The sequence below is a fragment of the Streptomyces sp. CA-294286 genome, assembly GCF_050947155.1.
Taxonomy (GTDB): Bacteria; Actinomycetota; Actinomycetes; order Streptomycetales; family Streptomycetaceae; genus Streptomyces.
This window is the reverse complement of record NZ_CP192004.1, coordinates 1,131,841-1,189,305: the sequence shown is the minus strand read 5'-3', so window position 1 is coordinate 1,189,305 and position 57,465 is coordinate 1,131,841. Positions and strand designations below refer to the sequence as shown.

The 57,465-nt window shown below is 68.4% G+C and carries 46 protein-coding genes and 10 pseudogenes; 36 read left to right on the top strand and 20 right to left on the bottom strand.

Translation table 11 applies throughout. The annotated features are described in order from the left end of the window. The first annotated feature begins 11 nt into the window (after positions 1–11). Genes ACQPZG_RS05260 through ACQPZG_RS05240 form a run of 5 tightly spaced genes read left to right on the top strand, consistent with a single transcriptional unit; the run spans position 12 to position 3,545 of the window. On the top strand, positions 12–1,859 hold the full coding sequence (locus ACQPZG_RS05260; RefSeq protein ID WP_433544563.1) for a thiamine pyrophosphate-requiring protein: 1,848 nt from the start codon (positions 12–14) through the stop codon (positions 1,857–1,859). Between the two features lie 53 nt (positions 1,860–1,912). Continuing rightward, on the top strand, positions 1,913–2,146 hold the full coding sequence (locus ACQPZG_RS05255) for a DUF2945 domain-containing protein (RefSeq protein ID WP_032760949.1): 234 nt from the start codon (positions 1,913–1,915) through the stop codon (positions 2,144–2,146). Further along, positions 2,143–2,484, top strand: coding sequence for a DUF3140 domain-containing protein (locus ACQPZG_RS05250; RefSeq protein WP_032760945.1), 342 nt, complete (start codon positions 2,143–2,145; stop codon positions 2,482–2,484). The genes ACQPZG_RS05255 and ACQPZG_RS05250 overlap by 4 nt, the downstream gene beginning before the upstream one ends. 15 nt (positions 2,485–2,499) lie before the next feature. Then, complete coding sequence (locus ACQPZG_RS05245) at positions 2,500–2,676, top strand: hypothetical protein (RefSeq protein ID WP_433544562.1); 177 nt, start codon at positions 2,500–2,502, stop codon at positions 2,674–2,676. Then, entirely contained in the window at positions 2,673–3,545 is an 873-nt protein-coding gene (locus tag ACQPZG_RS05240) for a DNA topoisomerase IB (RefSeq protein ID WP_433544651.1), read from the top strand. Before ACQPZG_RS05245 ends, ACQPZG_RS05240 begins: the two co-directional genes overlap by 4 nt. A gap of 493 nt (positions 3,546–4,038) precedes the next feature. On the opposite strand, the gene ACQPZG_RS05235 is transcribed toward ACQPZG_RS05240, so the two are convergent. The 4 genes and pseudogenes from ACQPZG_RS05235 to ACQPZG_RS05220 all read right to left on the bottom strand — a co-directional run bounded on the left by ACQPZG_RS05235 (position 4,039) and on the right by ACQPZG_RS05220 (position 9,124). Continuing rightward, on the bottom strand, positions 4,039–4,365 hold the full coding sequence (locus ACQPZG_RS05235) for a helix-turn-helix domain-containing protein (protein WP_433544561.1): 327 nt from the start codon (positions 4,363–4,365) through the stop codon (positions 4,039–4,041). Between the two features lie 29 nt (positions 4,366–4,394). Further along, a pseudogene (locus ACQPZG_RS05230) lies at positions 4,395–5,472 on the bottom strand (tyrosine-type recombinase/integrase). Positions 5,473–5,804: 332 nt separating this feature from the next. Beyond that, entirely contained in the window at positions 5,805–6,005 is a 201-nt protein-coding gene (locus ACQPZG_RS05225) for a hypothetical protein (RefSeq protein ID WP_433544560.1), read from the bottom strand. A gap of 263 nt (positions 6,006–6,268) precedes the next feature. Continuing rightward, positions 6,269–9,124: a hypothetical protein gene (locus ACQPZG_RS05220; RefSeq protein WP_433544559.1), complete on the bottom strand. Its 2,856-nt coding sequence runs from the start codon at positions 9,122–9,124 to the stop codon at positions 6,269–6,271. Positions 9,125–9,220: 96 nt separating this feature from the next. Here ACQPZG_RS05220 and ACQPZG_RS05215 point away from each other — a divergent pair, with 96 nt between their 5' ends. Then, complete coding sequence (locus tag ACQPZG_RS05215) at positions 9,221–9,403, top strand: hypothetical protein (protein WP_433544558.1); 183 nt, start codon at positions 9,221–9,223, stop codon at positions 9,401–9,403. A gap of 27 nt (positions 9,404–9,430) precedes the next feature. Here ACQPZG_RS05215 and ACQPZG_RS05210 read toward each other — a convergent pair whose 3' ends face one another. Continuing rightward, positions 9,431–9,679: a hypothetical protein gene (locus tag ACQPZG_RS05210; protein ID WP_433544557.1), complete on the bottom strand. Its 249-nt coding sequence runs from the start codon at positions 9,677–9,679 to the stop codon at positions 9,431–9,433. Positions 9,680–9,973: 294 nt separating this feature from the next. Between ACQPZG_RS05210 and ACQPZG_RS05205 the strand changes: the two are divergent. Continuing rightward, positions 9,974–10,883: pseudogene (locus ACQPZG_RS05205) on the top strand (aminoglycoside phosphotransferase family protein). A gap of 80 nt (positions 10,884–10,963) precedes the next feature. Here ACQPZG_RS05205 and ACQPZG_RS05200 read toward each other — a convergent pair. Beyond that, complete coding sequence (locus ACQPZG_RS05200; protein ID WP_433544556.1) at positions 10,964–11,593, bottom strand: class I SAM-dependent methyltransferase; 630 nt, start codon at positions 11,591–11,593, stop codon at positions 10,964–10,966. A 487-nt stretch (positions 11,594–12,080) separates the two neighbouring features. On the opposite strand from ACQPZG_RS05200, the gene ACQPZG_RS05195 reads away from it, so the two are divergent. Next, positions 12,081–12,722 carry a tetratricopeptide repeat protein gene (locus ACQPZG_RS05195; RefSeq protein ID WP_433544555.1) on the top strand — a complete coding sequence of 214 codons (642 nt, stop codon included), beginning with the start codon at positions 12,081–12,083 and terminating at the stop codon, positions 12,720–12,722. A gap of 212 nt (positions 12,723–12,934) precedes the next feature. On the opposite strand, the gene ACQPZG_RS05190 is transcribed toward ACQPZG_RS05195, so the two are convergent. From ACQPZG_RS05190 to ACQPZG_RS05180, 3 genes and pseudogenes are all read right to left on the bottom strand, one after another. Next, the gene (locus ACQPZG_RS05190) at positions 12,935–13,891 is read right to left on the bottom strand and encodes an erythromycin esterase family protein (protein ID WP_433544554.1); all 957 of its coding nucleotides are present in this window, start codon (positions 13,889–13,891) and stop codon (positions 12,935–12,937) included. Between the two features lie 218 nt (positions 13,892–14,109). Next, positions 14,110–14,589 carry a nuclear transport factor 2 family protein gene (locus ACQPZG_RS05185; protein WP_433544553.1) on the bottom strand — a complete coding sequence of 160 codons (480 nt, stop codon included), beginning with the start codon at positions 14,587–14,589 and terminating at the stop codon, positions 14,110–14,112. A gap of 216 nt (positions 14,590–14,805) precedes the next feature. Next, positions 14,806–15,615 (bottom strand): annotated as a pseudogene (locus ACQPZG_RS05180) (IS5 family transposase). A 469-nt stretch (positions 15,616–16,084) separates the two neighbouring features. Between ACQPZG_RS05180 and ACQPZG_RS05175 the strand changes: the two are divergent. From ACQPZG_RS05175 to ACQPZG_RS05165, 3 genes and pseudogenes are all read left to right on the top strand, one after another. After that, positions 16,085–16,714, top strand: a complete 630-nt coding sequence (locus tag ACQPZG_RS05175) for a hypothetical protein (RefSeq protein WP_433544552.1) — start codon at positions 16,085–16,087, stop codon at positions 16,712–16,714. Positions 16,715–16,732: 18 nt separating this feature from the next. After that, positions 16,733–16,828: pseudogene (locus tag ACQPZG_RS05170) on the top strand (IS5/IS1182 family transposase); the annotation flags it as partial. Continuing rightward, complete coding sequence (locus ACQPZG_RS05165; protein ID WP_433544551.1) at positions 16,798–17,667, top strand: MFS transporter; 870 nt, start codon at positions 16,798–16,800, stop codon at positions 17,665–17,667. The pseudogene ACQPZG_RS05170 and the gene ACQPZG_RS05165, both read left to right, overlap by 31 nt. A gap of 81 nt (positions 17,668–17,748) precedes the next feature. Here the strand turns inward: ACQPZG_RS05165 and ACQPZG_RS05160 are convergent. Next, a pseudogene (locus tag ACQPZG_RS05160) lies at positions 17,749–17,904 on the bottom strand (transposase); the annotation flags it as partial. A 348-nt stretch (positions 17,905–18,252) separates the two neighbouring features. Here ACQPZG_RS05160 and ACQPZG_RS05155 point away from each other — a divergent pair. The 13 genes and pseudogenes from ACQPZG_RS05155 (at position 18,253) to ACQPZG_RS05095 (ending at position 29,201) form a co-directional block, all read left to right on the top strand. Next, a complete protein-coding gene (locus ACQPZG_RS05155) occupies positions 18,253–20,529 on the top strand; it encodes an MMPL family transporter (RefSeq protein WP_433544550.1) in 2,277 nt (758 codons plus the stop codon). Next, positions 20,526–21,443, top strand: coding sequence for an alpha/beta fold hydrolase (locus tag ACQPZG_RS05150; RefSeq protein ID WP_433544549.1), 918 nt, complete (start codon positions 20,526–20,528; stop codon positions 21,441–21,443). The genes ACQPZG_RS05155 and ACQPZG_RS05150 overlap by 4 nt, the downstream gene beginning before the upstream one ends. Before the next feature lie 292 nt (positions 21,444–21,735). Further along, positions 21,736–22,917, top strand: a complete 1,182-nt coding sequence (locus tag ACQPZG_RS05145) for a macrolide family glycosyltransferase (RefSeq protein WP_433544548.1) — start codon at positions 21,736–21,738, stop codon at positions 22,915–22,917. A 542-nt stretch (positions 22,918–23,459) separates the two neighbouring features. Beyond that, a complete protein-coding gene (locus tag ACQPZG_RS05140; RefSeq protein WP_433544547.1) occupies positions 23,460–23,933 on the top strand; it encodes an acyl-CoA thioesterase in 474 nt (157 codons plus the stop codon). 185 nt (positions 23,934–24,118) lie between these two features. After that, positions 24,119–24,259 (top strand): annotated as a pseudogene (locus ACQPZG_RS05135) (DUF7144 family membrane protein); the annotation flags it as partial. A 386-nt stretch (positions 24,260–24,645) separates the two neighbouring features. Further along, a complete protein-coding gene (locus tag ACQPZG_RS05130; RefSeq protein ID WP_433544546.1) occupies positions 24,646–24,846 on the top strand; it encodes a type II toxin-antitoxin system VapB family antitoxin in 201 nt (66 codons plus the stop codon). A 5-nt stretch (positions 24,847–24,851) separates the two neighbouring features. Next, positions 24,852–25,409, top strand: a pseudogene (locus ACQPZG_RS05125) (Tn3 family transposase); the annotation flags it as partial. A 74-nt stretch (positions 25,410–25,483) separates the two neighbouring features. After that, positions 25,484–25,636, top strand: a complete 153-nt coding sequence (locus ACQPZG_RS05120) for a Tn3 family transposase (protein WP_433544545.1) — start codon at positions 25,484–25,486, stop codon at positions 25,634–25,636. 453 nt (positions 25,637–26,089) lie between these two features. Then, positions 26,090–26,906: pseudogene (locus tag ACQPZG_RS05115) on the top strand (IS5 family transposase). Positions 26,907–26,912: 6 nt separating this feature from the next. After that, positions 26,913–27,029, top strand: a pseudogene (locus tag ACQPZG_RS05110) (IS5/IS1182 family transposase); the annotation flags it as partial. Between the two features lie 908 nt (positions 27,030–27,937). Next, positions 27,938–28,453 (top strand): hypothetical protein, encoded by a 516-nt coding sequence (locus tag ACQPZG_RS05105; protein ID WP_433544544.1) that lies wholly within the window; start codon positions 27,938–27,940, stop codon positions 28,451–28,453. A 194-nt stretch (positions 28,454–28,647) separates the two neighbouring features. After that, a complete protein-coding gene (locus ACQPZG_RS05100; protein WP_433544543.1) occupies positions 28,648–28,842 on the top strand; it encodes a hypothetical protein in 195 nt (64 codons plus the stop codon). A gap of 80 nt (positions 28,843–28,922) precedes the next feature. Continuing rightward, positions 28,923–29,201 carry a hypothetical protein gene (locus ACQPZG_RS05095; RefSeq protein ID WP_433544542.1) on the top strand — a complete coding sequence of 93 codons (279 nt, stop codon included), beginning with the start codon at positions 28,923–28,925 and terminating at the stop codon, positions 29,199–29,201. Positions 29,202–29,219: 18 nt separating this feature from the next. Here the strand turns inward: ACQPZG_RS05095 and ACQPZG_RS05090 are convergent, their stop codons facing one another. Next, on the bottom strand, positions 29,220–30,134 hold the full coding sequence (locus ACQPZG_RS05090; RefSeq protein ID WP_433544541.1) for a class I SAM-dependent methyltransferase: 915 nt from the start codon (positions 30,132–30,134) through the stop codon (positions 29,220–29,222). Positions 30,135–30,354: 220 nt separating this feature from the next. After that, positions 30,355–37,914 carry an SDR family NAD(P)-dependent oxidoreductase gene (locus ACQPZG_RS05085; RefSeq protein WP_433544540.1) on the bottom strand — a complete coding sequence of 2,520 codons (7,560 nt, stop codon included), beginning with the start codon at positions 37,912–37,914 and terminating at the stop codon, positions 30,355–30,357. A gap of 260 nt (positions 37,915–38,174) precedes the next feature. On the opposite strand from ACQPZG_RS05085, the gene ACQPZG_RS05080 reads away from it, so the two are divergent. From ACQPZG_RS05080 to ACQPZG_RS05070, 3 genes are all read left to right on the top strand, one after another. Then, positions 38,175–39,302, top strand: coding sequence for an SDR family oxidoreductase (locus ACQPZG_RS05080; RefSeq protein ID WP_433544650.1), 1,128 nt, complete (start codon positions 38,175–38,177; stop codon positions 39,300–39,302). A gap of 127 nt (positions 39,303–39,429) precedes the next feature. Then, entirely contained in the window at positions 39,430–40,074 is a 645-nt protein-coding gene (locus ACQPZG_RS05075; protein WP_433544539.1) for a DUF6230 family protein, read from the top strand. After that, a complete protein-coding gene (locus ACQPZG_RS05070; RefSeq protein WP_433544538.1) occupies positions 40,065–40,415 on the top strand; it encodes a DUF6114 domain-containing protein in 351 nt (116 codons plus the stop codon). Before ACQPZG_RS05075 ends, ACQPZG_RS05070 begins: the two co-directional genes overlap by 10 nt. 991 nt (positions 40,416–41,406) lie before the next feature. Here the strand turns inward: ACQPZG_RS05070 and ACQPZG_RS05065 are convergent. After that, positions 41,407–42,738 carry an alpha/beta hydrolase gene (locus ACQPZG_RS05065; protein WP_433544537.1) on the bottom strand — a complete coding sequence of 444 codons (1,332 nt, stop codon included), beginning with the start codon at positions 42,736–42,738 and terminating at the stop codon, positions 41,407–41,409. A gap of 102 nt (positions 42,739–42,840) precedes the next feature. Here ACQPZG_RS05065 and ACQPZG_RS05060 point away from each other — a divergent pair, with 102 nt between their 5' ends. Continuing rightward, entirely contained in the window at positions 42,841–42,978 is a 138-nt protein-coding gene (locus tag ACQPZG_RS05060; protein ID WP_433544536.1) for a hypothetical protein, read from the top strand. 547 nt (positions 42,979–43,525) lie between these two features. Next, on the top strand, positions 43,526–44,347 hold the full coding sequence (locus ACQPZG_RS05055; RefSeq protein WP_433544535.1) for a lipase family protein: 822 nt from the start codon (positions 43,526–43,528) through the stop codon (positions 44,345–44,347). A gap of 63 nt (positions 44,348–44,410) precedes the next feature. Here ACQPZG_RS05055 and ACQPZG_RS05050 read toward each other — a convergent pair whose 3' ends face one another. After that, on the bottom strand, positions 44,411–44,650 hold the full coding sequence (locus ACQPZG_RS05050) for a hypothetical protein (protein WP_433544534.1): 240 nt from the start codon (positions 44,648–44,650) through the stop codon (positions 44,411–44,413). A 460-nt stretch (positions 44,651–45,110) separates the two neighbouring features. On the opposite strand from ACQPZG_RS05050, the gene ACQPZG_RS05045 reads away from it, so the two are divergent. The 4 genes and pseudogenes from ACQPZG_RS05045 (at position 45,111) to ACQPZG_RS05030 (ending at position 49,995) form a co-directional block, all read left to right on the top strand. Beyond that, positions 45,111–45,839: a hypothetical protein gene (locus ACQPZG_RS05045; protein WP_433544533.1), complete on the top strand. Its 729-nt coding sequence runs from the start codon at positions 45,111–45,113 to the stop codon at positions 45,837–45,839. A 1,337-nt stretch (positions 45,840–47,176) separates the two neighbouring features. Then, positions 47,177–47,665 (top strand): hypothetical protein, encoded by a 489-nt coding sequence (locus ACQPZG_RS05040; RefSeq protein WP_433544532.1) that lies wholly within the window; start codon positions 47,177–47,179, stop codon positions 47,663–47,665. After that, positions 47,646–48,314 (top strand): annotated as a pseudogene (locus ACQPZG_RS05035) (hypothetical protein); the annotation flags it as partial. The gene ACQPZG_RS05040 and the pseudogene ACQPZG_RS05035, both read left to right, overlap by 20 nt. A 784-nt stretch (positions 48,315–49,098) precedes the next feature. Continuing rightward, the gene (locus tag ACQPZG_RS05030; RefSeq protein ID WP_433544531.1) at positions 49,099–49,995 is read left to right on the top strand and encodes a LysR family transcriptional regulator; all 897 of its coding nucleotides are present in this window, start codon (positions 49,099–49,101) and stop codon (positions 49,993–49,995) included. A gap of 271 nt (positions 49,996–50,266) precedes the next feature. Here the strand turns inward: ACQPZG_RS05030 and ACQPZG_RS05025 are convergent, their stop codons facing one another. Next, a complete protein-coding gene (locus tag ACQPZG_RS05025; protein WP_433544530.1) occupies positions 50,267–50,701 on the bottom strand; it encodes a hypothetical protein in 435 nt (144 codons plus the stop codon). Positions 50,702–51,085: 384 nt separating this feature from the next. Here ACQPZG_RS05025 and ACQPZG_RS05020 point away from each other — a divergent pair, with 384 nt between their 5' ends. Next, positions 51,086–51,514: a hypothetical protein gene (locus ACQPZG_RS05020; protein WP_433544529.1), complete on the top strand. Its 429-nt coding sequence runs from the start codon at positions 51,086–51,088 to the stop codon at positions 51,512–51,514. Between the two features lie 448 nt (positions 51,515–51,962). After that, positions 51,963–52,439: a hypothetical protein gene (locus tag ACQPZG_RS05015; protein WP_433544528.1), complete on the top strand. Its 477-nt coding sequence runs from the start codon at positions 51,963–51,965 to the stop codon at positions 52,437–52,439. A 309-nt stretch (positions 52,440–52,748) separates the two neighbouring features. Here the strand turns inward: ACQPZG_RS05015 and ACQPZG_RS05010 are convergent, their stop codons facing one another. The 5 genes from ACQPZG_RS05010 to ACQPZG_RS04990 all read right to left on the bottom strand — a co-directional run bounded on the left by ACQPZG_RS05010 (position 52,749) and on the right by ACQPZG_RS04990 (position 56,825). After that, on the bottom strand, positions 52,749–54,158 hold the full coding sequence (locus ACQPZG_RS05010; RefSeq protein ID WP_433544527.1) for a transposase: 1,410 nt from the start codon (positions 54,156–54,158) through the stop codon (positions 52,749–52,751). Continuing rightward, positions 54,143–54,487: a transposase family protein gene (locus ACQPZG_RS05005; protein WP_433544649.1), complete on the bottom strand. Its 345-nt coding sequence runs from the start codon at positions 54,485–54,487 to the stop codon at positions 54,143–54,145. The genes ACQPZG_RS05010 and ACQPZG_RS05005 overlap by 16 nt, the downstream gene beginning before the upstream one ends. A 273-nt stretch (positions 54,488–54,760) precedes the next feature. Next, on the bottom strand, positions 54,761–55,009 hold the full coding sequence (locus ACQPZG_RS05000; RefSeq protein ID WP_433544526.1) for a DUF6928 family protein: 249 nt from the start codon (positions 55,007–55,009) through the stop codon (positions 54,761–54,763). A 77-nt stretch (positions 55,010–55,086) separates the two neighbouring features. Continuing rightward, positions 55,087–55,431, bottom strand: coding sequence for a DUF6928 family protein (locus ACQPZG_RS04995; RefSeq protein WP_433544525.1), 345 nt, complete (start codon positions 55,429–55,431; stop codon positions 55,087–55,089). A 152-nt stretch (positions 55,432–55,583) separates the two neighbouring features. Continuing rightward, on the bottom strand, positions 55,584–56,825 hold the full coding sequence (locus tag ACQPZG_RS04990) for an erythromycin esterase family protein (protein WP_433544524.1): 1,242 nt from the start codon (positions 56,823–56,825) through the stop codon (positions 55,584–55,586). Positions 56,826–56,977: 152 nt separating this feature from the next. Between ACQPZG_RS04990 and ACQPZG_RS04985 the strand changes: the two genes are divergently transcribed. Next, complete coding sequence (locus tag ACQPZG_RS04985) at positions 56,978–57,385, top strand: hypothetical protein (protein ID WP_433544523.1); 408 nt, start codon at positions 56,978–56,980, stop codon at positions 57,383–57,385. Positions 57,386–57,465 lie beyond the last annotated feature (80 nt).

Genomic DNA, 57,465 nt, shown 5'->3' with positions numbered 1-57,465 from the left:
TCGGAGATTTCATGGCCAGCACGAAGGTGTCCGACTACATCCTCCAGCGGCTGCGTGAGTGGGACGTGGACCACGTCTTCGCCTACGCCGGCGACGGCATCAACGGCCTCCTGGCGGCCTGGGGACGGGCCGGGAACAAGCCGAAGTTCATCCAGGCGCGCCACGAGGAGATGGCCGCCGCCTTCCAGGCCGTGGGGTACGCCAAGTTCTCCGGCCGGGTGGGGGTATGCGCGGCCACGTCGGGGCCGGGCGCGATCCACCTGGTCAACGGCCTGTACGACGCCAAGCTGGACCACGTGCCCGTGGTGGCGCTGGTGGGACAGACCAACCGCAGCGCCATGGGCGGCTCGTACCAGCAGGAAGTGGACCTGCAGAACCTCTTCAAGGACGTCGCCTCGGACTTCTGCGAGACGGCGACGGTGCCGGAGCAGCTGCCGAACCTGATCGACCGGGCGATGCGCACCGCGTACGCCAAGCGCACCGTCACCGCGGTCATCCTGACCGCCGACGTCCAGGAGCTGGACTACACCCCGCCGACGCACGCGTTCAAGATGGTCCCCTCCAGCCTGGGCCTGAGCCGCTACGCCCCGGTGCCCGGCGACGAGGACCTCCAGCGCGCCGCCGACATGCTGAACGCCGGGGAGAAGGTCGCCGTCCTGATCGGGCAGGGGTCCCGCGGCGCCCGGGACGAGGTGGAGCGCCTGGCGGACGTGCTCGGCGCCGGGGTGGCGAAGGCCCTGCTGGGCAAGGACTCCCTCCCCGACGACCTGCCGTATGTGACCGGCTCCATCGGGCTGCTGGGCACCCGCCCCTCGTACGACCTGATGCAGCGGTGCGACACCCTGCTGGTGATCGGTTCCAGCTTCCCGTACTCGCAGTTCCTGCCGGAGTTGCACCAGGCGCGGGCGGTCCAGATCGACATCGACCCGCACATGATCGGTCTGCGCTACCCCTTCGAGGTGAACCTCGTGGGCGACGCGCGCGAGACCTTGCAGCGGCTGCTGCCGCGCCTGCACCGCAAGGAGAGCCGCGGCTGGCGGAACGAGGTCGAGGAGAACGTGACGCGCTGGTGGGAGGTCATGCAGCGCCGCGCCGCCGTGGACGCCGACCCGATCAACCCGGAGTACGTGGTCCACGCCCTGGACGGCAAGCTGCCCGACGACGTCATCCTCACCGCGGACTCCGGTTCGGCGGCCAACTGGTACGCGCGTCACCTGCGTCTGCGCGGCCGGATGCGCGGCTCGCTGTCCGGCACCCTGGCGACGATGGGACCCGGTGTCCCGTACGCCATCGGCGCCAAGTTCGCCCACCCCGACCGGCCCGCCATCGCCCTGGTCGGCGACGGCGCCATGCAGATGAACGGGATGATGGAGATGGTGACCGCGGCCAAGTACCACCACGAGTGGTCCGATCCCCGGCTGATCGTCGCCGTGCTGAACAACGGCGACCTCAACCAGGTCACCTGGGAGATGCGGGCCATGTCCGGAGCCCCGCAGTTCGAGGAGTCCCAGCACCTCCCGGACCTGCCCTACGCGGAGATCGCCAAGCACATGGGGCTGGACGGCGTACGGGTGGAGAAGCCCAAGCACGTCGAAGCCGCGTGGGACAGGGCGCTCGCCGCCGACCGTCCCTTCGTGATCGACTTCCGGACCGACCCGGCCGTTCCGCCGATCCCGCCGCACGCCTCACTGGACCAGATCGCGGCGGCGGCCTCCGCCGTTCTGCAAGGTGACAGCGATCGCGGTTCAATGATCAAGCAGGGTCTCAAGGCGAAGGTGCAGGAGATGCTGCCCGGCAGCCGGCACCGCGCCGACCGGCCCGGGGCCGGGAAGCACGACAGCGCCGACGACAACAAGTGACGCACCCGGCGGCCCGGCAACGGCGCCGGCCGGCGAGCGGAAGGAATCTCACCATGGCCAAGAAGGGGAAGAAGCTCTCCAAGGGCGACGACGTCACCTGGCGGAGCCACGGGCAGGACGTCGAGGGGTCCGTCACCCGGAAGATCGAGAAGCGGACCGAGGCGGCCGGCCGGACGGTGGACGCCTCCAAGGACGAGCCGCAGTACGAGGTGGAGAGCGAGCGGACGGGCAAGCGGGCCGTCCACCGGCCGGAATCTCTGGACCGGAAGAAGAGCGGCGGGTCATGAGCGGCGGGAGCGACGAGGACCGCCGGGGCACGCTCGACGCTTTCGGCGAGGCCGTCAACATGACCGCGGGCGAGCTGGAGAAGTGGCTCGGCACCGGGCAGTCCCGCGAGGTGGGGCAGAAGGACGGCGGCGGGGAGTCCACCGGCCACGCCTCCGGGCGGCGGATCGTGAAGCTGCTGCGGACCCGCGAGGAAGAACTCGGCGACGCCGACCTCGCGCACATGCGCAAGGTCACCGGCTATGTGCGGCGCCACCTGGGGCAGCGCCCCGAGGGCGACGTCAGCGACACCCGCTGGCGCTACTCACTGATGAACTGGGGCCACGACCCGGAGAAGTAGCCGCCCCGGTGGACCGTGCCTCCCCGGCGGGCAGGCGCTGACGATGCGACTGCGCATGGTGGGCCTCCAGGCGCCGGGGCTGCGGCGGGAGCGCCGCAGCCGGGCTTCCGGTACCTGGACACGGCCGGTGCTCCCCTCACCGACCCGGCGCAGCTGGAGCGGGTGCGCGCGCCGGCCATCCCGCCCGCCTGACCGGCGTATGGATCTGCCCCTGGCCCAACGGCCATGGCCAGGCGCTCGGCACGGACACGGCCCGCCGCCGCCAGTACCTCTACCACGAGGAGTTCCGGGCGCGGCAGGAGCTGGCGAAGCAGGAACACGTACGGGAGTTCGCCGCCGCCCTGCCGCTGCTGCGGGAGCGCACGGCGGCGGATCTCGCCATGCGCGGCCTTTCGCGGGAGCGGGTGTCGGCGTGCGCGGTACGGCTGCTCGACCTCAGCTTCTTCCGTATCGGCACACGCGCCTACGCCCGCGACAACCAGACGTACGGGCTCACCACGATGCGCCGGGAGCACGTGGTCTGCCGCGGTGGCGAGATCTCCTTCTCCTACCCGGGCAAAGCAGCCGTGCGGCAGGTGCGGGCGCTGGTGGACCCGCCCGCCCACGAGGCCGTTCGGGCGCTGCTCCGCAGGCGGCGGAGCGAGGGGCAGCTCTTCGAGTTCTGGCACGAGCGCCGGTGGCACGGGCTCACCAGCACGGACCTGAACGTGCGGCTGAAGGAGTTCGCCGGGATGGACGTCACCGCGAAGGACTTCCGCACCTGGCACGCCACCGTCCTGGCCGCGGTCGGACTCGCCGTCTCCACTCCGGCGGGCCACGGGTCGCCGACCGCCCGCAAACTGGCCGTCGCCCGGGTGGTGAAGGAGGTCAGCCACTACCTGAGCAACACCCCGGCGGTGTGCCGCGCCTCCTACATCAACGCGCGCCTCATCGAGCTGTACCAGGAGGGCAGGACGATCGCCGACGAGCTGGGCCGCCTGGGAGAGAGCGCAGCGTTCGGCCACCCCGCGACGCAGGGGCCGGTGGAGGAGGCCGTACGCCGGCTGCTCGACGGGGACTGAAGAGCGCGGAACGCGGCCGTTCTCCTCCGGGCCCGACCCGCGCGCAGGGCCGCCCCCGCTGGTCCGGGCGGGTCGCGGTTCTCAGCCCGAACGCCCGCCGTCCGCTGCCTCGGTCCGGCCTGCCAGGAGGGCCCGGGTCTCCCGGTCGACCTGCTGGGCCTCTCCGGTGGGTACGACGACGACGGGTGTCGGCGAGGGTGCAGCGTTCGCAGAGGCACCTGCCGAGCAAGAGCCCTTCGAAGCCGCAGCGGTCGCAGAAGAAGTCGCGGGTGATGCCCGCGCAGTCGCCGCAGGCCGGTGCACCAGCGTCGTTTCTGCCCGGCAACAGTCGGTCAGTTCGGCAGCCGGGGCAGCGGCCGCGGACGCGCATCGCGCGTTCGTAGCAGGTCCGGCAGATCGGACCGTCTGACCACTCGGCGGACTTCGCTGCCCGCCGGCCGCAGCGTGCGCAGGTCCGGACGTGCCACCGCTCGTACTCCTCCGGTGTCACTGCTCATCCCTCAGGTGTCAGGCGGACCCGTGTGGGCCGCCGGGCGGCCAGATTGATCGGCGCCTCCTCGCCGGCGGCGCGTCGGGCTGGGAGGTTCTGGGCCGAGGTAGCGATCAGGTCGGCGGGCGTGCAGTCGAGGATGTCGCAGAGGGGGGCCAGCACCGGCAGGGACAGTCGTTCCGGGGTGCCGGAGACCAGGCGGTGGACCTGGGAGGAGGACAGTGTGATGCCGCGTTCGGTCAGGTGCGGCATGAGTACGGCGACGGTTAACATGCCGCGGGCGGCCATCAGTTCGCGCAGGCGCCACCGGTAGCTGATCTGGCGTGGCATCAGGAGGTCCTTCCCGGCCGCAGAGCGGCCTAGATGGTGGCGTCCAGGACGCGGCGCAGGGAGCGGGTGCGGAAGTCGGAGGAGACGCAGGTGTAAATCGCGGTGGTCGAAGCGTGGTCATGGCCGACCTGCTGCTGGACGAACAGCGGGTCGTGGCCGTCCTCGATCAGGTGGGTGATGTAGGACCTGCGCAACGAGTGGAACTCCAGCGCGGAGTCCAGACCGACGGCGTCTCGGTAGGCGGCGAACCGGGAGTCCCGCCGCTGGACACTGAGCCGAGGGCCTCGCTCGGACGGCCAGAGAGCCCGACTGGTCGAATGCCGCATCCCGGGCCGCACCTCGCTGATCCATGCATCGATCGTGCCGGGTGTCCAGTGCCAGACGGTCAGCACGCTGCGACGCTTCGGCGGCGAGCCCTTCTTGGCCTTGCCGTAGCGGACCAGCAGAGTGCCGTACTCGCCGAACTCCCGGCCCTCCGGATTGCGGCCGAAGTCGGTGAGATCCAGCATCCGGGTCTCGGTGCGGCGCAGGCCGTAGGCGTACGCGGTCTTGAACAAGCGGCGTCCCGGAAGGCCGGCAGCCAGCCCTTGCGGCCCTTGCCGCGAACACGCAGGACCTCCTCGTCAGCGTGGTCGAAGAACGCTTCCAGCTCGGGTCTGGTGAAGGCCCGGCGTTCCGGCTCGCCCTCAGCCTCGTCGGCGTGCGTCGCGGCGTTCCAGTCGTGGACCACCTGGACGGGGTGGGTCCCGAAGTGCCCTAGGCACTCCCCACCCCAGCCGTAGGGCGGGTTGGTCAAAAAGTCGCAGAACTGCCGTACCGCGCCCTGGTAGTGGAGCGGACGCAGCCGTGCACGGCCCGCAGATCGGCCGACCATTCGTCGACGTGCTGTCGCGTCCACTGCCACGGCATCGCATCGGCGTGCCGGGTGAAGGCCCGGACCGTGCGTTCCTGGTCGTTGACGTATCCCGGCGAGAGGTTCCGGGCGAGTTGTTGGTTGCGCCAGCCCTTGATCATCGCCTCGAAGACCTGCTCGTCCGGCCGCAGCAGCGGCAAGCCGACGATCAGGTGCAGCCGAGCAGACCCTGGAACGAGGCCGTCCCCACCCATCCGCCATCACTCTCCGTCTGTCGCATCTGACGCGAGAATTTCGCATCAGATGCGACCCGGGGGCGCGCTTCTGCGTGGGCCTGGACTCGCCTTCAGGACGGGTGTCGCGTATTCGCATCCGATGCAATTGGCGTCAGTAGGAACATCGGTACAGCCGTTGGCGCTGAGAACGATCATGGTCGGCTTTCTGCGACGCCGCCTCGTCCGCCCAGAGGAGCGCGCTCCGGACGAACCCGGCGCTGACCCGACGCGGGCCGGGTCGGCGCCGGATCAACACGCGAGGTCGCCCGGAGCGCGCTCATGCCGCCCAGCCTCGACCTGGCTGCCAGAGGCTACCTCTGGCCGCTGGAGTCAATGACCTTCTGGGCGCCTTCCAGCATGGGGAGCGTGATCGCTCCACCCTCACCGCCAGTCAAGACATCCTGTGCCAGCTTCACCGACGAGGCCGTGAATCCGCTGACACCTTCGCTGTTGCTCACAGCACTCACAGGTCCGGACACTCGCTCGCCAGCGTTGGTGGGGTCGAAGGCCATGACATTCCTTTCGTTCCTGTCTGCCTGGGGCGGCCGACTCTCCAGCAAAACTGCCCGGTCCGGACGCCTCGACCAATACGCCTGGGGAACGGCACCCCAACGGCGGCATCCCGGCGGGTCCCGGCCCAGCGCAAGGCCCACCGCGAGTACGAGCACACTCGTGCCGCCCGAACCATGATCGCTGTCAGCGCCAACGGCTGTACCGATGTTCCCCCTGAAGAGCCCTGGGGTGCTGGCTGTGAAGCCACGCGACGCCGGCAGCGTCAGCGGCGCGGGAGGAGATCACGGATCACGTCCGACCAACTCCAGGCGGGGGACCGTGTCCCGTCCGGCAGCAGACCGTAGTCCTGGTGCTCGCCCCGCATGATGACGGTGTACGCGCCTGCTGCGAAGGCACGCTGCTCCAGGTGGGAGGCGGCTTCCGCATCGTTGGCGTCCCGCAGCGCGTCGATCAGCTCTTCGGCAGCGTAGCGGTCATTGTCGGGCCCGACCGGCGGGACGTGGTGAGCGGGGTTCCGCTCCAGGAGACGAGCCACAGCAGCTTCAGCCACCCCCGGTGAGCAGTTGAACGTGTTCTCGGACAGGATCGAGAGCAGGGAAGCCACGCCGCGAACGTTGGTGAGGGCGACCTCGGCCGCACGAGTGGCGAGCCTGCCGAGCATCGCCTTCTCCCACAGCCAAGCCAGGTGCTCCGCGTCACGATGCGGTTGATCGCGCAGGTGCAGATAGAGCGGTTCCTGGCACTGTTCGAGCTTGTGGAGGAACCAGTCCGGATAGTTCGTCCAGTGCGACGAGTTGTGGTCCAGCCAGCGCAACAGCAGGGCCACGCCAGCGGAGTCGGTGAGGCTCACGCGCTCCCAAGGCCGCCGTTCGACGAGCAGGGTGGCGCCCTCGCTACGGGCCAGCCGGCGGACCTCGTCAACGGTGTGGAAGACCGTGAGCCACCTCAGCTGATGCAGGAGCCGGGCGACCCCGTCTGCATCCGTGATGGGGACCTGGCGGGCCGGTTGCTCCGCGAGCAGGCCGACGAGTGCTTGGTCGTCCTGTGCTTCCACAAGCTCCCTGAGCCGTGAGGCCAGCGCCGCGGCGGCTGTCGGAGCATCCTCTCCGTCGGCGTCGCCTGGATCCGTGCCGGCCTGGTACTCAAGGAGCCGCTGGGCAGCGGGCGCGTCGGTACCGGATCCCCGCAGTGTGTCCGCGAACTCAGTGATCGACTTGGGATCGTCGATGTCGAAATTCCAGTCAGGGTGCCGGTTCAGGAGCGTGGCAAGTTCGGCCGCTGCTGCCGCGCGCACCGGCTCGGGGAAACCGGGGTAGCGGGCGCACTCGTGGAGCTGGTCAACCAGATGGGCCACACCGAAGTGGTCGTCTATTTCCGCTTGACGCCCAAGCCCGCGAGTCAGTAGGACCGCGATTGCTTCCTTCTGCACCTTCCCGCGCAGGAACCCCAGGAAAAGGCCTAACGGGCCCGGGTCGGTCAACGGCACAACTCCTGCGGCCCAGCGAGACGCTTCGTCGCGTGCCCCGACCACGAAGATGGTCAAGGCGGCGACCAGCTCGGCGGCTGCGGTCGCGTTGGACTGGGCGGCTGTCGCGAGAAGGCATGCCTGCGTGCGGTACAGGCCGCGGACCCGTGCCCCTTCTGCCAGCGCGATCATGGTGAACGGGTCCGCGTGCACCATCGAAGCAGTCCAGAAGGTTTCGGCGGGGAAGGTGTAGGCGCGGCTGCGCCTACCGTGCTCCTCCAGGGAGTCGGCGAGCCGGTAGACCGGCGGGTCGACGGATGCCGGTTCACCCGGCTGCGGACGCCGCCGCACCCGAGTGAGCGGCCCCCGAAACCCACCACGGTGCTCATCGGTGTCCTGCAGCGCCGGCGCCGGCCAACGCTCGCCGTACTGGTCCCACTCGGCCGCACTGAGGTATCCCGATGCTGCGTCAGCGAGAAACGCCGCCGGCAAGTCCATGCCCCAGCCAAGCCGACGCCCATCGATCGCAGCGTCCAGCAACGCTCTGGCGTCGGCCCGAGCGTCCTCATACCGCTGAAGCAGAACCGGAACACCCGCCAGATACTGCGTGATCTCCCCATTGACGGCGCGGGCCCGCGCGCGTCGCAGCCGGGAGTCGGTCTCCGCGACTGCGAGGACCGAGGCGTCAGCGGCGGTGAACGAGTCCGGCACGCGGACGCGGACGCCTTCTGCCAGCAGCGCCCGAGCCTGCGCATGCGCATCCGGGTCACGGCGTGCGGTGAGCCGTTGCCAGTGCTCTGGCCACAGCGTCGCCAGCACCAGCACCGGAAGCCGGTCCGTATCACGCATCAGCGCACGCAGGCTGGCAGCGACCCGCTCACCCAGCACCGGATCGCTCAGATACTCCTGCGCCTCGTTCAGCCACACGACCGTGTGGGATCCGACATCCGGCACGCCTGCCAGCAGCGCCTCAGGCCGCGACGGGGCGAGCGGATGCCACAGTCGCCACTCAACCGGCTGCTCGCGCAGTAGGGCCAGCGCTTCCCACAGCGCCCGGGTCTTGCCGGTCGAGGACCCGCCAACCAGGACGGCCAGAGCACTCGTCCCGCCTGCGGTGCTCTCAACGACATCCGCGAGCACGCGGTCATGCGCACGGGGAAGGTAGGGCGGAAGGACCGTCAGCGCATCGCCGCCCCCCTCCTCCGGCAGGAGCGCCCGGTGCACTTCGAGGTCGAACGCCGCCGCTTGGGAAGCCAGTTCCGTCAGCAAGCGGCCGGGCCGCCCCCTCGCCAGCGCGGCCTGCGCCTGAGCCGCCAGTGCGGCCGTGCGGGTGTCGCCGGAGCGCCGACGCGCCTCTGCCCGGTAGGCGATCCGCCATCGATCAAGGTCGAAGAGCGCCGCCTCGGTGTCAGCACCGCCGGTCCGCTCGGCGTGTGCGCGGATCTCCCGGACAAGTATCAGCATCAGCTCGAGTCGCTGAGGGAACCGCTCCCCGCGCAGCCAGTCGCCCACGGTCGTGGGGCTGACTCCCGCTGCGGTTCCGAGCAGCCTGTCCGACGGGCGCTTGCCGAGTCGGTCGGCGCGGACCATGGCCAGTTCGGCAACCAAGCCGGTCCAGTCGGACTCAGATGCCGGATCTGTCTGCAGGGCCATCGTGTTGTGCCAACTCCCCCCAAGATGGCGCGGGCCTGTCCAACCTAACGACGCACACCTGCTGGACACCACCCTTGGACAGCCACCGTTGACGACATGAACCAAGTCGAAATCCTTGCCCTGCTGCTGGCGATTTCCGCGATCCTCAACCTGTCGCTGATCGTGGGTCTGATCGCACACGGCACCGGCATCGGCGCCCGACAGGCATTCCTCACAGCGGCCGGCGCTGCCGCCACGTGCCTAGCCCTCTACTTCACCGCAGTGAGCGCCTACCGCTGAGTGCGGTGTGGCAAAGGGAGCCTCTGCTCATCGAACAGGGGCTCCCTTTGCCACAACGCACTGAGAGGTAGCGCGCTGCACCGTCTTGCGTGAGACGCCCAGCCGCTCCGCCAGGCTCTTGGTGGAGCTCTTCGCCCGCGTGCGAAGGAATTTCATCTGGGCTCGCGGCGATTTCGGCGCGGGCCGGGTGAACAGGGCACGCTCCGCGCGGGGGAAACCGTCCATGATCTTGGCGCGCGTCCGGCCCGCCTGCTGCGCCTTCTCTTCTTCGGTCATGGAGGCAGTCCAGAGCCGCGGGCCTGTGGACAGAGGCCGGGTGTCCCGGCGGTCTGCCGGGACACCCGGCCGAGTGTGACTGTTCGCGATAGTTGACGGATGTTCGCGATAGTTGGCGAGCCGACGTCAGAGAGCGATCAACCTACGCAGAGTTACTGTCCGGTCGAGCTGAAGCTGGCAGAGTCTCACTCGGTCTCACCTGGCCTGGCGGATCCTCAAGGGATCGAGGTACGTACAGCGGCCGCCTCGGGAAAATGACTGGCGGCGGCGAAGCCCGGCCAGAAGGCTCTCACCGTGACGCTTCATGAGAACGAGATCCGTGTGAATGAGACGGTCGTCCGGTCACTGCTGCGGGAACAGCGACCGGAGTGGGCCGACCTCCCCATCTCGCCGGCCGGTGCGGGCACGGACAACACGATGTACCGGCTCGGCGACCAACTGCTCCTGCGGCTACCGCGCACCCCGGACAACGCGAAGGCCGTACGGAAAGAGCAGACCTGGCTGCCACGGCTGGCGCCAGATCTTCCCTGTCGCATCCCTGGAGCCGGTGCACAACGGCACGTCGAGTTCCGCATTCCCGCTCGCCTGGTCGGTGTACCGCTGGATCGATGGCGAGGAAGCCGGTCCGGGATCGGTCAGAGACTGGGCCGCCTTCGGAGGTGACCTGGCGACGATCGTGCATAGCCTGCATTCCATCCCCCTCATGGGAGCCACTCGCCAGGGCGGGCTCAGCTGGTACCGCGGAGGTGGCCTGCACGCTTGTGACCGGTGGATCCGCGGGTGCTTCGACAACTGCCGAACGATCCAGGGCCTCGACCTCGACATTGCGCATCTGCAACACCTGTGGCAGAGCGCGCTCACCCTGCCCGAGCCTTCTGCCCGCCATGTGTGGCTCCACGGAGACCTCAAACCCACCAAGCTTCTGGTCCAGCAGGGGAAGCTGCACGCCGTCATCGACTTCGGAGGCCTCTCAGTCGGCTTCCCCGACGCCGAGCACTCGCCTCTGTGGGATTTTCCACCCGGGGCTCGACAGGCGTACTGGGACGCCACAAGCCTCGACGACGTGACATGGCTGCGTGCCCGGGCGTGGGCCATCGCTGACGGAGTCAGCGGGGTGTCGTCCTACTGGGGCACCTATCCCCTTTTCGTCAGCGAATGCTTGTCGCGTCTTCGCGCGATCCTGGAGGCTATCGGCGAGCAGTGAACCAGTCCCGCACGTGGCGCTTCAGACGAACTTCATCCACGCGGATCTACACCACTCCGCCCCAGGCCACGGGGCACGCTCTAGAGGCGGCGGGCCAACAAATGGGCGTCGAGGAAGCCCCGCTCGGAGGCCGGGTCGTGGAGCAACCGAGCAACCGTGACGAGCCCGGCCCCGCCCAGCAACTCGGCAAACCGCTCGGCCGGCCAGCTATAGGCGGGCGTCACTTTGTGATCGAAGCGGACCGGCTCCGGTCCTTCGGTCCCGAAGAACGACACCAGGAGCAGGCCCCCTGGTGCCAGGACACGGACCTGCTCGGCGAGCAGTGCGGGCAGTTCCCCAGGCGGGGTATGGATCATCGAGTAGTGGGCCAGCACTCCGCCGAGCGTGCCGTCCTCGACCGGCAGGGCCTCCATTCGCGCTTCGTCGAACCGCAGCGCCGGATGGGCCCGCCGGGCGTGGTCGACCATGGCCGGGGAGAGGTCGAGCCCGAAGGCGTCCAGCCCCAAGTCGTGCAGCATGGCCGTCAGATGTCCGGGCCCGCACCCGACGTCGGCTGTCCGCAGGTTCCCCGTCCCACGCACGAGCTCGGCGAAGGTGCCGATCATGTTTCGCGCGAACGGCTGCGTCTCCAACCGATTAGCGAACATCGACGCATACAGTTCGACAACCCCGTCGTAGGCCGTCCTGGTCTCGCCCTGGTGTTCCAACACGGGAAGCAAACTAACACCCGTGCCGTTCGCAGCCGTTGCCCGGCCCCATACCTACCCTTCCCCTCGGGACTGATCGTTCCGTCACCTGATCACGGGACAAGGGTGTGTCCAGCAAACCGCTGATCAGGCCGTAGTGGCAGGGCGCGAGGAAGCGAACAGATTGGTCGCGCAAACGAGGGCACGCCTTCAAGAAGCAGAGGATGTAAGAAGCGAAGCGATGCGTGCTCCTGCAGCAGAGGGTGCCGTAGGCGAACCTAGGCGTGCTCCTGCAGGCGATCAGAGTGAAGTAAAGGTGCCCGCGCGACGCCGACGGGAAGACCTCACTGACGAGATCAGGCGCCTTCAAGACGCCCTCGCCAGGTTGGAGTCGACGGAGGCGAGGGCTCTAGAAATTTCCCAGAACACCCCCCAGCCCTCCTGGCCCACGTACCCCAGTACACGAGCCGCCATGGCCACACCGAGGAGACCAGCTCGATCTGCGGCGGACATGGCCGAACTGCTGGCCGAACAGGAACGGGTCCCTGCCGACGAAGCTGCAAGGATTCCCTCCACGGCTAACCGAACCGCTGAACAGGCCATATCTGAGGCGCGCGAGGAAGCGGAGACTTCGGCCGCGGACGCGCGGGCCCGGGACACAGAGGCTCTCAGAGAGGCGATGCGTGCTCTCGAAGACGGTCCTAGTGAAGAAGAGGGAGGTCGACGAGACGGCCCTTTTGCCGGGCTCAGCCGCGTTCACGCGCGCACCGCACAGACCTACACCGAACTGCTGGCCACCCAGGAGCAGGAGCTGGGCCCCGACCACTCCAACACCTTTGCCACCCGCGAGAAGATCGCCTACCGGCTGGGAGAGGCGGGGGAGGCGTCTGGAGCCGTACGGGCCTACACCGAACTACTGACCGCCCAGGAGCAGGAGCTGGGCCCCGACCACCCCTACACCTTTGCCACCCGAGAAGGGATCGCCTACTGGCTGGGGGAGGCGGGGAAGTTTTCTGGAGCCTCGGTGGCCTACCAAGAACTGAGGGCCGCCCAGCTTTGGGTCCTAGGCCCCAACCACCCCGACACCCTCGCCAGCGGAGAAAGGTCCCTATACTGGCTGGACCGGCTGACGCCAGGGGCCCAGGAACAATGACGTGGTGAGCTCGCCTCGCTCGTAGATTGCAGGACACCTTGCCCCCGGCGGCTGGAATTGAGCCGAAGCACGGTAGTTGTCACCGGAAGAGCCGGCGGAGCTGGCGAATACGACCGGTCGAAGCAACCTGGTTGTCACCAGTGGGGCACGCGGCTCGTCACAAATGCTCATTCGGCAGTTTTCCTGTCACTCGGACAGGTGCCGCAGCACCTTCACTGATCGCTCTTCGGGTAGGAGAGGGCGCGGGCCGGGGTGACCTCGTGCGTGTGCAGGATGGCGTCGAACCAGTCTGTGAGCGATCCACCGGAAAGGTGGTAAGCGGCATTGTCGGTGGGGTCGTAGTCCGGACCGATCAGGCGCGTCTTGGCCGGCGTGTCGAGCCAGGTCCGCACATGGGGTGGGCCATCAGCCCGCAGGTCCAGGAGGTAGGCATCCAGCCCAGCGCCTCCCAGGACCGCGTCAGCGAACTCCGGCGGAGGCGGCAGGACCTGGTAGGGAGCCATACCGTGGTGGAAGGTCAGGCCGAAGGAGACATAACCGGCCCCGAAGTGCTCGCGGAGATAGCTGCCCGCGTTCCGGTGTGTCATCGGCGGGGAAGAGGGAGAGACGGTCCGCGGGTTGCCGTTGACGGTGTGCGCGATGCCGCCCCAGTAGACGATCCTGTCCGCGGTGTCTTCGTGCCACTGGATGGCGCCTTCGGTCAGACTCCGCTCGATGCCGGCCAGGCCGTCGAGCGGAGTACCGCCCTGGGGAGAGCGGGCGGCCCCGGCGAACCGAACCGGGTCATCGGGGTGCAGACGGTTGAAGGAGCGCATCCAGCGGATGACGTCGAGGGTCTCCTCGGTCTGCCAGAAGGACCGGGCCTCGGACAGCATCATCCGTGGGTCCCCCGTTCCGGTTCTGATGTACTCGTCGAGTCCGAGCCGTGACGCGTCGTCCCCTTCCAGTGCAAGTGAACGGAATCCCAGGTCCTCGACCAGCAGCCGGAGGAGCCTGTGCGAGAGAGCGGACAGTTCGTGGGCCTGGCGGGTCGAGGCTCCGACAGCTACGACGTGGGCATCACGCACGATGTCGGCCACGGGCAGGAGATCGGTCAACGGGGCTTCGGAATCGAGCGTGGTGAGGCGATGGGCGTGCTGCCCGATCCACTCGGTCACCGTCTCGGACATGTCCAGACCTCCAGTTCGGAGCAGTCGGTTGCGGGGGCGTCCCGGTCGCGGCCGGCGACGCGCAAACAGCCGGACAGGAAGCAGGGTTGGAGTCAGGCCGAGGTGAACAGCGGTGTGCGTCCAAGCCGCCGACCGCCGTACCTGCAGCAAGGGTTGTGTGCGCAGCTCGCCGGCGGCCTTGGGGCCATCTGTAGGGCGGGCGCTCAGGCAGTGGTGGGTCACGCGGCCGGCATCGGCTGGATCTCAGAGGGGAGCACGGGCGGCTCACCCGTAGTCCATATCGCCCGGACGGACAGGCGACTGATGCGCCAGCCCTCGCGCGTGCGCCGCAGTTCGGCCTTGTAGTAGCCGCCGACCGTGAAGAGAGGGTTGGCGTCCTTGTCGCGCTGCTGAAGGGTGACGTCGTGGTGCACGTGTGTCATCAGCGCGTTCCAGGACGCTTTGGCTCTTCCCGAGACGCCTTCGACATCAACCAGGACATCGGAGGCGATGTGCTGTGTGCGGGCGTACCTCTCGAGTGCCTCGCTGGTGTCGTCCATTGCTTCGATGCCGTCGGACGCGCCGAGAGGGGTCACCGTTCGCACGTCGTCGGTGAAATAGCTGCGAGCCCAATCCCCCTCGAACCTCCGCTCGTCCAGAACTCGGAAGAAGCGGCTGATGAGCATGCTGATCTCGGTGTGATCCGTCTGCGTGGTCATGGCCAAAGCTTCCGTCCTCAACCGCACTTGAGGTCAAGATCAGAGCGCTTCTGCCTCGGCGGAGTCCGTCGTCGCCGCGGCGCCTTCGCGGAACGACCGCTCCTGCGTCATGAGTGATAATCGGCACTCTGACCTGCACTTTGAAAGTGAGAAGCAGCTTCCGACAAGGCCCCGAACTTGTTCCGCCAGGAAGCCATCCACCCTTAACTGATCGTTTCAGAATGAGGTTCGTAGGCGGCGGAGGTATATGAGGCTGCAGGCCAGTTCGCGCAGGCCCTGGTGGATATCGGCGCGTCGTTCGTAGCGGGTGCGGAGTCGTTTGAACTGGTGGAGCCAGGCGAAGGCGCGCTCGACGACCCAGCGCACCTTGCCCAGTCCGGAGCCGTGGGCGACGCCGCGTCGGGCGATCAGGGGTTTGATGCCGCGCTTCCACAGCAGGCGGCGGTACTTGTCGTAGTCGTAGCCCCGGTCGGCATACAGGCGCCGGGGCTTGCGGCGGGGACGGCCCCGCAGACCCCGGATCGACGGAACGGCGTCGAGCAGCGGCAGGAGCTGGGTGACGTCGTGCCGGTTGCCGCCGGTGAGCGTGACGGCAAGCGGGGTTCCGTGCCGGTCGACAATCAGGTGGTGCTTGGAGCCTGGACGGGCACGGTCGACAGGCGAGGGGCCCACGTGATCCCCCCCTTTGAGAGCCCGGACGTGCGACCCGTCCACGGAGCAGTCGTCCAGATCCAGCAGGCCCGCACGGCGGAGCTCGGCCAGCAGGGCGGCGTGCAGGCGTGGCCAGACGCCTGCCTCGGTTCAATCCCGCAGCCGGCGCCAAGCAGTCACGCCGGAGCAGCCCACGGCCTCTGCGGGGACATCGCGCCACGCGACACCGGTCCGCAGCACGTACATGACGCCGGCGAGCGCCACTCGGTCGGGAACACGCAGCCGCCCGGGGTGGCGATGGCGCCGTTCGGGAGCAGGCGGCAGCAACGGGGCCACCCGCTCCCACAGGTCGTCAGGAAGAAGATCAGCACGCACCCCGGACACCCTTCCGACCACGATCGTCGCGCACAAGACCCGCGGCTCGACTCATCCTGAAGCGACCAGTTGGAGCGCCCCGAACCGACGACTCCGGTGTCCGTCAGCTGCCTGGCGGCGAGACCGTGAAGAGGGGGCCGGACCAACGGTGCCCGCCGCTCACCAGCCGCCCGGCGAAGGACAGGGTCCGGTCGACGTGCAGCAGGATCCCGTCCTTCCTATGGACGGTGTCTTCGTAGTGCCCTACTTGAGCCGGGGCCTGGGCGGCGCCAGCGCGACAACTGATCCGCGGACGTCTGCGGCTGGCGGTGATCCACCCTGTGCGACTCTCGGCTGACGTCAGGTCAGCCGCGCGGGCGATGAGGCGGCATCGATCTTGCGGCCTTGGGATGACGACCGGGCGGCTGTCAAAGCGAAGAATGGGTCGCGTTCCGCCAGTCAACTCCCCTTCGCAGAAAAGGAGATCGTCATGACTTCGCTGTCGCTTTCTGCTCGGCGCACCGCCACCGCTACCATCGCTGCCCTGGTGGCCGGGTTCACCCTGTGCGCCTCGTCCATCGCCTCGTCCGCCGAGCAGCGCACGGACCACCGTCGGCCGGGCGCGGCGCGGATTGTCGGCAGTGGGGACTTCGTACTGCCGTACCTGAGCGACAACGATGTACGCTCCTTCAGCTTCGACGCGGTGGCCGCCCCGTACAGCATCCCGCGGCCCGAGATTTCCACGGGGCTGCCCGTCGACGCGCGGGGGACGGTACGCATCTCGCACTACTCGGCTGACCGGAACGTCACCTATACCTCCGAGGGCCAAGTGGAGTGCCTGGTCACCGGCCCGAACACGGCGACGGTCACGGCCCTCATCACGAAGGTCAGCCACGAGGAGACCGGCTCGCTCGGCAAGCGCGTCGGACTGAGCGTGTACGACGGCGGAAAGGGTGGCAAGGCCGATCGGGTGGGCTTCTCGTGGAACGGGGTGAACCTGCTGCCGAACAGTAGGTACGCCGAGGTCGGCACGTGTATGGCCCCGGCCCCGTACGCCCCCGTCGTCAAGGGCGGTTATACCGTCACCCACGCCGAACTGGCACCGCCCCCCCGCCCGTAGGAGGCGTGCGCCACGACCCGCGCCCGCTACGAGCGACGCGCCGACCTGCACCAGGGCCTGGTCGAACTGACCTGCAGCCTCATATGCCTCCGCCGCCTCCGAACCGCATTCTGAAACGATCAGTAAGTGCTGCCACGGCCGCCAACGCACTGCTCTTCTTCATAGCCCTGGTCATCCTGCACGGGCTGAAGAAGCACACTCCGAGCGTCGCACCCAAGGCCCTCCAGGCGGAGAACACCTGGACGTCCCTGCGCAGCGGACTCTCCTACGTACGAACCGAGGGCCTCATCGGGCGGCTCCTTCTGGTCATCACCGCACAGAACCTCTGCCTGGCCGCTCCGCTCAACGTCGGTCTGGCACTGGCAAAGGACCACCACTGGGGACCCGGCGGGTTCAGTATTCTGATCACCGGCTTTGCCTCCGGCGCCATCGCCGGTGCCCTCTTCATGGCATCCCGCAAAAGTCCTCATCGCCCCGGCGCCGCAGGACTGCTCTGGGCAGCCAGCTGCGGCATCTTCCTCGCCCTGCTTCCCTGGCTCGCACCCTTGCCGCTCGCGGTGGCCTCCGCGGCGCTCACCGGCTTCACCATCGGCCCCTCCGGCGCGCTGCTATTCGGGCTCGTCCAGGCTCGCACCCATGACGACTACCGAGGGCGGGTGACCTCACTCGCCACCTTCTCCGCACTCGGACTCAGGCCCATCTCCTACACCCTGTTCGGTCTGCTCGCCGGCGCCTCGGGACAATCACAGCCATTCTCGGCGGCGGAGCAGCCCTCTCTGCCGCAAGCGCCCTGGCCTACACCAACCGCACCTTGCGCACCGCAGTGCTTTCCCCATAGCTGCACACAACGCCACCGGGCGAACGCGCGTCACCGCACCGGGCAAGGACGAGGAGCGCAACGGGACACACGCCGGGACGCCCGGAGGTCCGGCGGCCGGGTGCCCCGGAGGTGAGGGCCGTCGCGGTCCTGGCCGTGATAGTTGAGGTTGTTCCGCGCTCGAGAGCTCGCCGGGCCCGCCCGCACCTCGATCGGCGCGGGCTTGCTTGTACCGGCCCCGCAGTGACTCAGGGCTCACCCCGAGATCCCGCGCGACCTCGGTGACCGTGCGGCCCGTGGAGTCGACGAGCACGATCGCGTCCCGCTTGAACTCCTCGGTGTACCGCTTGCTGCGGTTGTTATTGCTTCCCACCTGGCACTACTTCCTCTGGAACCTCATGTCCCGGTCCCCAGGTGTCCACGATCAAGGGGAGGCTTCATGCCGCGCGTCCCCCCACCAGATCACTCACACACCACCAACAACCCAGAACCCAAACCGATTCGGATCAATATGAGCCTTTAGCTACTTTTGGCCTCAAATCGTCCGCACCTTGTGGCTTGGGTGGATCGTTGTGCAGCGGTCGGACGATCATGAGCGGCTGCGACCGGCTCCTGGCCCGAAGTGCAGCGCTGAGTGACTGGAAAGGGGAGCAAGAGCTTGCAGGCTCCATCGAGGGTGGACGAGAGGGGCCGTGCTCGATGTCCTGGTGCACCGCCAGGCATGTGGCTGCGCCGTCATCGTTGGGCGATCGTGCTGGCAACGGCGTTCTTCTTCTCCGGGGCCGGCTGGTTCGGTTCTTCGGCACATGAGTATTTGTCGGCCGGTGGTGAGGCGCCGTCCTCGGCCGAGTCGTTGCAGGCCAAACGGTTTCTGGAACGTGACTTCGGTGCGGCAGTCCCCAACATGGTGCTGGTAGGCCGCGCTTCGGCGTCGGTCGACACTCCCGCGGCAGCGGCATCGGCGCAGAAGGTGGCATCGGTTCTCCGGGCGGATCCCTCTGTTGAGTGGGTTCGTTCGTACTGGTCGACCCGCTCGCCTTCGCTGCGATCACGGGACGGACGCAGTGCCATGTTCCTGGTGCGGATTCGGGGCCAGGACGAGGAAGCGACCTTGGCCGCCGGGCGTCTCGTGCCGGAGGTCGTGGGGGTCCACGGTCAGCTGGAGGTAACGGCCAATGGCGAGGCCGTGCTGCGCGCGCAGATCAGTAAGCAGGTCGAAGAGGATCGCACGCGGGGTGAATTGCTGGCTCTGCCGCTGACCGCAGTGCTGTTGCTGTTTGTATTCCGGTCGGTCGTGGCCGCCCTGCTGCCCGTGTTGGTCGGGGTGCTGGCGGTGACTGGGACCGCCGCGCTGCTGCGGCTGGTGACGTGGTTCACGCCTGTGTCGGTGTACGCGAGCAGCATCAGCTACGCGCTCGGCTTCGCTCTGGCCGTGGACTACACGCTCTTCCTCGTCAGCCGTTATCGGGAGGAACTCGCGCGAGGGCAGGACTGTGACGGCGCGCTGCGTACAGCATTGGCCACCGCGGGACGAGCGGTGGCTTTTTCCGCCGGCACGGTGGCCGCTTCTTTGTCGGCTCTGCTGGTCTTTCCTCTGCCCGTTCTGCGTTCCATCGCCTGCGGCGGAATCATCGTCGTGGTGCTGAGCGCAGCGTTGAGTCTGCTGGTGCTTCCCGCTGTGCTGTCCTGCCTGGGGACGGGTGTAGAGCGCCTGGATGTCTTCGGCAGGTGGCGCCGCAGTCATCACCGGGTGCCGCAGCCGTGGCAGGGGGAACAGCTGGGCGGTTGGGGAAGGACCTCCGTCTACGTCATGCGTCGTCCCTTGCTGGTGGCCGGGATTCTCGCTGCGTGCCTGGTCGTGATGGCCAGCCCCTTCACACACGTGAAGTTCGGCCTGTTCGATGATCGGCTGCTGCCGGTCTCATCGCAGATCGGCAAGAGCGGGCAAGCGCTCCGCAAGGACTTCGCCGACGGGAGTATCGCGAGCCCGACGACCGTGGTGCTGCCTGGCTTCGATGCCTCGCTCTCCTCGGAGAAGCTCGACCGCCTGGCGCGCAGCATCGCCGCTTTGCCCGACGTTCGGCAGGTGCAGACCGCCACGGGCACGTACGAGAACGGACACCGCATCCGGCCCGCAGGACCGGACTCGGCATCTTTCACCGCTGCCTCGGGGACGTGGCTGTCGGTGACCACCCGCTGCGAGCCGTTCAGCGCTCAGGCCCGAACGCTGACGGCTGCGGTGCGTGCCCTTCCCGCTCCCGGTCCCATGCTGGTGGGTGGTCCCGGAGCGGTGCTCGCGGACATGTACGAGCCGCTGTCCGACCGCCTATGGCTGGCGTTGTTTCTGGTGTCGATGGCCATGTTGGCCCTGGTGCTCGCACTGACCCGCCGTCCGGTTCTGGCCGTCAAAGCGCTGGTACTGAACGCTCTGAGTCTCAGCGCCACGTTCGGGGCGTTGGTTTTCGTGTTTCAGGATGGGCACTTCGCCGATGTGCTGGGCGGCTTCACGGCGACCGGCACTACCGACATCCAGTTGCCGGTGCTGATCTTCTGTATCGCCTTCGGGTTGTCCATGGACTACGAGATCTTTCTGCTGGCCCGCATCTGCGAGGAGTACCAGCGTGCCCCCGACACCACCTTGGCCGTCGCCCGTGGACTGGACCGGTCCGCAGGGCTCTTCACGTGGGCTGCGCTCATCTTCGCAGTGGTCATGGCCGCCCTGGCGACGTCCGACCTCCTCCTGCTGAAGATTCTGGGCGTCGGTTTGGGGCTGGCCGTGGTGATGGACGCCACCCTCATCCGCGGCCTTCTGGTCCCTGCGGTCGTGGCCCTGGCCGGACCCGCCAACTGGTGGACATTCCCACGCCAACCGGAGCGCTCCGTACCGCACCGCCCCGCCGTTGTGGACGACGTCTGCACTCCTGTCCCGGGCCGGCCCGCCCTTGCCCCTTCTTCCGCTCAGCCCCACAACCCGATCCGGAGATCCCAGCCCAAATGACCGCGCTCCCCATCCTCCGTCATCAGTTCACCGTCCCTGTCGGGCAGCTTGCCGCCCTGTACTGCGCTCCCCCGGCGGATGTGGACCGCAAGGCGTGCGTCGTCCTGGTCGGTGGACTGGCCGGCTCCAAGGAGGACTTCAACCCGTTGCTCCCCCTCCTGGGCCAGGCCGGCTATCACGCCTATGCCTACGACCACCGCGGTCAGTACGAGTCGGACGGGCCCACGGATCCCGCCGCGTACACCGTGCAGGCGCTCGGGGAGGACCTGCACAGCGTCCTGTTCCAGGTCAAGCACCCCAACAGCGTTCATCTCGTAGCTCTGTGCGTGGGAGGCTTCGTGGCACACCACGCTTCAGAGGGCCTAGGCGCAGCCGCGAGCCTGGCGCTGGTGGGCTGCCCGCTGTCAGTCAGCCGCGGGGTGTATTGGCGCCTGCGTGCCATGGCACTGGTTGGCTGGCTCATGGGTCCGACCAGGACCGCGCAATGGGTGATCGGTCACTGGGAGAAGTCCCGCCCCCGGGAAACGCTCGATCCGGCCACCCAACTGGTCGCCTCGACCCGACTCACGCGTACCCGTCCTGGTCATCTCCTAGGCGTGGTTCGCTCCTGGGCAGCCCTCCGCCACAGGGGCCCCATCACTGCCACGCCCCTGCCCACCCTCATCATGAACGGTGCCAAGGACGGCCTGTTTCCCGCACGAGATTTCACGGACGCGGCCCGCAGGCTCGGCGCGGCCCACGTCGTCATCGCCGACGCCGGTCACAACACCCAGCAGCATCAGCCGCAGGCTGTCACGCAAGCCCTCTTGCACTTCTGGAATTCTCTTCCCTCCGCACCAAATAGCCGGCGGCCCACGGCACCAAGCAGTCGGCCCGGTCACCCAGGGGCCGCTCGCCGGAGCAACGCGGCATGAGCCTTCCTCCTGCCCCCCGGCTCCGGACCCCTCATGCCCAGGTGCCAAGGCGCGCCCTTGCAGGTTTGCAGCAGCCCGGTGGATCGGGCAGCCACCTTCACGGCCGTAGCACGCAAACTGCCTCCCTGATGAAGCGTCTGGCGGGCGGGCTGTGAAGAGGCCGCTGAGGTGAATACTCACCCGTGAGGATGAGATTCGAGAACGACCGGGGCGGAACACCCCATGCTCTGCGTTAGAGGGACACAGCGCGATCTTGAGCGTTCCAGAATTTCCGTGGCGAGGAGCGAAGACAGTGGTGAAGGCCAGCGTGCGCAGAGCGCATCTTGCGGTGTTCAATGTGCCGATGCACGGGCATGTCATGCCGACCCTCGCGGTGGTCCAGGAGCTGGTGGACCGGGGGTACCGGGTGAGCTATGCGGTGACTCAGGAGTTTGGCGACCACGTCCGTGCCGTGGGCGCGGAACCCGTGTTCTACGAAGCCGAGCCGTGTGGTGAAGCCCCGGAGGACATGGCAGAGGGGGTGGCGCAAGCGATCAAAGTGAGCATGTCTACTCTGTCTCAGCTGGAGTCCGCCTTCGCGAGCGACCGGCCTGACGCCGTTCTGTACGACGTCTACGCCTGGGCGGGTCCATTGCTGGCCGCCCGGTGGGAGGTGCCGGTGGTGCAACTGTCCCCGACGCACCTTCCGTACGACGGCTTGGTCGAAGAGTTCTTCAGCAGGGATGACCTCTTTCAGATCCCAGGGGTTCCCGGACTGGCAAACGCTCTTGCGGAATTCGGCGTACCGGGAGGGGCGCGAGCGCTGCTCGCACCGCCACGGACGATCGCGTTCTTCCCCCGCGCCTTCCAACGGCGTCCCGAGACGGTGCAGGCCGCAGAGGCCCACTGGGTGGGCCCGGCTCTCGCGACGCGCTCGTTCCAAGGACGATGGGAAGGCCCGCAGGACGGCCGGCCCGTGGTGTACGTGTCCTTGGGCTCGCAGTTCAATCACCGCCCCGAGTTCTACCGGACCTGCGTGGAGGCCTTCACCGGAATGGGCTGGCACGTGGTAATGAGTGTGGGCGCCGAAATGGCCAAGACAGGCTTCGGGCGTCTGTCAGACGGATTCGAAGTGCACGCCAGCGTGCCGCAGCTGGATCTCTTGGCCGCTTCCTCGGCGTTCGTCACGCACGGCGGCATGGGAAGCGTAATGGAATCCTTCTCCCTCGGGGTGCCCGTCGTGGTGGTTCCGCAGATGGCTGAGCAGCGGGTCAATGCCAGGCGCGTCGAGCAGCTGGGGCTGGGTCTTCATCTGCCACGGGAGCAGACGAACGTCCAGGCACTGCGGGAGTCAGTACGCGACGTCATCGGAAATTCACGGATCACCGAAGCGATCAACCGGATGCGCCAGGACATCGATGACGGGGGCGGGGCCTCGGCAGCCGCCGACATCGTCGAGAAGGTGCTGGCGGACACGCCCCGCGTGACGGTCTGAAAGGCTGCGACAAACTGTCATTACTCGCTGCGCGGTATGCGCAACGAGTAATGACCCGCTTTCGATTCCTACGACTGTGCTCAAGGCCGGGGTACCGTCTCCGGAACGCCGCCGACCGTCAGCCGTTACATCCCGCGATGTCCGGGAACGGCGTCGTTGTGCGGGCACTCCGATCGACGTGCTGCTGTACCCGCGGCAGTGCGGCGCGTGCAGTGGTTCGTCCACGTTTTCCACGTCCCGCTTGCGGATCATGTGAACGCCGCACTCCGGGAGTCGACCAGCCAGACGATTCACGTACGCCCGTCGCAGTCAGACCAATTCACCCTTCCTGGTGGATGCACAGTCAGAGGACATTGAGCGGTACGTAGGGGTTGCCGCTCTTTGGTAGACAAGATCAGCAAAGTCCTTCCGCATTCCCTACCGGAAGCAGCCCGACGAACTCCGACGACGTCGCCCATAGAGCCATCCGAGCTCAACAGCCTCGTATGGGCTCGGCCGCCAAGCCGCCCCAGCGGAACCAGCGGTGCTCACATACAACAGTCATGTCCCTGGACAACAACCTATCGGTCAGGACACCTATGGAAACGTTCACCACCCAACGGCGCATCCGTATGAGCGATGCGGACATCTACGGCAACGTGCACAATCTGTCGATCCTCCAGTACGCGGAAGACACGGCAATCGAGTTTGCGTGGGCTCTGCGCGACGAGCTCGGCACCCAGACTTACTGGGGCACCGCGAGCATCCAGGCCAGCTTCACCATGCCACTGCCCTGGACCTTGGGCGAAGTTGGACTGACGCTACAGACGGAGAAAGTCGGGAGGGTCAGCTTGTCGCTCCTCGTCCGGGTCTCCTCAGACCTCGCCGAGCACGCCACTGTCCGCTTGCGCACAATGCGCTTCGACTCAACGGGCAACCGCAACGTCATCCCTCCAGAGGAGCGCCGTTGGTATTCCCGCTATCTCACGCCCGACGCACCGGGGTCGGCCCGAATCCTTGCCGGAGCTCGGGTTTAAGGCTTGCGGAACAGCGTCAGCCTGTGGCCACCTGCTGTGATTCACAGGAGTCGGCTCTGCGGCTGTTCAGCTGTCGCGCCAGTTGTGGGTTGATTCGCGGGTGAGTCAGCGGCTCATGAGGTCGATCATCGCTTTGTTGATCAAGGCTTCGGAGCGGTGTGGGTGGGTTTCGTAGTCGCGGGCGCCTCAAGGGCATCGCCGAGAACGACGTCTATGCCCGGCTCGGCGACTACGTCTACAAGTTCGACGTCACCACCTGGGGCTGGATCCACCTCGTCCTGGGCGTCGTCCTCGCCGTGGTCGGCTGGGGGCTCCTCACCAATGCCACCACCCACGAACCACCAGACGACGGCCACCGGCTCCGCGCAACGCCTGTACAGCTGACCAGCCGCCAGTTGCTCCGGTAAGTCCCGGACGTTGCACCGGCCCGCGCACCGTGCCCCTCAAGTCCTGGGCAAGCGGGGGGACAGCTTCAGCGTGCCGCGGGGGGTGGGGTGGCGGCGCACTGGGAGGTGCGCCAGTCATGCGGTTCCGGGTGAACTGGACGTCCACCTCCACCACCTCCGCCCCTGGCGTACCGCCGCCTGAAGGGAAGCGAGGGTGTTCTCCGGTGCCACCCGGGGTGAGCCCTGTTGTTGTCCTGTGCCTTGAACCTCAGCGGGAACGAGTCACTGGGCTGTTAGAGTCCCGGACCGACGAAGGGGGGCCGCTCGTGGCCAAGGTCAATATCAGTCTCGATGCCGAACTGGTAGTGGAAGTGATGGTCCTGGCCGGGGTCGGCTCGCCCCAGGACGCTGTCGAAGCCGTCGTGCGCGACTACATCGCCCGTGGACACCGCACGGAGGCACGCACCGAGCTCAAAGAGCAGAGCCTGCGTGAGGTCGAGATCAAACCGCAGGAGCCTCAAGGCTGACCACTGTGATCGCGAGGCGCCGCCCCAGCTCCGTTGGCACGCGCCCGGCCGACGGTGGCGAAACCGCTGCGGCGAAGCCCGACTCCTGCCCGCCGTCTTCGAGGGGACGAACATTGCCTGATGCGGCACTGCACCGACGCCGAGATCGAGTCCCAGTACGTCGCCCACGGCGCCTCGGTAGTCGGATTCGCCTTCACGAAACGTTCAACTTCCGCTTGCTGACCCGGCTGAAGAACATCGGCAGCATCCGCCTGTACCTCCCGGACGACACCCCGCCCGGCTGGCCCGCGCTCGGCGCCTCGCTGACCCGGCCGATCCGCTGGGAGCTGATCGAGCAGCAGTACGACCAGATGGTGAAGTAGGCCACCGCGCTCCGGCTCGGCACCGCCGAAGCCGAGCAGGTGCTGCCGCGCTTCACCCGCGGCGGCCCCAAGCACTCCACCTACGCTGCACTCGAAGAACTCGGCCGCGCGGTCCGTACGGTCTTCGCGTGCGACTACCTGACCAGCCCCGGCCTGCGGCGGGAGATCCACGGCGGCCTCCAGGTCGTGGAGAACTGCAACTCGGCGAACACCGTGCTGCACTGCGGCAAGGACGGCGCCCTGACCACCCGGACAAGGAGCACGCCGAGACCTGAATGCTCGCGCTGCACCTGCTCCAGTCCGCGCTCGTGCACGCCAACACTCTGCTGGTGCAGCAGGTCCTGGCCGAACCGCCCTGGGCATCGAGGCTGAGCGACGAGGACCGGCGCGGCCTGACCGCGCTGTTGTGGTCCAACGCCAACCCGTAATGGGCCTTCCGCCTAGACATGGACAAGAGGCTCGACCTGCCGTCGCCCGCCGCCGTACCCGGCCCCCGCACCTCGGCGGACACCGCCGTCCGATCGATTACCGAGACTCGATGACCGAGACCAAGGAGGCCAGCCGAACAGGCAACCGAAAAGGGAGAGTTGGAGTCTTGGCAAGGGGACTACCTCCCAGCCGCGTGGCCACGGGTGTGCGGGCCCGCGCACCCGTCCTGCCGCATACCGAAAGAGAGTGTCCGTGGACATCCTTGCCGACGTGCTCGTACGCGCTGGAAAAGCCATCCTCGGAGTAGCGCTTGCGGTAATGGACCTCCTGAGCATCCGTGACGGGATCAAAGAAGACAGCAGGAAGGGAAGACGGCGCGGACGCCGTGGAACGACGACTCCGTAAGAAGATGTCTCACGTGGCGCCTTGGTGATGCGGCATGATGCTGCACTGTGAGGGTTGATCTGTCGCGTCGGCTGGTTCCGAATGAACTGTGGGAGCTGGCAGCTCCGTTGTTACCGAGGTTCGCGTCCCGTCCGCAGGGCGGTGGCACTGCTCCGGTGGACGAGCGGGCGGTGTTCACGGCCGTGGTGTACGTGCTGACGAGCGGGTGTGCGTGGCGGTTTCTGCCGGAGTCGTTCGGTGTGTCGCCGGCCACCGCGCACCGTCGGTTCGCCGCGTGGACCGAGGCTGGGGTGTGGCGCAGTCTGCACCGGGCAGTGCTGGACGAGCTCGGTGCCAGAGGTGAGCTGGACTGGACGTCCGCGATCGTCGATGCCGCGTCGGCGCGGGCGAAAAGGGGGGCTCGCTGACCGGGCCGAACCCGGTCGATCGTGGCAAGAAGGGCAGCGAACTGCACGTGCTGTCCGAGGCTCAGGGCCTGCCGCTGGCCGTCGCGGTGTCTGGTGCGAACCTGCACGACAGCCGGGCGTTCAAGCCGTTGATCCTCGGCATTCCGGCCGTCCGCTCCCGGCGCGGACCACGCCGGAGGAAGCCGGTGAAGGTCCGCGCGAACAAGGCGTACTACTCCGCAGAACACCTGCGCTGGCTCCGCAGCCGGAACCTCATCGCAGGATCGCCCGTCCCGGGATCGAGTCCGGCGAGCGGCTCGGCCGTCACCGCTGGAAGATCGAGCGGTCGATCTCCTGGCTCTTCGGCTACCGCCGCCTCACCGTCCGGTACGAACGAAAAGGCAGCCACTTCCTCGCCTTCCTCGGCCTCGCCGCAGCCCTCACCTGCTACAAGAGGCTCGCGAAGCTCACCACGTGAAACATCCTCTTAACCCGCATGAAGACCTGGAAAATCTTCCGCGACTGCCGCCTCAAAGGCGACGGCGCCCACCACGCCATGCTCGGAATCGCCCGCCTGCACAACCCCGCCCTCGTCGGATAGACCAGCCGGACGTACCGCAGCCAGTCATGCCCGAGACAACCTGAAGATCATTTACGGGACAGACCGTAGGTTAGCCGTCTTTTCCCGGCCCGGCAGAGGCGCGCCCTCCAGGAAGGCGTGATAGGTCTCGACGGCTCCCGGCTCGATTACAGGGTTGGAGGGGCCGTAACGGGTGTCAGTGCGATCCCGCTTCGGCCCGGAGACCCAGAAATCCTCGTGGGTCTGGACGTCGTAGAAGTTCGCATCGGACATCCCTCCTGCCCGGCGCAGTGTCCTCCCGTGGAAGTACGCAGTGCTCCAGGTCTTCGAGAAGCCCACCCACGCGATCCACGAGGGCCCGCGGTCGGTGTTGTAACCAGTCTTCAACTGCACGAACATGAGACGACGAGGCATACGCTCAGGGTCCTCCATGGACCGCACCCGTGACCAGGCATTTTGCGGGCGCCCGCGAGGCCTCGCGCCACCGCCGACAAGGGCTCGGACAGGTGTACGGCCCGATGCGCTCGTTCACCTGGAGAGTGCTTCTGTCCTTGCAGCTGACATGACCCTCACAAGTCCCATCGTTGCAGGTCGGAAGTACTCACCGCCTGTCTGGTCACAAGCCGCACACGCCCGCCCGTGAAAGCCCCAGGCTAGCCCGTCCGGCGGAGACGGCCAGTACCAGCGAACGACGCTATGGGGCGCCGTATTGGCCACGATCGATAGATCACCCCCACCCGTCACCTACCGCCCACCGGCCCTGGATTCTCATCCCCCACCTCTTGCCGGACTGTCCCGATCGGAGCCTTGCCGTGCTGAAGCAGGTCATACGCGTCACCGCTGTACTCACCGTCGTTGCCGCAATCGCCGCCCCCACCGCTGCGGCGGCCCCCGCGCCGGACTCCGTACCTGCGCCAAAACCGAAGGCCGTGGCACAGGCCGCGTTCCACGTGGTCACGGGCGAAACGGGTCAAGGCCCGGCGTCCGCACAGTTCGTCTCCTCCCTGAAGGGGGAAGCCCGGGTCGGCTACGAGGTCCGCGACCAAGAGGTGCGGATCGCTGTGAATGCCCGCTCCACGTACGCCGCCGGAAGCACTCCCGTCACCTCCAAGGGCACCTTCCGCATCTCGCACGCCCAGGACGGCCAGCTCTACTGGGGCGAGTTCGAGGTCGACTGCCTCACCACCGGCGGCCCCAATGCCACGGTCACCGGCCGCCTCGTCCGCACGAGTCCGGACCACCCGTGGCTGACGGAACTGCCTCCGCATGTCCGGATGGGCGCGAGCTTCTCCGTCCCGAAGCACGGCCGGTCCCGGGTCGGCATAGCCGTATCGTCGGACAAGGGCGCCCCCGAACTGACCCGGTGCATGGCCCCCGCCGCCGACATGCCGGTGATCGAGAGCGGCTACACACTGCGCGACAGGCAGCCGACAGAGCAGCTATAGGTCCGGTCAGACTGAACACGCAGATGGCCAAGTGGGCGCGAAAGGGCCTTATCTGTCGGACTCGCAGGGGCGCCTACGCCGCTCGCCGCTCCGGTTCACGACCATCAGCCCTTCGCATGCCTCGGCACCCCCTCACTACGCGGCATTGCGGGTTTCAGGGCCGTGTTTCACGAGGTGCTGCCATCAGCGGTGCGGTGGACCGGGCAGCAACGGAGGTGCGGGAGGGTGCTGCGGACAGGGTGCTGGCGGTCGCGGTGCGGTCGGACGCCGCGTTCGCGGTGATGGAGGTCTGCTTCCGGTACGCGCTGGCGGCACGGTGGAACGGGCGCCTGCCCGACCGGTGGCTGAACGACATCAGTGCCGCCTGGGGCGTCGGCGCGCTGTTGTGAACCAGGGCACAGCACAGGACCGGGGCTCGATGGGCAGGCGGAGTGTGTTGGGTGGCGGGCACGGCCAGGAGGAGCGCGGCGTGAGTTCGGTGAGGAACGAGTTGTATGCCCGGTGGCAGGGTCAGGGCAGTCGGCGGTTCCAGTACGACGCGACCGCCGTACGGACACGGGACGGGGTGCGGTCGTATGCCCTGCTGGACGGGATCGGCGACACCCTGCTGGTGCGGGAGTGGACGCGGGAGCAGGCCCGCTTCCTTGCTCAGGGCGGGATCCAGCACGGCGAGGCGTACGGGGCGCTGCGTGCCTTGTTCGCCGACGACATACCTGCCCCAGCGGTCACACCGAAGCCTGTGGAGTGACCGCCCAGGACCCCGTAGTTAGTGCTCAACCACCCCCGTGGCTGTCGGCTTGTCAAGTACGAAGGACGTATAGCCGGTGGAGCGTCCTACCGCCCGGTGCGCTTCGACGGTGACGAGCACGGTCTGCCAGTCCAGTTCGCTGAACTCCCTGAGGCCGGGCCAGCGCAGGCACAGCAGGCGCCGGCCGGTGAGGGTGGAGGCAAGGCCGGTCAGTACAGCGCCCAGTTGACAGAAGCGGTCGATGACCGGGCGGGTCCAGTCGACAGTGCGCTGCACGACGAAGCCGGTTTCCTTGGCGTGTGTCAGGTAGCGCGCCAGGGGCTCGAACTCCTCGAACTGCCATGCCGAGCGGACGAGGCCGTGGGTATCGAGGAGGCGGATCAGTTCCGGATCGTCGGTGTTCCAGGTGAAGTCGACCAGGACGAACCGGCCGCCGGGACGCAGGACGCGGAAAGCCTCGTCGAGCAGGGCGCGTCGTCCTGTGGGCGACAGGTGGAAGGCTGCTTCCAGGCAGTGCACCCGGTCGAACGAATTGTCCGCGCTGATGCCGTCGGCCTGCTTCGGCAGGGCGGTGACGTCGGCGACGGCGAAGGTGGTGCGGGGAGCTTGACCGTACCGGGTGCGGGCCTGCTCGATCTGCTGGGCGGTGATGTCTACCCCGACCGCTTCACAGCCCATGGCGCCCAGCCGGGCAGCGGTGTGGCCGCGTCCGCAGCCTGCGTCCAGCACGCGATGGCCTGGGCGGGCCTGCAGGAGTGCCAGGCTCTGTGATTCCAGCCGGCGCTGGAAGAAGTCCAGGCCGCCGAGGGCGGCGGGCAGCGTGGGAAGGGTGCAGTAGCCGAGGTTGACCAGTGCACCCCAGCCCATGTGCCGGCACAGCCGGAAGAACGGGTTGGCGTCGCTGTAGGAGGTTGCCAGTTGATCTTGACCCATGGTGTTTCCGATCGAAGGCTGTTTCGGCGGTCGGGGTGGGGGCTGCGGTGTGGGCCTTGATCCGAGTGCGGTCGGTCGGCCAGGCAGGCACTCCCGCGTTGCCCTGCCCCCTGTGTGGAAGACTGCTTGCCGGCATGGGGTCGCAGCCGACCCACGTCTGCCCTGTGAAGCCGTGGCAGAGGTGGGTCGTCGAGATGCGGGGGTGGCGTTCTTCGGGTCCTCAGTGCGGGGTGGTGAGAGGTCGCTCCGTTTCCGCTAGGTGGCTCTGGTGCGGAATGGTGGTGTCGGGTGTGGTCGCGTCGGCAGGGCGCAGACCGAGCCGGAGGTAGAGGGTCTGGGCGACGTCGGTGAGGGTGCCCGTGCTGCTGCGGAGCAGTTCCATGGGCGGGATGTCCACGTGGTAGCGCTGGTTGAGTTTGACGAGGAGTTCGGTTGCCATCAGCGAATCGAGTCCGTAGGAGTCCAGGCGGTGGTGCGGGTCGATGCCTTCGGCGTCCATCTGCAGGATGCCGGCCAGGATCTCGGCGAGGCCGGCTGTCAGGTGGCCGAGCGCGTCCTCACCCGGCATCTGCGACAGGTTGCTGAGCAGTTCCTCACCCTCGGGGCCGTCGCTTTCGCTGATCGGAGGCAGCAGACGCGAGAGCCGCGGGCTGGCGGTGGACGGCAGGATCCGCAGTTCCCGTCCCCAGTCGCTGCGAATCACGCCGGCGACTTCGGCGTGCGAGCCCAGCAGCGCGGTGGCGGCCGTGAGCGCTGCGTCTGTGGGCATCAGGCCGAGTCCGAAGCGTTCGACAGCCTGGCTCAGCCCGTTGCGGGCTACGTATCCCACGTCCGCGATGGCTCCCCAGGCGATGGCCAGGCCGGGAAGCCCTTCTTGGCGGCGGCGCCGGACGAGCGCTTCGAGGTAGAGGTTGCCTGCCGCGTAAGGGGTTTGCTTGACGTTTCCAAGCGTGCCGGACTCGGAGGAGTACATCAGGAACAGGTCACATTCCCGGTCGCGCAGGAGAAGGTCGAGAACGGCCGCTCCGGTGATCTTGGGTGCCATGACGGCGGCGATGCGCTCTGCGCTCAGCTCGATGAGCTGGGCGTCGTCGAGGTGCATGGCGCAGTGCACCACACCGCGTAGGGGGTGTCCTGTGGCGTCGATCCTGGCGACGAGCGCGCGCATGGCGTCCAGGTCGGTGACGTCCGCCGCGAAGACGGTTGCTGTCACCCCTCGTGCGGTGAGCGCGGCCAGCGCGGCGTCGGCTTCCGGGGCCTGGCTGCCGCGGCGGCTGACCAGGGCGACATGGCGGGCTCCCAGGCCGGCGAGCCACTGGGCGGTGGCGGCGCCGAAGCCGCTGGTGCCTCCGGTGACGAGGTAGGTGGCGTGCTCGTCCAGCCGGGGGGCGTCCCATGAGCGCTCCACCAGAGGTGGTTCGTCCAGGGTGTCGAAGGCGACGACGACCTTCCCGATGTGGCGCGAGTGCTGCATGAGCTTGAAGGCTTCGTCGACCCGTGCGGCGGGGTACACCGTGTGCAGCAGCGGGCGGTACGTGCCGTCGTGGATCGCCGTGCTGAGTGCGGCGCTGAGTGCGTCGGACTCCTGTGTGTCGTCGAGCACTTTGGTGAGGTCGACGCCGAAGAAGGCGATGTTGTTGCGGAAGGGCCGCAGCGACAGCGGTTTGTTCTCGTAGATGTCCCGCTTGCCCAGCTCGATGAACCGGCCGCCGGAACGCAGGAGTTCCAGGCTGCGGGCCATGGCCTCGCCGGCGAGCGAGTTGACGACGACATCGACGCCCCGCCCGTCGGTGATCTGCTTGACCTGGGCGGCGAAGTCGAGGGTGCGGGAGTCCAGCACGTGCTGCACGCCCAGGCTTCGCAGCAGGTCTCGCTTGAGCTCGCTGCCCGCCGTGGCGATCACGTGCGCTCCGTGGGCGTGCGCGTACTCGATCGCCGCCAGGCCGACCCCGCCGGCCGCACCGTGCACCAGGACTGTCTCGCCGGGCCGGAGTTGGGCGAGCCGGTTGAGGCTGTAGTGGACCGTGGCGTAGGCGACGGGCATGGTGGCGGCGTCGGTGAAGGTCATGCCGGGAGGCAGCTTCCACAGGGCGCGGGCGTCGGTCACCGTGTGCGTGGCCAGTGTGGCCGGTGCCAGGCCTGCCACGCGGTCGCCCGGGGACAGGCCGGTGACTCCCGGGCCGCAGGCGATGACGACGCCGGCGCACTCCAGGCCGCATCCCTTGGCCGAGTGGGTGCCTTCGATGGCTTCTTCGGGCAGCAGCCCGACGCTCTGCATGATGTCGCGGTAGTTGAGTGCCGCAGCACGTACCTCGATCACGATTTCGCCCGGCCCGGGTTCGGGGAAAGTCTGTTCCTCCCAGGCGAGTCGGTAGGAGAGGCCGGGGTGGTCCACCCGGAGGGTGAAGGGCACACTGCCGTCCCACGGCCGGGCTGTGGGGCGGGGTACTTCGCGGGGCACGAATCGGTCCGCTGCCGTCAGCAGGATTTCGTCTTCCTGGCTGGGCTGCAACAGTTCCTGGGCGAGCCGGCGGGCGTTTTCTGCCAGGTCCGTGGTGCGTTCCAGGCTGATGCGGCGGCAGTTGAGCCCGGCAACTTCGTTGACCAGGCTGCGGGTCATTCCCCACAGGGCGGAGTCGAGTTCGTGGGTGACGCGCAGGGAGGGGGCGGTACCGCACGGCCGGGTGACCAGCCACAGTTCGGGAGGTGTGCTGTGCGCGGCCGTGGTGATCGCCGCCGTGAGCGCTTTCAGGCTCTCGGCCCGCTCACTGGCGCGGGCCGTGAGGTCGGCCGGTGCTCCGGCGGGCGCTTCGGCGAGGAGCACGATGATCGCGGTGCGTCCGGCAGCCGAATCGTGGTGGGCTTGCTGGAGCACCTGTGCCCAGACGCGCTCGTCATCGGTCATCGCCACGGTACGGGCCGTGCCGGCGCCGTCGGTGAGACAGGCCGCCAGGGCCGTCGCCTGCCCATGCTCGTCAGGTGTCTCTGTCACCACGACGAAGGCGGTGCCGTCGCTCCGGGGCGTTGCAGGGGCGGGTGGCTCGGCGGGGGTCGTGGTGGGGACCGCGGCGAGCAGGACGGACAGGCTGTCCTGCAGGGGGGCCGTGTCGTGGCCGGTCTGCAGTACGTCGGTGTAGCCGCAGCGGTTCAGCAGGCCCGGCCATTGCTTTCGGGGCAACAGGAGCGAGTGGGGCCTCAGTGCGGTGTCGGTATTGCCGTAGAAGCTGTCCAGGAAGCCGAAGTAGGGCAGGAGGTCCAGCGGGTCATGTGCCTCGGTGGCCAGCAGTTGTCCGCCGGGCGCCAGGAGCGTGGCCACGTTCTTCAGCGCGTCGGCGAGATCCGGTGCCGTGTGCAGGGCGAGTCCGGCGACCACGAGGTCGAAGCTGTGCGCGGTGAAACCCTGGCCGAGGGGGTCCTGAGCAAGGTCGAGGGTGCGGTAGTCCAAGAAGTCACAGGCGGCGAATCGGCTCTTCGCCCGGGGGAAGAAGAACGCGGACACGTCGGTGAAGCAGTAGTGGGTGCGCTCGTGGGGCAGCAGCGAGAGCAGTGCCGCAGTGGTGGCCCCTGTGCCGGCGCCTACTTCGAGGATCCGCAGGGTGCGTCCTTGCGGCCACGCGGCGACGATCTCACGGAGGAGTCCCTGGGCGATGCGGCTGTGGAACCGTGTGGTGGGCAGGAGGTCGTAGAAGTGTTCCAGGGCCTGTGCCGTGTGGTCGCCGACCAGCATCTCCAGGGGGTCTGCGTCGCCTCGCAGGAGCGCTTCGCTCACGCTGCCGTGGCGGGCGGCAAGACTGTGCGCGGCGACCGCTGCCGTATCGAGGGCCATGGCCTTGCGAGCCGCGTGGGCGAAGGGGAACTGTCGGGCCGTGAGGTGCCACCGGCCGTCTCCGGCAGGGGTGAGCAGACCGAGGGTTTCCATCAGCGGGATGAGCAGTGTGCACAGCCGCCGGTGCTTGTCCAGCATTCCCGCGGCCACGAGATCGTCCACGGAGAAGGAGCGCGCGGGGTCGGGCAGAAGGTTGGCAAATGCTGTCGCCATCCGTCGGGCCGTCAGTTCCCGCACCTCTCCCAACACCTTGCCGCTGGAGGCGGGCAGTTGCCGGCGCAGGGCAGTGATGTGCTGCTCGGCCGCCTCGCCGATGCGTCGCGGAGAGGGCAGCGGGGAGGGTGCGGCCGGGCTGTTGGTGTGCGGCGCTGCGCGCAGTTGCGTGTGGTGGAGCGTTGTGGGCGTGCGGCGGGTCGCCGCCACGCGCCGCAGGCGGCAGCCTTCCAGCTGCGCGATGACCCGTCCGTCGTCGTGGGTGAGAGTGATGTCCCAGCACACCTCGTGCGGGGTGCGGCTGCGTTCACGCACCCATACCGCCCCGGTGGGGGAGGGCTCCTCCCAGATACGCAGGGCGCCGACGGCCGCGGGCAGGAACGCGGCTTTGTCGTCTGCCAGGCCGGCCAGGAGCGGGGCGCCTGCCTGCAGGGCGCCGTCGAGCAACGCCGGATGAGCGCCGTAGGGCCGGCCCGGCGCTTCGTGCTCGAAGCGGGCCAGTACCTCGCCGGGGCCGACGTCCAGTGAGGTCAGCACCTGGAATGCGGGCCCGTAGTCCAGTCCGGCGGAGGCGCAGGCGGCGTAGTGGGCCGTGCCGGTGAGGTGCTGCGGGCAGCGGGCGGCCACCGCCTCCAGATCCACGGGGGCGGGGCGGGGTTGCAGCAGGGCCCGCACCTGGGCGCGGACGTGGGTGCGTGGTTCTAGGGCGTGGGCAGTGGTGCTGGTGATGGTCAGCACACCGTCGTCGGGGTGCAGGGCTGTCTGGACGCTGGTGGCGGGTGCCTCCGACCAGGGCACGACCAGGGCCGACTGGATGTCCAGGTGTTCGACCTCGGCGGGCCCGCCGAGGGCCTGCCGTCCGGCCGCCAGCGCCATTTCCACGTATCCGGTGGCCGGCATCACGACCGACCCGGCGACGCGGTGGTCGACCAGCCAGGGCACCACGCCGGGTTCGATGCTGCCCTCCCACACGGGGTGCGGTGCGGTGACGCGCGCGCCCAGCAGCGGGTGCACCAGGGCGCCGTTGCGGTCCCACACGTGTGCGTCACCGGTCCAGTGCCGCTCGCGCTGCCAGGGGTAGGCGGGCAGCGCCGTCACCCGCCCTGCCCGGGGGAAGTAGCGCTCGAAGCGGGTGTCGGCTCCTGCGGCGAGCAGCGTGGCCGGCACGACGGCCAGCGAGCGCGAGCCGTCGGTGTCCCGGTGCAGGGTGGGCACGACGACTGCCTTGCCGCCGGCCCGGGTAGTGGTGACGCGCCGCAGGTAGGTGCGCAGCACCGGGTGCGGGCCGATCTCGACGAAGATGTCGCCGCCGTCCTGTACGGCCTGCTCCACCGCTTCGGCGAAACGCACCGGCTGACGTACGTTGTCCCACCAGTAGTCCGGGTCCATGGCGGCGCCCGGCAGGCGGCCGCCGGTCACGGTGGAGTAGAGCGGGATCTCTCCCTCCTGGGGCTCCAGACCGTCAAGGGCTGCGGCGAGTGGATCGGCCTGGTCGTCCATCGCCCTGCTGTGGAAGGCGTAGTCCAGGCCCAGGTCGCGGAAGAAGACACCGCGGGCGGCGAGTTGCACGCCGAGCTCCGCCAGGGCGTCGGCTGCGCCGGCGACGGTGACGTCCTTGGGGCTGTTGGTTGCGGCGATCTCCAGTGCATGGCCCCAGGGAGCGAGTGCATCGGCCGCCTCCTCGGGGGTGAGGCCGACGGCGGCCATCCGGCCCAGACCCGCGGTCGCGGCCTGCGCCCGGCTCCGTGCGGCGATGACATGTGCGGCTTGGGCGAGGGACAGGGCGCCGGCCGTGTGCGCGGCGGCCACTTCGCCCACGCTGTGGCCCAGAACCATGGCCGGTTCGACTCCGTGATGGCGCAGCACGGCCACGATGCCGAGTTGCACGGCGAACAGCAGCGGCTGGGCGATCTCGGTGGCGTCCAGACGCCAGTTGTCGGCAGGCAGGTGCAGTTCCTTGACAACCGACCACCCCAGCCGGGGGCAGAGTTCGGCATCTGCCTCTTCCACCGCTGTGCGGAAGACGGGATCCTCGCGCAGCAGATCAGCTCCCATACCGGCCCACTGCGAGCCGTTGCCGTCAAAGACGAAGGCGACCCGTCCGCCGGGAACGGCCTCGGCCACGGCCGAGGACACCCCTGCCGGTAGCACGGCGGCGTGAGCCGTGTCGGGGTCCGGATCGGCGGCGAGGGCCGCGAAGCCCTCTGCGGCTTCCTGCGGTGTGCGGGCGAAGACGGCCGCACGGTGTTCATGCAGTCCGCGGCGCAGGCAGGAGGTGTAGGCCAGGTCGTAGAACTCGTCCTGGTGTGCGTGCGTGAGCCGCTGGGCCATGGCCGACACCGCGGCCGACAGGGCCTGCGGGGTGCGGGCGCTGGCCAGGAGTGGCAGCCCCTCGGGCGGTAGTACGGGTGCAGCCACGGCGGCCGGTGCCGGTGGGGCGGCGCTGAGGGCGACGTGGGCGTTGGAGCCGCCGAAACCGAAGGAGTTCACGCCCACAACAGGCCGTGGAGGCAGAGCGAGTTGCTGCTGGCGGTCGGTCAGGCGCAGGCCGAGCCCGGTGAAGTCGATGTCCGGGTTCGGGGTGTCGGCGTGCAGTGAGGCCGGGGCGATGCCGTGGCGCAGCACCAGCAATGCCTTGCACAGGCCGGCGAGGCCCGAAGCGGGTTCGAGGTGACCGAGGTTGGTCTTGAGCGAGCCGATGGGCAGTGCACCGGTGATACGGCGCACCCCCAGCGCCCGGCCGATCGCCTGGGCCTCCAGCGGGTCTCCGGCGGGGGTCCCGGTTCCGTGCGCCTCAAAATAGATCAGCTCGTCCGGGTCAACGCCCGCCTCCGCGTAGACACGGCGCAGCAGCTCTTCCTGTGCCTGGGCGTTGGGCAGGGCAATGCCCGGTGTGCGTCCGTCGCTGTTGGTGCCGCTGCCCAGGATGACGCCGAGTACCCGGTCGCCGTCGGCCAGCGCGTCCGGCAGCCGCTTGAGGACCACCAGGGCGCCGCCCTCGGCGCGTACGAAGCCGTCGGCCTGTGCGGAGAACGCAGCACAGCGGCCTCGTTTGGAGAGCATGGACGCCTGGGAGAAGCCCACGTAGTGCAGGGGGCTGAGCAGCATGTTGGCGCCGCCGCACAGTGCTGCCCGGCTGGTGCCCTCCCACAGGGTGTGGCAGGCACGGTCCAGGGCCACCAGCGAGGACGAACAGGCAGTGTCCACGGCCATGCTCGGGCCGCGCAGGTCGAAGGCGTGGGACAGACGGTTGGCGGCGATGGAGGACGCGGCGCCCAGCATCGTGTACGGGTTGATGTTCTCCAGCGCCATGGCCTGCCGCGCACCGTAGGTGGCGTCGGAGATGCCGATGTAGACGGCCGTGTCCGTGCCGGCGAGCCGCGAGGGGGCGATGGCGGCGTCGTCCAGTGCTTCGGCGGCGAGTTCCAGCAGCAGGCGGTGCTGGGGGTCCATCTGCGCGGCTTCCTTCGGGGAGATCCCGAAGTAGGCGGCGTCGAACTGCGCGATGTCATCCAGGAAGCCGCCGGCGGCGGTGTAGCTGCGCCCGGCGCGGGCCATGTCGGTGGCGACGTACCGGCGTGCGTCGAACCGGTCCTCGGGAATCTCACCGACCGCCTCCCGCCCCTCGCGCAAGGTGTCCCAGAGCGTGTCGAGGTCGTGGATGCCGCCGGGCAGGCGGCAGGAGGCGCCCACGATGGCGATCGCCCGCTCCGGATCGCCGGGGGCCAGGTAATTCGTCATCAACGGCCTTTCACTGCGCAGACAGGACAGCAACGCAACGTAGCCGCCAACCCCTGTGAACAAACGCGAAGTTGTCCCCTTTCGCGCTGTTTTCTGGGAACCCCCCGTTCGGGTGGTGCTCGCGGACCGCGTGTTCCTCACTCGTGTGGATGGTTGAGCGCGCTGTGTCCGGTGCCGCCGCCCGCAACCGGCTCTGCGCGCGTAACGTCCGCTTCGCCCTCCCCCGCATCCGCCCTCCCGCAAGGAGTTTCCCGTTGTCCGTGCTGCTCACCGGTGCGACCGGTTTCCTCGGCTGCCGTCTCCTGCGCGAGTTGCTGGCCCGCGGCGAAGAGAGGATCACCGTTGTGGGCCGGGGGACGCCCGACGAGCTGTGCTCCCGGGTCGAGGCCGCGGTGCGGTGGCTGGACACTCCTGCGCTCGCCCCTGACGGCCTCGCCGCAGTGCGCTACGTCAGCGGGGACCTGCTGCAGCCGGGCCTGGGCCTGGGCTCGCAGGAACGGGCCCGGATCACTGACGGTCTGACCACGCTGTGGCACAGCGCGGCCCTCCTCCTGCTCGAAGGTGACCCGGCACCGCTGCACCACTCCAACGTCATCGGCACCCGCCGCGTCCTGGAGCTGGCCGACGAAGCCCCCGGTGCCCGGCTGATGCACGTGAGCACCGCCTATGTCGCCGGTCAACGCAGCACCGGACACATCATGGAAGACGATCTGGCGGACACCGGCGGCTTCCGACTGCCCTACGAGGAATCGAAGTACACCGCTGAGCGCATGGTCCACGCCTGGGCGAGCAGCAAAGGCCGGGACGTGACGGTATTCCGGCCCAGCCTGCTCGTCACCGACCGGCCCGTCCCCCACGGCCTGCCCAGTCAGCCCACCGACCTTCTGCTGCGTCTCATGGAACAGATCACGGACAGCGGCCTCGACCAGGGCGCGACGGTACCCGGACTGCTGCACGCTCCACGGCGCTCTGCCGCAGCCCTCCCCTACCGCGTCCAGGGAGACCCTCTCGGCAGCCTCAACATGCTCCAGGCCGACTACGCCGCCCACGCCATGGTGCGGGCCGCCGCCCGGACCGCACCTGCCGCAGGTGTACGCACGATGCACGTCACCCACCCGCAGAACGTGACGTTCGAGACCGTCGCCGCAGCCGTCGAAACACGCTTTCCGGGCCTGCGGGTGAGCATGACGCCGACGCTGCCCCGCCCCACACCGCTGGAGAAGATCGCAGCGAATTTCGCCGCCAACCCGTTGGTCTACAGCACCCACCGCCGCACCTACGACCGGACCAACCTGCTCGCCGCCGTCGGACCTCTCCCCGACCCCGAACCCGTCGACCACGCCTACCTGACCCGCACCTTCGGCCGCACACCCGCCACCGTGCGGTGAACCGCCGAACGGGTGAAGCAGCGTGACGCGCAGTCACCGACCGCCGTTGCACAGGCACGCACACGAACGACCTGTACGTCCAGACGAAAGACCTGCGAGATCCGGCCTCGGGAAGGACCACATCTGCATGAGGACGAGGCGAACGGCCGTATCGCGGGGGCGGCGCCGTCACCGAGCCACGCCTCGCCCTGGTGGCAGCAGGACGGACTGGCGGCGCTTCGCGCTCGCCTTCCCGCTCACCGTCCTGCTGGCCGCCGGAACCGTCGCGACGACCTCGGCGGCCGAGATCCCGCTGTCCTTCGCCGTCGCGGGCAGTCCGTTCACCGTGACCGCGGCGCGTCTCGAAGCCACCGACGCCACCCAGTTCGTCTCCTTCCGCCAGGACGCCCAAGGTGCCCCTCACTCCGTGGCCGTCGTCGGCATCCGCAGTGCCCGCATCACCCAGCTGTGCCAGTCCGCCGTGGCCCACACCCCCCTGGGCACCGCCACCCTCGTCATCCGCTCCGGTCAGGACCAGCCGGTACGCGCCGACAACATGGTCATCGACCTCACCGATCTCACCGGGGACATGACCTTCGAGTCCGTCGAAATGGGACGGGACGCCGCCACCCTGACCACAGGGCCAAGAGGGCCCGCAGGAACGTACGGGCAGCAGGCACAGTCCCTGACCATCACCGGCATGCGGCTCAAAGCCTGGTCGCTGACGGCCGGCATGTTCTCCCTCGCAGGCGCCTCCATGTCCGTGAAGGGAGGAGAGAAACCGTGCGCCTGACCGCACACTCGCGTCCGGCCGCCGCGTGCCTGTGCGTGACGCTGGGCGGGATGGAACTCGCCGCCCTGCCCCTCGCACGACCCGGCATGCTCGGCCTCCAGGGACTCAGCGCCGCCACCGCCGTCCTCCTGGCCCTCGCCCTTGTGGGCTGCGCCGTACACCTGTGGACCCGGCCGGCACGTACTACCGGGGCCGGCGTCACCGTCATCTTGCTGGGCCTGCTCTCCTACCCCCTGGCCAACCTCGGTGGATTCCTCCTCGGCATGCTCCTCGCTCTGACAGGCGGCGCCCTCGCCCTGTCCTGGCGCAGCACGGACACCACCTCGGCGGACTGTGGGTAAGCGGCCCTTGCTGTGCCGTGCCGTGCTGCTGCTCACCGCCGCCTGCACCCTCGGACACCTACTCGGCTCCCCGATGAGCGCCCACGGCACACCGCCGCCGACAACCCCTCCCGCCGAGCCCCCACCGCCGGGCAGCAGCCAGCCGCCGCCCGGCTGCATGGCCCCTACCCTCCCTCGTGCGGCGCCGTCACACGCCGCAGCAACAGCCGCCGCCCGCGCCGTGCAGGAGTGCCTGCGCCCCGTCGGGCCCCGCGACCTCTCACCGCCCGGGGCGGCCCTGCACGCCCGCTCCCTCACCGTGAGCGGTCTGCACTGCGCCGTCCCCGGGACGGGCGGCGGTGTGTGCAGGGCGCAGCAGGTGACGCTCGTCGGCGCGCACATCACCTACCCCGGCCCGGCGGGTGAGCCGGGCTCCTGCGTCCGAGCCAGGCACATCACCCTGTCGGGCGATGTCCGACTCCGGGCAGGCGTACTCAGAGGCCGCATCTTCGGCCGGCTCCCCCTGTCACTTTCCACGGCCGTCATTCCCCCCGTGCCGCTCCCGTACCTACAGCTCACCGATGTCCACGCCGCCGGACTGTGGGCACGCGCCAACCGCGCCACCACCTTGGACATGCACATCACACCCGACAGAACGAGCACAGACGGCTGCCCGAACCAAGGCCCCTTCTGAACGAGGGACCCTCTCCACCGCAGGGCAATACACCTAGGGCCTGTCGTCAGATGATGATCTTGAGTGGTGGATCATGGTGGGGTGATATGTCGTCATGAGCTGTCCGATGTGCCGAGTGGGGGTTCACGATCCCGTTCAGGACCTTCCGATCATCCAGCCGCTTGCGCCCCGCAACGACACGGGCAGCAGTGGCCGGACATGGAAGCGATCAGGGTGCCCAGGAGCGGGCCGGGACGCCCCCGCACCCTGCCGATGCGGTACCGCTGGCTTGGCCGTGAAGGGCTGCGGGACCGATGGGTGGTCCCGCAGCCCTTCGGGTTATGAGGGGCGGTGGGGTCGGACGTACTCCACGCTGATCGTGTCCGGGGCGTACGGCGACTGCTGCTTGCCGGTGAGCAGGGCGTCGGCGGAGGTGTCGTTCAGGAGGTAGCGCCGGAAGAAGGCGGTCGTGTAGGCGGTGGTGATGCGACGCTGGGTCGCCTCGTTCAGTCCGCGGTGTTCCTGCTCCTTGCCGTCCTGGGAGAGGCAGTCTCCGGGGCGCCGACCGGGGAGGGCGTCGTTCTTGGCGCCGACCTGTCCGCTGCGCGGGGACCACTGAGTGTTGGCGTAGTTGTGGTTGCCGCCGGTCAGGGTGATGCCGTGCAGGGGCGCCTGGTTCCTTTTCTTGTTCCAGTCGATGAACTTGCCGGTGTTGACCTGGTCGCAGGTGCCCCACAGGACAGCGAGCGGGACCTTGGTGACGGGTTCGTTGTCCCAGGTCGCGGTGGGGGCGAGGCCGAGGGCGGCCTTCACCTTGACGCCTTCGGGCCAGGCGGCGTGCCGGTCGTCGGAAGCGTGCTGCATCACTCCGCCGCCGCCCATGGAGTGGCCGAGGGTGCCGACCCTGCCGAGGTCCACGTGGCCGGTGAACTCCGCACGGCTCACCTCACCGGTCCGCGCGTCCTTCAGCTGGCCCTTCAGAGGCCCTTTGCCCAGGGACAGTTGCCGCCACAGCTCCAGGTGCTTGTTGATCAGCGCGGCGCGGGCCTGATACACCGAGGGGGCCTGGCCGCCGCTGGTCGCGTTGATTCCGTTGGCGCCCATGGAGACGACGACGAAGCCCTGCCGGGCGAGGGCTCTGGCCAGGTAGTCGTAGCCGGAACTGCTGGGCAGGGGGGCTACTTTGTTCCGGCAGGGCCAGGACCACAGGGGGGCAGACGCCTTTTCGAGCTTCTGCCGGCGTGCCACCTCTGCTGCGTCACCGGCCTTCTCGGCTTCGGCCCGTGCCTTCTCTGCGGCTTCCAGCCTGACCTGTGCTTTGCCGTCCGCGCAGGTGTGCCACAGGCCGTGCTGCATCACGATCAGGGGGTGCTGACGACGTCCGAGATCCTTCGGGTAGTGGACGACGGCGGCGAGTTCGTTCCGGCCCTGGTAGGGAGCGGGAGGAGTAAACGCCCGATCGCCGAGGTCGTACCGGGCCTCGCCCACCTCCTGTGTTGCCGTACGGGCCAGCTCCGGGCCGGACCGCGGGCCGGGAGTGGCCTCGCCGGCCGACGCCGCCAAAGGCGCGACCGCTGCCGTCGCGACCGCCGCCACGGCGGCGACCCCGGCTATGCGCGCTCTGCGGCCGGGCCTTGCGGAGGAGAGCTGGCTGCGGTGTCTCACCGTCATTCGGTGTCCTGCCTTTCGGGTCGTCTCCGGTGGTCACGGGCGGGTCGGCACATGGCCGGCACGCCGTCCCGGACGCCTGAGACTCGTTATTGTCGCCATCGCGTGTCAGTGACCTGTATCGAGAGCGTCGGCAAGGGGCTTCAGAAGCCGGGCGAGTTCGTGAATGACAACGCCGGCGGGGCTCTCGATGACAGCACGGTCAATCGGACGGGGGCCGGCAAGATCGTGCCCGGCCTGTAGTTCGCGCTGCGAGCCGGCTCCCCGGACGGCCACCGCGCGGGGAGCCGGTTCTCTGATCGTGCCGGTGCCGTTGGTCGTCCGTCCCCGTCCCCGCTCCCGACTCCTCGGGCTCGCCGAGAGGGCCAGCCTCCACCGGAGATCCTCGGAGGCGGCCGGCCGGGTGAACCCAACTCCGGGATGTGCGCTGAGACGGAACACGTCGCAGGCTCGTTGAGTCGCGGACCGGCGGACGCGCCCTGCGTGTCGGCTGGGGTTGTGAGCATCACTGCCGACGGCAGCACTACCGGCGGTTGCGGTCGGCGTCACGCACCTGTACTCGTCGGCCTGCGCGCTGAAGAGGTCGACCAGGGTCCTTTCCATTCAGTGGCCCGCCCTGCTTCCTCGTAACGGCCCTCCGTTTCCTGTCGGCAACCGCGCAAAGGCGATCGAGTGACGCTCGGGCGCGTGGCGCCGATGGACCGGAACAGCCCATGTACGAAGACCGACAAAGACGCCTGCCACCTCTCGCTCGGGCGCATACCGGTTTCAAACGCAAGGAGCATCAGCGATGTCCGTGCCGTCGACCTTCGACCACTCTGCTACCGGCTACAGCCTGGCGCACGCCTACTGGCTGGCGAAGACGTCCGCCCTCGCCTACCAGGACAAGGCCGCGATCGAGCAGCAGTCGCGCGCCTGGGGCTTCGACGAGGTGCGGCACCACGAGACCCGGTTCAGACCGCCCTTCCCGCTACAGGACACCCAGTCCTACACCGCGGCGAGCGAGCACATGATCATCACCGCGTTCCGCGGCACGGAACCGGTCCAGATCAAGGACTGGCTCTCGGACGCCACCACACCGCCCCGTTCCGGGCCCGGCGGCACCGGCTACGTCCACCACGGCTTCGCCGCAGCGTTGGAATCGATCTACCCGGAGGTCAAAGACGCCGTCGCAACATGCCGCACCAACGGACAGACGGTCTGGTTCACCGGGCACAGCCTCGGCGGCGCCCTGGCCATGCTCGCCGGCGCCCGCATGTACCTCGAAGAGCCGCGACTGGCCGCCGACGGCGTGTACACCTACGGCCAGCCCCGCACCTGCGACCGGCTCCTGGCCGCCGCCTACAACAAGGGCTACAAGAACCGCATGTACCGCTTCGTCAACAACAACGACATCGTGCCCCAGATGCCCCCCGAGTCGGCCTACACCCACGTCAGCGCCCTGCGCTACATCGACTCCCGCGGCAAGCTGCACGAGACCATGCCGCTGCTCGGCTCGCTCACCGACCGGGCGAAGGGCCTGACCGCCGACGCCCTGGCACCGGCCAGCGACGGGGTACGCGACCACTTCGTCGACGCTTACGTCACCGCGCTGGAGAAGAACCTCGCCTGACCGGTCACGGCCTCAGGGAACATCGGTGAGAACAATCATGGTCAGTCCGCGCGGTGGTCTACTTCACCGCGCGGGTTCGGTGACATGCCCCCAGGCCTGCTCTGGGACTGGCTGCGGTCCGGCTCGTGCCGGTGGATGCACCGCTGCCGGTGGATGCACCGCGGCCGCCCGCTGTGCCGGGGTGAGCGCGGCGTCCCGGTCCGGGTGGTCGACGGAGTGCGGCACGCCCACCGCCTGGTCGTGGTCGTGGCCACCGGTTCGCGCGGCGGGTGCGATGCGGGCGGCGCGGATCGCGTTCTGCATGAGGCATCGAAGCCCGGTCACTCCTCACCACACTTCGGCGGACTGAGGTGCCGGCCAACTTGCGTCCCGAGCCCGGCGCAGCGCGACGTTGCATCCGGCCGTCGCTCTCTTCTCGTACTCGCGGCGCGTCTTCCACGGGCTCCTGTGAAAGCGCCCCGGTACACAACCGGCGCACGCTCCGACATCTGCGCGGGAAGAACCGTTTCCGTGTCCCTCGAAGGGACTCTCGCCGCGGGTCGGTCCCGCTGCTGCCGTACTCGGCGATGTCACCGTCGAGAAGAACCAGACCTGACCCGAGGGAGAACGGATGAATGAGCAGCTTGGCGTGCCCCGCGAGGGCCTTCCGCCCGGGGAACGGATGAACGAGCCGGATGGGCAGCCTGAGCCGGTGCCTGACCGCGACGGCCTTCCGCCTGGGGAGTCGGCGCGTCCACGACCTCCCCTGGATCCGGGCAGGATCTTGACGCCGACGGAGCCCAGGGCCGAGTCCGGACTGGAGCTGCCGCCGCCGAGGGCGGGAACGAACCTGAAGATCTGGGAGATGTCGGGGATGTCCTGGGTGAAGGGCGGGAAGACGTCGCGGGACATTCTCCTCTGGAACGGCCTCGACGAGGATCTTTACCTGGAAAACAAGTCGTCCAAGTGGGGTGACTGGCCGTCGTACGAGGGAAAGCCGCCCGACCGAATCAAGCCGCACAGCGGCACCGCGTGCTCCCTGCTGAATGTGGGTGCGGGGGTGGAGGGGCACGTCTACTACCGGACGAGGAGCGGGGACATCCAACTCTTCGTGTACGTCCAGTCATGGAACAGCATCCTGAGCAAGACGAACAGTCAGTGGCACGTCTACTACGCCAGCCCCACCAAGGACACGTGGATGTGCGCGTACGACACCTACGGGCGCAACTTCTGGATGGAGGGCGGGGAGCGGGACTGGGCCAACGGGTGGCAGGTCCAGACGTATGAGAGCCCGTACTTTGGCTCGGGCACGCACGGAGACCCCGCCCTGTTCGTGGTCAACCGGCCCGCTGTCGGCGACGTGAGCGTGGGAGAGCCGCCCAAGGCAAGCTACGCCTGCGAGGAGTACAAAGCCGCGTACAAGAACGGCCTGCGCTCGGCCCACTGGTTCGACGGCACCGTCGGATCCGTCATGGGCGCCCACATCGGCTCCTGGATCCGCGGCTGCCCCTGACCTCGCCCGCCACTTTTCCGACCCCCCGCCACCCCTGTCTTCCCTTTCCGCAAGGTGGCTCATCGTCGGGCATGGGTCCGGACTCGCAGCCGCTCGTGGCTGCGAGCCCGGACTGAGGTAACTGAGGTAACTGAGCGAGACGGCGCTGGAAGCTTCGACCGGTGCAGCCGCTGCGGGACGGTCACCGGATGCCGCGTTCACCCGGAGGGCCTGATCCGGGCTGCAGCGGGTAGTCAAGCGCGTCCAGCGCGCATCCGGCATCTACGAACTCACCTGGTCCATGGGCACCGGACCCGCAGGACGTGCCACGTGCCAGTACGGTCCGGCACTCCGTTCTGGCACACCGCACGTGATCTGGCGCCGCATCGGCACTCACGACATCCTCACCAGCCCCTGAGGGACGGAAAGGCGCTATGTCTTCACGGGGTGGGCGTTCCTGAGCCACTTACTGCACGTTCGAACAGGGCCCGGCGACCTACCGGACCGAGTTCCTCGCCGCTCCTGCACCCCGTCCGGAACGTTGCCCCGGAAAGTCTGGTGATGTCCCCGTCTGCCTGGGCGCGGGCGTGGAACCGGAAGGCACCGCCTCGGGCCCTGCGGGAGCATCGTCCACTGGAGGCGGGATTCCCAGGTGCCCGCGGAGACGGGCAGTCGCCTCCCGGACCGGGGCAAGGATCTGCCCCGCCTCTGGTCCGAGCCGGGCGAGGGCGACGGCCAGGACGTCGATTCCCTCCAATACGTCGTCGACGGCGCAGCCTGCCGCCTCGGGCCAGCCCGCCATCTGGACGACGTCATCGAGTGGGCACGCCGCATCGACGGCGGTGTCCGCCGGCACGGAGACGCGGCAGCCGGGGTACGAGGTCGTGGTCACGCTTCTCCGACGAGTTGCCCCGCCCGGCGAAACACCCCGCACTCCGCGGCTCGTTGAGCGGAGCATTGCCACCGACAGGCCCTCTCCCGCGATACGGCCGTCCTGCTGGACGACCTCGCCCGCAGCACCTGGTCCCCCAGCGGCCCCGAGCAAGAGCGTGCCCTGGCTCTCGCCCGTACCGGGCTGCGCGGCGGCGGGATCCGCACCGAGCTGCGCGCGGCCCTGGAGGACGTACATGGTGGGCGGCTCGCCGACTTCCTCTCCCCCGCTGCCCCGCTCGGTGAGCTCTGCTCCCCCGTTGCTGGCCTGCGGCTCGCCGGCTCGCGCCATCAGGCAGCTGTGACACCCGCCGCGGTGACCAAACCGCAGCACTATCGGGTGGTTTACGGAGGACTTTTCGTCCGCGCCTCTTCGGAACCGGCCCGATCGGCAGCGCTTCCTGGCCTACTGCGGAGAGGGACTCGCATTGCGACTGCGCACGATTTCTGAGCGGCATCGCTGGCCTGCGAAGCAGTTCCCGGCCGAGATCGCCGACCTGCGGCAGCGTCTGATGACGTCGCTGACTGTACGCGTGGGGGCGGACGGTGCCGTACGGGACCCGTGCCGCAGCCGCGCGCTCGGGTCCGTGCTGGCGCTGCGGTTGCTGGAGCGCACGGGAGACCACCCGCAGGCGGCGTCCGCTCTGCGCGCCTTCCTGGGCGACGACACTGCCGCGACCCGCGCGGAACGCGCCCTGGCTGTGGCCGCCCTGGACCGGCGCGCGATGGCCGCGGCCGACCTGTTCGTCAGCGAGGTGACCCGGGCCGCCCCGGATTTCACGGCGGTCCGCAAACGGGCGCTGGATCACTCCCGGCAAGACTCTGAGCGCAAACCGCCTGTTTCGCCTGCATGTGGCTCATCCCGGCACTCGCGAACTGGCACAGAACTGCACATAGATGACGCGAACGTCCTCTGATACGGCCGCTGCGGGTGAAGACCGCTGTACCCGTCGCGCAGGCTCTCCGTACTTCAATACGCTCAACTTGACAGAGAAGTTCCCGACGACGAGCACGGTGTACGCCGCGACCATGAGCTGGTGGCGGCATCGGGAGCCCCAGGTGATGGCCGGCGAAGATCCTTCGAGGGGTGGCATGCCGTACTGGCTCGCCCAGTTCCGTCCGCGCGCCGATCGCGCCTCCGACCTGGCACCGAACCGGACCGTCCTGGTGGGCGTCGGTATGCGTGACGGCGTCTTGGGGAATGGCGAGCAGAGCCGTACCGGTGCTCCCGATGGTCCTCTCGGCCATCCGCAGACGGACGCGCAGAAGGTACAGTTGCTCGGGGTGCAGGCTGCCTGGCGGGTCTGCAGTGCGTCGAGCTGGAGAGCGGCGGCTTCCAGGAGAGCGGCGAGCGCGCGGTGGGAGCCGAGGAGAACGACGAGGTGGCGGCGGCACCCCCCAGGTCGACGCAGAGGTCCTGGTCACCCTGAGCCGCGCGCTCCACGCGCGCGAGGAACTGCGCTTCGACTACACCCCGGGGCCCCGCGCCGCAGCCGACGACGTCCGTCGCGTGGAGCCTTACCACCTGGTCACCTGGTCACCTGGCGTCATCGCTGGTACCTCGTGGGCTGGGACCTCCACCGCGAGGACTGGCGCACCTTCCGCGTCGACCACATCCGGCTCCGCACCCCACCGGCCCCCGCTTCACCTCGCGTGACCTCCCCAACGGCACCGTCTCCACCTTCGTCACCAGCCACTTCCGCGGCAACGACGGCACCACGACCGACTGGCCCTGCCAAGGCGAAGTCATCCTCCACCTCCCGGCCGCCGATGTCGCGCCCTACGTCCAGGACGGCATCGTCGAGGAGCACGGCCCCCGTCGCTGCGGCCTCGTCCTCGGCTCCTGGTCATGGACCGGACTCGCCGCCGCCATCGGCCGCTTCTACACCGGCATCGAAGTCATCGGCCCACCCGAACTGGTCACCGCGTTCGCGCACCTCGCCGCCCGTTGCACCCACGCCGCGCGCACCACAGGACCAGACACCGGCCCGGCGCGGTGAGCGCTGGGCTCGCCACTCCGCCCAGCCCTGCGCACCATCGCGCACGAGCGTCACCGACACCACGTTCCGGGCGGCGCACCTCATGGAGGCCGAAGGCCGATCGGACCAGATGCGGGCGGCATCCGTGCCGGCCGGCACCTCCGTACTCGTTGTCCCTCCGCGCAACGCCGTTCCGGGCACAGTCCCTACACTCAAGTGCGAAACCGACCAGCGAGAGCGCGTCCACCAGAGCCCGTCGTTCGGATACCCGGCCCGGATGCCGGTCGTCGCGCTCTTGAGCCCTACAGGGATCTCGGGACACAGGCCCCGCAGCGCCAACAGTGGTCACACAGGACGACGAGGGAGAAGACATGCTGGAGCGGCTGGAGTTGCAGGTCTTCCTCGTGCTGGCCGAGGAACTCCACTTCGGTCGTACCGCCGAGCGTCTGGGCATCACCACAGGACGTGTGAGTCAGATCGTCAAAGCGCTGGAGGAGCGTGTGGGCACCTGTCTCTTCGAGCGCAGCAGCCGCTCCGTCGCGCTCACGGCCATAGGCCACGAGCTGCGGGAGGATCTACAGATCGGTTGTGAGCAGATACAGCGGGGGCTGGCTCGGGCCACGGAGGCGGCACGCGGGTTTCTCGGTTCGCTTCGAGTCGGCTTCGTCGGTGCTCTCGCGGGGCAGGTCGTCCACAGAGCCGCCTGCCGATTCGGCGACGAGGGGCACGGCGAACCCGTACGCCCCCGAGAGGTGCAGGTCGTCGACGCCTTGCAGCGGCTGCGCGACGAAGACATCGATGTGCTGGTAGTCAGTCTTCCGGTCTCCGCACCCGATCTGCGCGTCGGCCCCGTGCTCTTTTCCGAGCCGCGCATGCTCGCAGTCTCGACACAACACCCCCTCGCCTCCCGGACGACCGTCACTTGGGAAGACCTCGCCGGCATGGTTCTGTTGCGGCCCCCTCACTCCGCGCCGGGCGTGTGGCCCAGTGACCGTGACCCGCAGGCGACACCCGCGGGGTCGGCCATAGTCGGCGGGCCACGCGTCGAAACCTTCCAGGAGGCTCTGCAGCAGACGGGGGCAGGGCTCGGAGCTGTCATCGTCGGCGCCCAGGTGCAGCGCTTCTACAAGCGGCCGGATGTCGCGTACATACCCTTCGAGGATGCCCCGCCGATCGAGTGGGCGGCGATCTGGCTCCGCAGCAATGACGCGCCCCACGTCAGGACCTTTGCGCGGATCGCCCGAGAGATCGGACACCGGGAGGACTGAACCGTCACCGCAGCGCGGCGACCTCTCGACCGAGGGCTCTCCCGCTGGCGGCGACGTCCAACGGCGCCGTGCTTCGTGGCGGGCTGCCGCGCACGCGGGGAGGGCAGGGCCGTGCCGGCGGGCCGCCGCCCGCCGGCACAGTTCCAGCAGGCCCTCCGGCACGGGGCAGAGCGTGAGCCGCCGCGAGCAGTGCTCTGCCAGCGGTCTCCCGGAGCCCGGCGTCCGCACCGGGACTCGCGTCTGCGCAGGGACCGGAGAGCGAGCTGCAGGGTCAGGAGTAGACGCTGACCTTGCTGGAGCACTTGCTGAAGGACCCCTTGACCGCGCACACCCGCATCGAGTAGCGCTGATCCTCGGGCAGGTTCCCCGTCACCGTCGTGCTGTAGGGCGATTTGTGTCCCCGGGTGGTGGCGATCCGACCGGTGCTCAGGTGTGCTTCGATGCCATACCCGTCCGGCAGTTCGTCGTTCACGGAGAGCGCGTCGCCGGGCTGGCTGCCCGACGGGTCCTGCGTCCACACCGCGCGGCCTGCCGTGTCGCGCCAGTTGTTGTTGACGACGTTGATGACGTAGCCCCAGTCCGTCTGCACGTACTCGAAGCTGAAGCTGTCGGCCGCCGCCGCTGGTGGGCTGCTCGCCACCACCGTCGTTGCGGCCAGCATCATGGTGCCGACCGCACCCGATATCGCTTTACGAGAAACCTTCATGTGACGTCTCCTCACAGGAGTGGCTGCACAGGAACGACACCTGTGACGGGCCTGGTTGACAGAGCCGACTTGGCAGGGCCCACGCAGGGGCCGGACCGCCTTGCATAAGGGCGGTCGGAACAACAGGTCGGCAAGACGGGCTGATCATGACCTGTGGATGCGTCACGGGCAACCCGGTCACCACGGCTGGGATTCTCCGCCGGGTACCTCGTTCTCGCTAAATCGGGTGACCTACCTGCGTGAAAAGCTGGGACGAGCGAACCGTGGGACCTGAAGCCTGTCTTGAACATGCCTTCCGAATGGCTGAGATCATCCTGTCCTGAGAGTGCTGAGTGACCTCACGATGATCCCGACATCCATGAATGAAGAAGGAGCGCAATTCCTGTGAAGCGAAAGATCGGCGTCATCCTCGGAGCCCTTGCACTCACCACCACCACTGCTGTGACGGAATCCGCTCCTGCGGCAGCGGCTGACCTCTTCACCTTCTCTGTCGGCCGTTCCGTGCCCGGCGTCACCGCGATCCTTGTCTTCAATGAGAGCAAACAGCGAGAAGCCGGGCAGTCCGAGTGGTGGCAGGACCCTTCGGGAAGTTACACAGGTGACACCCTCGTAGCCTCGGACCAATTGGCCGACGGGTACGGCATAGAGGCTCACCTGAGCACCGGCCGGGTCGCCACCACCCGGGGTCAGAACTCTCCCTATGTCGCACGAGTGACCGGCAACCTGCCTGAGGACCGGAAGTACCAGATGCGGGTCTGCGTCGTGAAGGGCTCTTGGTCCAAGTGCTCGGCCAAGGTCGACGTTTCCTCCTGAACCGCGTACGACGAGCACGCCGAGCAGGACTCGCTCGATCCCACGCCCGCTTGCGCGGCACGGCATCGTGCCTGCGAGTACGACGGAGATCCTGTCTCGGAACACCCGGGGCGGTTCGGCGAACGCGAGCGAACGCGCCATGTCCGGCACGGAGGGCAAGCCGCCACGGCAAGGGGCGGCGCCCGTGCACGGACTCCGGGCTTCGGGGTTGCGCCGGGCCGCGCTCCGACAGGAGTGGGACCGCTGGACCGCGGCCACGACCGCAGAGGTGCATATGCCGACGACTCAGTTGTGCAGTACCGCTAAACGATCGTTGATTCTGCGTGGGTTGATCGTCGGCGAGTGACCTCGAACAATGTCTACGGGCGACCGTCACGCGGCCCGGACCTCCGGCTGACCACTTCTTTCGGCGTGTCGCCACTTTGCCCCCGACATCTTTGTTGCATTCGTGAGAGAGATAGTCATCGTGAAGAAATTTACGCGCCTGGTCGGCTCATCCGCTGCCGTGATCGGCCTGGCCGGCACCATGCTTATAACAAGCGCGACAAGCGCGTCCGCAGATCCCAATTTCACATTCAACGTGGAACGAAGCGGAAAAAACTACAGCATCGAGGTCTACAACAACCGCGTGCGCGCTGGATTCGCCGACTGGAACGCTGACCCCGACAAGTCCGTCACGCCTGATATCCCCGGAGATGCCCTCCAGGTGCGAGACGTTCTTAGCGACGGATGGGGAATCGAGGCCATTGCCGTGGCCCAGGTGGGGGGGTCTGGGTATCGCATGGCAACGACACGCGGACACAACGCGGTCTACGTGTCCGACTGGAAAACCGGAAACCTCAAGGAGAACACCCCTATTGTCGTGCAGGTGTGTGCCGTCAAGGGGAGCAAGAGCCATTGCGGGTCCGCATACGGAAAAGCCTGACGCCTCCGCACGGTGGCCACGCACGCTGCGTGCGCCGCGTGGTGCATGCGTCACCTGAGCGTCTTGGTGCGGCACCGTACCGAGACGGGCTGCGGCGGCGTGAACGTTCGCGGTCGATGAACGGCATGGCCGTTGTCCCGTTCGGCGAGGACGTCACCGCCGCCGCCGAAGGCCACACCGTCCAGATCCGCTACGCCACCCGCACCCGCGCCGACCTCTCAGGCACCCTTCCTTCCACCGGCCGCGCGCCGACCTGGTGCCCAACACCATCTTGTGGTCGCGATAGTGGTCACCTGGTCGCGCGCACCGTCACCCCGGACCGAGTCGCTCGGCTCTGGTGGACAGGGCAGCGGACGTCGTCATTGGACAGGACGCCGACGCTGGTGCCTGGCCAGCTGATGCGCCACGTGCACGTGGGCGGCCCCCCTCGCCGATGACCAACGGAATGTGCGCAGCTTCTGCGAGATCTGTCGGCGTACTCGAGAATGTGGCTCTGGCAAGATTTTCGTAGCCGGAGATCATCTCGGGCTGAGGATCGGCCGACCCGCGTATCGGCGGCGTAGGTGGGCGATCAGTACGACGCGGTGGCGGAGGAGGGCGACGCCGACGCGTCCGGCCATGAGGCGCTTCTGCAGCTTGACATCGGTGATGCGGCCTTCGTTGACGCCCGAGTTGTAGCGGGTGGGTGATGCCCTGGATGACAGCGTGCTGGCCTACGCGGAGCGCTTCCGCCATGCCCCCGAGGGGCGACAGTCCGCTGGTGGTGAGCCGATCGAGCCACTGAGTCTGCGGGGCGGCGTCGCGGCTGGCCAGCATGGCGGCGAACTGGCGGACCAGGTGGTGCGTTTGCTGTAGTTCGGGGCAATGGTCGAGGAGCCGTTGCAGACGCTGCGCTGTGTGGGGTGCGATGGTCGGGGTGCTGATGATCCAGCGTGCCGCCTCACGCGGGGAGGGCGGCCGTTCGCGCGGCTCGTCCAGGGGCAGCCCGCGTCGTAGTGGTGCGACTGCCATCTTCACGCGCTGGTAGTGGCCCGGATAGCCCTTGACCAGGAGTTCCTCGTGGAGGGTCTTCGCGCTGTGTTCGCCCTCGTCCCAGCGTTGTTGCAGGTAGTTGAGGTAGGGGTCCAGGGTGGTGGTGCGGCGCGGAAGCCGTCGCGCGACCTCCTGCCAGGTGCGGGCTCGGGCGTAACTGCGTACCGTTTTGCGGTCCAGGCCGAGTTCGCGGCTCACGCTGCTGATGGAGCGGCCGGTGTCGGCAACGGTGTGCACGGCTTCGAACAGGCGCCGTGCGTGCCGGTCGGCGGGAGTCTCCGGTGCCGCGGGTGCCATGCGTGCCCCGGCGAGCGCCGGTTCCGGCTCCGGGAGTGCGGCGGGCAGGCAGTCGTGGTGGGCGGAGGTGATCTTCTGAACCTGCCGGGACAGTCCCTGCCAGAGGTGAAAGCAGTCTCCGACCTGCAAGGCGTCGGGTGCGCCGAAGGTGATGCCCTGCCGGTAGGCGAGGGATCCGTCGCGGCAGACGACCTCGACGCCGGGATGCTGGCGTAGCCATCGGCCGAGCTGTTCGGCGTCCCGGCCTTCCCAGAGGGTGAGCGGGAGGCGGGTGGTGGCGTCGACCAGGAGGGTCCCGTAGGTGTCGCCGTAGAGTGCGAAGTCGTCCACCCCCGGAACCCGGGGCGTGACCAGCGCAGGCAACGGCATCCGCATCAGCTGGGAGAGCACCGCGAGAGCGCAACACCGATGACCCGCAGCATCCGAGCGCCTCCGCGGCCCGCCAGCAGGATGCCGGCCGCCTCGACCATCTGCTGGAGCAGCGGCGTGCGCCGCTGGTAGCGGATCGTTAGCCCCGGAACTTGCTCAGCGCACGTTTGCTTCGGGCAGGCCGGATTCTCGCAGTACAGGCGCCGTACGCTCAGATCGATCCGGACCTCGCGGCCACCCATGGGATGGTCCGCGGGCCGCCGCTCGTAACGGCTGTGGACCCACTCACTCAGCGTCCCGCATCCTGTACAGCCTGCAGGAGCACGCGCCCTCGTCCGGGCCCGGACCACGACCACCGGCCCGGAAGCATCGACCGAGACCAGCAGGACGTCCGCCAAGTGCGGTAACAGAGAAGCGAGTTCAACAAGGCACTACCTGATCCTGCCCGGTACGCGGGCCGGCCGATCCTCAGCCCGAGACGATCTCCGGCTACGAAAATCCAGCCAGAGCCACATTCCCGAGTACGCCGACACCTGGTGGCGGATGTGCCGAAAGTTGCGGCGGGCACGCCCGTACGGGCGTGAGCCTCAGCAGTGACCTGCACTGTTGCCGCACCCCGAGAGCTACCTGGCCCGGACCGTGCGCTGGGCTGCGGCCCGCGGCTCCGCCTGCCGGGCCTGCTGGTCTGCTTCGCGGAAGGCTGACAGCGTGACGTCCTCGGGATGGAAGCAGCCGTCGTCGGCCCGGCCTTCGAGGACGAACCCGAAGAAGACCCGCAGGACCTCGTTGCCCAGATCCAGCGGGTGGAAGGGCAGGGGGCAGCCGGGGGCGTGCCGGACGGGGCGCTGTCCGGCCCAGAAGTCCCGCTCCACGGCAGCGGCTTGCCGATCTGCTCTATGACGCCCTCATCAGGGGCAAGGCTCAGGCTCCGCACGAGCGTGCCGTGCTCCTACAGAGCGAACCCCAGCCAGTCGACCGTACTGTCCATGGCGACCGCATAGGCCCGGGGGTGATCGGCGCGGGAGACGTACTCGGCCAGCTCACCAGGGCGGGAGCGGCCCAGGTCCCGCGACGTGAGGATGTCGACGTCAGCGAACCGCCCGGCGCAGACCAGCCCGGGTTTCGGCCGGACCACCCTGTCCAGTACCCGCGGACCGGCCGGTCCCAAGCCCTCCACCGCCAGCACCGTGGCGACCAGGAGCCGGGCCTCCGCCTCGTCAGCCACCAGCCCCGGACGCAGGGCCGCACGAGGTGTCTGTCGCGCGAACGCGAGCAGCGACGCCTTCGAACCCATGAACTGCCACCCTTTCTATCGGTATGTGATCGCGCGTGAACGGCATGCGAGTCCTTCGTGCCTCGCTGGGTGTCTGGGCGAGGGCCGGGCGTTGGTCGTTGGGTGTGGATCCTCTGAAGTGAAGATCGTGGTGTGTGGAGTCGGAGCATGCTTCACGAAGATGCCTCAACAGGCGGAAGTGGCCGTGAGCATGTTGTGGTGGCGATGTAGGCCAGCCCGTCGTATTCATGCGCGAGCACGGTCGGCCTCCGGTGCAGGCGGTAAGCCCAGCGCGGCACTTGGGCACCGAACCTGCGCAGGGACTGGGTGCTGCGGAGCCACTCCCGCACGGTGGCCGAGGCTTCGCCTCCGGAGCGGAGGTCGATGAGATGGTTGCCCACGGTAGCGGTGGCAAGCTGCGCCTCCACCGTGGTGATGCCGGCCATGCCGATACGGTTGTTCATCGGTCGACGGGAACGGGTACCGGGCCACATCCGGCCGGCCCGGAAGGCGCCTCTGCCGAAGAGCAGTCCCAATGCGTAATAGGCGTCTCCGTACTGCTCGCGCAGGTGCTGTCCCAGGGGTGACGGGCCATTGCCGTACCGGCTCTTGGCGATGTGGCCGTTGTGGGCCCATACCGCGACCTTCGCGGACGGCACATCGAGCAACTCGCTCACGTTGTCGGCCATGTACCGGTCGCGCACGGCACAGGCGGTCTGCTGCGGATCCTCATGCAAGCGATGACGTGACACCAGATCGGCGGCCTGGGTCAGGATCCGCGCATGCCCGATCATCTCCGGTGCGTCAGGGGCGAAGTCACGGAGAAAGTCGACCAGTTCCTCGGCAGCGTGCACCAGACGCCGCCGCAGGTCGGGATACTGCCCGGGATAGGCGTTGCCGAGTACGCCGAATGCGGCGTGAAGTCCGGCCGCCCGCTCCGGCACACGCACCCGCAAGAAGGCTTCGAGTTCGCTGATCGAGGTGCCGCACCGTTGCGGATCGATTCCTACGAAGCGCACCTGCTGGTTCTCGGGCCGCTCGCGGTTGTACGCGCGCATCCACTCGATGACCGCCAGTACCTTGTCGGTCCGCCAGGTCCAGAACCCCAGCCCACAGAGCACCGTTCCTGCGTCTCCGGTACCGTGCCGTACGTAAGCGTCGACGGCCTGCCCCGCTGATGCGCTCGCCTCCATGGCCAGTACGGAAAAGCCCATGTCCGTGACGAGGAACTCCAGCAGGCGGTGCTTGAGCTGGAAGAACTCATGCGTACCGTGCGTGGACTCTCCCATGCCCACAACGCGCACGTCGCTCAGCGTTTCCACCAGCGGCTGAAGGTCCTCACGGCGCGAGCCCGCAGCGAGAGTGTTGAGGGGCAGGGCGTTCTCCCTCAGCCAACCTGTCACCTCGGCAGACACAATGCCCCCGCCCCATAGCTCGTATGTGTGAATCAGGCTAGCCGCAGGCGGCCGGAACAGGGGCGGCGATCCGGCTCCGACTGGAGGGAAGAAGCTGATTGCGGGGTGCCGGGAGCCGGCTGCTTCTACCGTGGCTGGTGGAGGAGGAGGCTATGGGGTCGTTGCCGGAAGGACTTCAGGCACGGGAGCACACGGCTCGGTGGCAGGTGGAGGAACTCCAGGCCGAGGCAGCTGAGTTGGCCGAGCGCTTGGATAGAGCCCGCGAGGCGCTGTCTCGCCTTGTGATCATGCGGGAGACCGTCGAGGCGGTACTGAGCGACATGGCGGGCGGGGAGCCGGACGACGTGGTGGAGGCGGATGCCGAGGCTTCCGCGCAGGGAAAGGGTGTGGAGCCGTCTCGCCAAGTCGGGGTGATGATGGTGCCGCCGTGGCGTGAGGGCCTGGTCGTGGCGGTGCTGCCGGATATCTACCGGGACGTCGTGGAGATCGTCGCTGATGCGCCGGGGCAGTTCACCCTCGCCCGGCAGGGTCCGGGCCGAGACCGGGACAACTCCCGGTGATCAAGGGGCTCTTCCTCGTAGATTCGAAGGTGCCAACCAAACGAATCACTCCCGAAGAAGAGCCCTATGGAACCGTAAGA

Bases quoted from the DNA above. Each gene is read 5' to 3' on its own strand.
- ACQPZG_RS05030 (WP_433544531.1), top strand. From the start codon at position 49,099: ATGCTGGAGCGGCTGGAGTTGCAGGTCTTCCTCGTGCTGGCCGAGGAA.
- ACQPZG_RS05140 (WP_433544547.1), top strand. From the start codon at position 23,460: ATGTCCCTGGACAACAACCTATCGGTCAGGACACCTATGGAAACGTTC.
- ACQPZG_RS05255 (WP_032760949.1), top strand. From the start codon at position 1,913: ATGGCCAAGAAGGGGAAGAAGCTCTCCAAGGGCGACGACGTCACCTGG.
- ACQPZG_RS05155 (WP_433544550.1), top strand. From the start codon at position 18,253: ATGTGGCTGCGCCGTCATCGTTGGGCGATCGTGCTGGCAACGGCGTTC.
- ACQPZG_RS05190 (WP_433544554.1), bottom strand. From the start codon at position 13,891: ATGTCCGAGACGGTGACCGAGTGGATCGGGCAGCACGCCCATCGCCTC.
- ACQPZG_RS05250 (WP_032760945.1), top strand. From the start codon at position 2,143: ATGAGCGGCGGGAGCGACGAGGACCGCCGGGGCACGCTCGACGCTTTC.
- ACQPZG_RS05055 (WP_433544535.1), top strand. From the start codon at position 43,526: ATGTCCGTGCCGTCGACCTTCGACCACTCTGCTACCGGCTACAGCCTG.
- ACQPZG_RS04985 (WP_433544523.1), top strand. From the start codon at position 56,978: ATGGGGTCGTTGCCGGAAGGACTTCAGGCACGGGAGCACACGGCTCGG.
- ACQPZG_RS05065 (WP_433544537.1), bottom strand. From the start codon at position 42,738: ATGACGGTGAGACACCGCAGCCAGCTCTCCTCCGCAAGGCCCGGCCGC.
- ACQPZG_RS05090 (WP_433544541.1), bottom strand. From the start codon at position 30,134: ATGGGTCAAGATCAACTGGCAACCTCCTACAGCGACGCCAACCCGTTC.
- ACQPZG_RS05150 (WP_433544549.1), top strand. From the start codon at position 20,526: ATGACCGCGCTCCCCATCCTCCGTCATCAGTTCACCGTCCCTGTCGGG.
- ACQPZG_RS05075 (WP_433544539.1), top strand. From the start codon at position 39,430: ATGAGGACGAGGCGAACGGCCGTATCGCGGGGGCGGCGCCGTCACCGA.
- ACQPZG_RS05050 (WP_433544534.1), bottom strand. From the start codon at position 44,650: ATGCAGAACGCGATCCGCGCCGCCCGCATCGCACCCGCCGCGCGAACC.
- ACQPZG_RS05175 (WP_433544552.1), top strand. From the start codon at position 16,085: ATGACTTCGCTGTCGCTTTCTGCTCGGCGCACCGCCACCGCTACCATC.
- ACQPZG_RS04995 (WP_433544525.1), bottom strand. From the start codon at position 55,431: ATGGGTTCGAAGGCGTCGCTGCTCGCGTTCGCGCGACAGACACCTCGT.
- ACQPZG_RS05165 (WP_433544551.1), top strand. From the start codon at position 16,798: ATGCCTCCGCCGCCTCCGAACCGCATTCTGAAACGATCAGTAAGTGCT.
- ACQPZG_RS05225 (WP_433544560.1), bottom strand. From the start codon at position 6,005: ATGGCCTTCGACCCCACCAACGCTGGCGAGCGAGTGTCCGGACCTGTG.
- ACQPZG_RS05235 (WP_433544561.1), bottom strand. From the start codon at position 4,365: ATGCCACGCCAGATCAGCTACCGGTGGCGCCTGCGCGAACTGATGGCC.
- ACQPZG_RS05120 (WP_433544545.1), top strand. From the start codon at position 25,484: ATGCTCGCGCTGCACCTGCTCCAGTCCGCGCTCGTGCACGCCAACACT.
- ACQPZG_RS05025 (WP_433544530.1), bottom strand. From the start codon at position 50,701: ATGAAGGTTTCTCGTAAAGCGATATCGGGTGCGGTCGGCACCATGATG.
- ACQPZG_RS05085 (WP_433544540.1), bottom strand. From the start codon at position 37,914: ATGACGAATTACCTGGCCCCCGGCGATCCGGAGCGGGCGATCGCCATC.
- ACQPZG_RS05210 (WP_433544557.1), bottom strand. From the start codon at position 9,679: ATGACCGAAGAAGAGAAGGCGCAGCAGGCGGGCCGGACGCGCGCCAAG.
- ACQPZG_RS05185 (WP_433544553.1), bottom strand. From the start codon at position 14,589: ATGACCACGCAGACGGATCACACCGAGATCAGCATGCTCATCAGCCGC.
- ACQPZG_RS05220 (WP_433544559.1), bottom strand. From the start codon at position 9,124: ATGGCCCTGCAGACAGATCCGGCATCTGAGTCCGACTGGACCGGCTTG.
- ACQPZG_RS05195 (WP_433544555.1), top strand. From the start codon at position 12,081: ATGGCCGAACTGCTGGCCGAACAGGAACGGGTCCCTGCCGACGAAGCT.
- ACQPZG_RS05260 (WP_433544563.1), top strand. From the start codon at position 12: ATGGCCAGCACGAAGGTGTCCGACTACATCCTCCAGCGGCTGCGTGAG.
- ACQPZG_RS05215 (WP_433544558.1), top strand. From the start codon at position 9,221: ATGAACCAAGTCGAAATCCTTGCCCTGCTGCTGGCGATTTCCGCGATC.